General features: G+C 40.7%; 43 protein-coding genes and 1 pseudogene. 18 read left to right on the top strand and 26 right to left on the bottom strand.

Going from position 1 to position 45,495, the window contains the following annotated elements:
- From GQO39_RS05140 to GQO39_RS05130, 3 genes and pseudogenes are all read right to left on the bottom strand, one after another.
- Nucleotides 1-523, bottom strand: a pseudogene (locus GQO39_RS05140) (tol-pal system protein); the annotation flags it as partial.
- 58 nt (nucleotides 524-581) lie between these two features.
- Nucleotides 582-1,100, bottom strand: a complete 519-nt coding sequence (gene pal, locus GQO39_RS05135; protein ID WP_156851210.1) for a peptidoglycan-associated lipoprotein Pal — start codon at nucleotides 1,098-1,100, stop codon at nucleotides 582-584.
- 189 nt (nucleotides 1,101-1,289) lie between these two features.
- Nucleotides 1,290-1,979, bottom strand: coding sequence for a DUF1013 domain-containing protein (locus GQO39_RS05130; protein WP_156851209.1), 690 nt, complete (start codon nucleotides 1,977-1,979; stop codon nucleotides 1,290-1,292).
- Nucleotides 1,980-2,358: 379 nt separating this feature from the next.
- Here GQO39_RS05130 and GQO39_RS05125 point away from each other — a divergent pair, with 379 nt between their 5' ends.
- The gene (locus GQO39_RS05125) at nucleotides 2,359-3,105 is read left to right on the top strand and encodes a YebC/PmpR family DNA-binding transcriptional regulator (protein WP_156851208.1); all 747 of its coding nucleotides are present in this window, start codon (nucleotides 2,359-2,361) and stop codon (nucleotides 3,103-3,105) included.
- Nucleotides 3,106-3,489: 384 nt separating this feature from the next.
- Here GQO39_RS05125 and tolB read toward each other — a convergent pair whose 3' ends face one another.
- The 10 genes from tolB to GQO39_RS05075 all read right to left on the bottom strand — a co-directional run bounded on the left by tolB (nucleotide 3,490) and on the right by GQO39_RS05075 (nucleotide 12,617).
- Nucleotides 3,490-4,812, bottom strand: a complete 1,323-nt coding sequence (tolB, locus tag GQO39_RS05120; RefSeq protein WP_439647148.1) for a Tol-Pal system beta propeller repeat protein TolB — start codon at nucleotides 4,810-4,812, stop codon at nucleotides 3,490-3,492.
- Nucleotides 4,813-4,866: 54 nt separating this feature from the next.
- On the bottom strand, nucleotides 4,867-6,108 hold the full coding sequence (gene tolA / locus GQO39_RS05115) for a cell envelope integrity protein TolA (protein WP_156851206.1): 1,242 nt from the start codon (nucleotides 6,106-6,108) through the stop codon (nucleotides 4,867-4,869).
- Nucleotides 6,109-6,185: 77 nt separating this feature from the next.
- Nucleotides 6,186-6,638 carry a protein TolR gene (gene tolR, locus GQO39_RS05110; protein ID WP_156851205.1) on the bottom strand — a complete coding sequence of 151 codons (453 nt, stop codon included), beginning with the start codon at nucleotides 6,636-6,638 and terminating at the stop codon, nucleotides 6,186-6,188.
- Nucleotides 6,639-6,650: 12 nt separating this feature from the next.
- Nucleotides 6,651-7,364, bottom strand: a complete 714-nt coding sequence (gene tolQ / locus GQO39_RS05105; protein WP_156851204.1) for a protein TolQ — start codon at nucleotides 7,362-7,364, stop codon at nucleotides 6,651-6,653.
- 144 nt (nucleotides 7,365-7,508) lie between these two features.
- Nucleotides 7,509-7,949 carry a tol-pal system-associated acyl-CoA thioesterase gene (ybgC, locus tag GQO39_RS05100; protein ID WP_156851203.1) on the bottom strand — a complete coding sequence of 147 codons (441 nt, stop codon included), beginning with the start codon at nucleotides 7,947-7,949 and terminating at the stop codon, nucleotides 7,509-7,511.
- Nucleotides 7,950-8,231: 282 nt separating this feature from the next.
- The gene (ruvB, locus tag GQO39_RS05095) at nucleotides 8,232-9,317 is read right to left on the bottom strand and encodes a Holliday junction branch migration DNA helicase RuvB (protein ID WP_007552863.1); all 1,086 of its coding nucleotides are present in this window, start codon (nucleotides 9,315-9,317) and stop codon (nucleotides 8,232-8,234) included.
- A gap of 12 nt (nucleotides 9,318-9,329) precedes the next feature.
- Nucleotides 9,330-9,947: a Holliday junction branch migration protein RuvA gene (gene ruvA, locus GQO39_RS05090; RefSeq protein ID WP_156851202.1), complete on the bottom strand. Its 618-nt coding sequence runs from the start codon at nucleotides 9,945-9,947 to the stop codon at nucleotides 9,330-9,332.
- A gap of 13 nt (nucleotides 9,948-9,960) precedes the next feature.
- Complete coding sequence (gene ruvC / locus GQO39_RS05085; protein ID WP_007552866.1) at nucleotides 9,961-10,470, bottom strand: crossover junction endodeoxyribonuclease RuvC; 510 nt, start codon at nucleotides 10,468-10,470, stop codon at nucleotides 9,961-9,963.
- Nucleotides 10,471-10,784: 314 nt separating this feature from the next.
- Nucleotides 10,785-11,303 (bottom strand): DUF1465 family protein, encoded by a 519-nt coding sequence (locus tag GQO39_RS05080; protein ID WP_156851201.1) that lies wholly within the window; start codon nucleotides 11,301-11,303, stop codon nucleotides 10,785-10,787.
- A gap of 171 nt (nucleotides 11,304-11,474) precedes the next feature.
- Entirely contained in the window at nucleotides 11,475-12,617 is a 1,143-nt protein-coding gene (locus tag GQO39_RS05075; protein ID WP_156851200.1) for an OpgC family protein, read from the bottom strand.
- Between the two features lie 98 nt (nucleotides 12,618-12,715).
- On the opposite strand from GQO39_RS05075, the gene GQO39_RS05070 reads away from it, so the two are divergent.
- From GQO39_RS05070 to GQO39_RS05040, 7 genes are all read left to right on the top strand, one after another.
- Nucleotides 12,716-13,399, top strand: coding sequence for a thiamine phosphate synthase (locus GQO39_RS05070; RefSeq protein WP_156851199.1), 684 nt, complete (start codon nucleotides 12,716-12,718; stop codon nucleotides 13,397-13,399).
- Between the two features lie 329 nt (nucleotides 13,400-13,728).
- Nucleotides 13,729-14,469: a TIR domain-containing protein gene (locus GQO39_RS05065; RefSeq protein ID WP_156851198.1), complete on the top strand. Its 741-nt coding sequence runs from the start codon at nucleotides 13,729-13,731 to the stop codon at nucleotides 14,467-14,469.
- 181 nt (nucleotides 14,470-14,650) lie between these two features.
- Complete coding sequence (locus tag GQO39_RS05060; RefSeq protein ID WP_156851197.1) at nucleotides 14,651-15,046, top strand: helix-turn-helix domain-containing protein; 396 nt, start codon at nucleotides 14,651-14,653, stop codon at nucleotides 15,044-15,046.
- Nucleotides 15,047-15,235: 189 nt separating this feature from the next.
- A complete protein-coding gene (locus GQO39_RS05055; RefSeq protein ID WP_156851196.1) occupies nucleotides 15,236-15,661 on the top strand; it encodes a conjugal transfer lipoprotein TrbH in 426 nt (141 codons plus the stop codon).
- A 425-nt stretch (nucleotides 15,662-16,086) separates the two neighbouring features.
- Complete coding sequence (locus GQO39_RS05050; protein ID WP_198039417.1) at nucleotides 16,087-17,130, top strand: tetratricopeptide repeat protein; 1,044 nt, start codon at nucleotides 16,087-16,089, stop codon at nucleotides 17,128-17,130.
- 374 nt (nucleotides 17,131-17,504) lie between these two features.
- Nucleotides 17,505-18,074 (top strand): elongation factor P, encoded by a 570-nt coding sequence (gene efp, locus GQO39_RS05045; protein ID WP_156851194.1) that lies wholly within the window; start codon nucleotides 17,505-17,507, stop codon nucleotides 18,072-18,074.
- Between the two features lie 11 nt (nucleotides 18,075-18,085).
- A complete protein-coding gene (locus GQO39_RS05040) occupies nucleotides 18,086-18,877 on the top strand; it encodes an inositol monophosphatase family protein (RefSeq protein ID WP_156851193.1) in 792 nt (263 codons plus the stop codon).
- Nucleotides 18,878-18,923: 46 nt separating this feature from the next.
- Here the strand turns inward: GQO39_RS05040 and GQO39_RS05035 are convergent, their stop codons facing one another.
- On the bottom strand, nucleotides 18,924-20,714 hold the full coding sequence (locus GQO39_RS05035) for an ABC transporter transmembrane domain-containing protein (protein WP_156851192.1): 1,791 nt from the start codon (nucleotides 20,712-20,714) through the stop codon (nucleotides 18,924-18,926).
- A gap of 186 nt (nucleotides 20,715-20,900) precedes the next feature.
- Here GQO39_RS05035 and rpmE point away from each other — a divergent pair, with 186 nt between their 5' ends.
- The gene (rpmE, locus tag GQO39_RS05030) at nucleotides 20,901-21,122 is read left to right on the top strand and encodes a 50S ribosomal protein L31 (RefSeq protein ID WP_004856429.1); all 222 of its coding nucleotides are present in this window, start codon (nucleotides 20,901-20,903) and stop codon (nucleotides 21,120-21,122) included.
- Nucleotides 21,123-21,661: 539 nt separating this feature from the next.
- Here the strand turns inward: rpmE and GQO39_RS05025 are convergent.
- The 5 genes from GQO39_RS05025 to tkt form a co-directional block, all read right to left on the bottom strand.
- Complete coding sequence (locus tag GQO39_RS05025) at nucleotides 21,662-21,949, bottom strand: hypothetical protein (RefSeq protein ID WP_156851191.1); 288 nt, start codon at nucleotides 21,947-21,949, stop codon at nucleotides 21,662-21,664.
- A 775-nt stretch (nucleotides 21,950-22,724) separates the two neighbouring features.
- Nucleotides 22,725-23,768, bottom strand: coding sequence for a class I fructose-bisphosphate aldolase (locus tag GQO39_RS05020; protein WP_156851190.1), 1,044 nt, complete (start codon nucleotides 23,766-23,768; stop codon nucleotides 22,725-22,727).
- Between the two features lie 106 nt (nucleotides 23,769-23,874).
- The gene (locus tag GQO39_RS05015; protein ID WP_156851211.1) at nucleotides 23,875-25,071 is read right to left on the bottom strand and encodes a phosphoglycerate kinase; all 1,197 of its coding nucleotides are present in this window, start codon (nucleotides 25,069-25,071) and stop codon (nucleotides 23,875-23,877) included.
- Nucleotides 25,072-25,408: 337 nt separating this feature from the next.
- Nucleotides 25,409-26,416, bottom strand: coding sequence for a type I glyceraldehyde-3-phosphate dehydrogenase (gene gap / locus GQO39_RS05010; protein ID WP_007552888.1), 1,008 nt, complete (start codon nucleotides 26,414-26,416; stop codon nucleotides 25,409-25,411).
- A gap of 165 nt (nucleotides 26,417-26,581) precedes the next feature.
- The gene (gene tkt, locus GQO39_RS05005; RefSeq protein WP_156851189.1) at nucleotides 26,582-28,588 is read right to left on the bottom strand and encodes a transketolase; all 2,007 of its coding nucleotides are present in this window, start codon (nucleotides 28,586-28,588) and stop codon (nucleotides 26,582-26,584) included.
- 331 nt (nucleotides 28,589-28,919) lie between these two features.
- Between tkt and GQO39_RS05000 the strand changes: the two genes are divergently transcribed.
- Both GQO39_RS05000 and GQO39_RS04995 read left to right on the top strand, forming a co-directional pair.
- On the top strand, nucleotides 28,920-29,195 hold the full coding sequence (locus GQO39_RS05000; RefSeq protein WP_007552890.1) for a DUF4164 domain-containing protein: 276 nt from the start codon (nucleotides 28,920-28,922) through the stop codon (nucleotides 29,193-29,195).
- A gap of 12 nt (nucleotides 29,196-29,207) precedes the next feature.
- On the top strand, nucleotides 29,208-29,585 hold the full coding sequence (locus tag GQO39_RS04995; RefSeq protein WP_007552891.1) for a cell division protein ZapA: 378 nt from the start codon (nucleotides 29,208-29,210) through the stop codon (nucleotides 29,583-29,585).
- A gap of 172 nt (nucleotides 29,586-29,757) precedes the next feature.
- Here the strand turns inward: GQO39_RS04995 and pyk are convergent, their stop codons facing one another.
- The gene (gene pyk / locus GQO39_RS04990) at nucleotides 29,758-31,194 is read right to left on the bottom strand and encodes a pyruvate kinase (RefSeq protein ID WP_156851188.1); all 1,437 of its coding nucleotides are present in this window, start codon (nucleotides 31,192-31,194) and stop codon (nucleotides 29,758-29,760) included.
- On the bottom strand, nucleotides 31,191-31,736 hold the full coding sequence (locus GQO39_RS04985; RefSeq protein WP_007552893.1) for a DUF1036 domain-containing protein: 546 nt from the start codon (nucleotides 31,734-31,736) through the stop codon (nucleotides 31,191-31,193). Before GQO39_RS04985 ends, pyk begins: the two co-directional genes overlap by 4 nt.
- Nucleotides 31,737-31,972: 236 nt before the next feature.
- Between GQO39_RS04985 and GQO39_RS04980 the strand changes: the two genes are divergently transcribed.
- The gene (locus GQO39_RS04980) at nucleotides 31,973-32,230 is read left to right on the top strand and encodes a DUF2312 domain-containing protein (protein ID WP_007552894.1); all 258 of its coding nucleotides are present in this window, start codon (nucleotides 31,973-31,975) and stop codon (nucleotides 32,228-32,230) included.
- A 1,174-nt stretch (nucleotides 32,231-33,404) separates the two neighbouring features.
- Nucleotides 33,405-33,968: a GNAT family N-acetyltransferase gene (locus GQO39_RS04975; RefSeq protein WP_156851187.1), complete on the top strand. Its 564-nt coding sequence runs from the start codon at nucleotides 33,405-33,407 to the stop codon at nucleotides 33,966-33,968.
- Nucleotides 33,969-34,003: 35 nt separating this feature from the next.
- Here GQO39_RS04975 and GQO39_RS04970 read toward each other — a convergent pair whose 3' ends face one another.
- The 3 genes from GQO39_RS04970 to GQO39_RS04960 all read right to left on the bottom strand — a co-directional run bounded on the left by GQO39_RS04970 (nucleotide 34,004) and on the right by GQO39_RS04960 (nucleotide 36,980).
- Nucleotides 34,004-35,836 carry an ABC-F family ATP-binding cassette domain-containing protein gene (locus GQO39_RS04970; RefSeq protein WP_156851186.1) on the bottom strand — a complete coding sequence of 611 codons (1,833 nt, stop codon included), beginning with the start codon at nucleotides 35,834-35,836 and terminating at the stop codon, nucleotides 34,004-34,006.
- Nucleotides 35,836-36,243, bottom strand: coding sequence for a YMGG-like glycine zipper-containing protein (locus GQO39_RS04965; RefSeq protein ID WP_007552898.1), 408 nt, complete (start codon nucleotides 36,241-36,243; stop codon nucleotides 35,836-35,838). The genes GQO39_RS04970 and GQO39_RS04965 overlap by 1 nt, the downstream gene beginning before the upstream one ends.
- 101 nt (nucleotides 36,244-36,344) lie before the next feature.
- Nucleotides 36,345-36,980, bottom strand: coding sequence for a thiamine diphosphokinase (locus GQO39_RS04960; protein WP_156851185.1), 636 nt, complete (start codon nucleotides 36,978-36,980; stop codon nucleotides 36,345-36,347).
- A gap of 159 nt (nucleotides 36,981-37,139) precedes the next feature.
- Here GQO39_RS04960 and GQO39_RS04955 point away from each other — a divergent pair, with 159 nt between their 5' ends.
- Nucleotides 37,140-38,693, top strand: coding sequence for a M48 family metalloprotease (locus GQO39_RS04955; RefSeq protein ID WP_156851184.1), 1,554 nt, complete (start codon nucleotides 37,140-37,142; stop codon nucleotides 38,691-38,693).
- Nucleotides 38,694-38,866: 173 nt separating this feature from the next.
- Here the strand turns inward: GQO39_RS04955 and GQO39_RS04950 are convergent, their stop codons facing one another.
- A complete protein-coding gene (locus GQO39_RS04950) occupies nucleotides 38,867-39,778 on the bottom strand; it encodes an RNA polymerase factor sigma-32 (protein WP_156851183.1) in 912 nt (303 codons plus the stop codon).
- A gap of 561 nt (nucleotides 39,779-40,339) precedes the next feature.
- Between GQO39_RS04950 and GQO39_RS04945 the strand changes: the two genes are divergently transcribed.
- The 3 genes from GQO39_RS04945 to GQO39_RS04935 all read left to right on the top strand — a co-directional run bounded on the left by GQO39_RS04945 (nucleotide 40,340) and on the right by GQO39_RS04935 (nucleotide 43,181).
- Nucleotides 40,340-41,929 (top strand): hypothetical protein, encoded by a 1,590-nt coding sequence (locus tag GQO39_RS04945; RefSeq protein WP_198039416.1) that lies wholly within the window; start codon nucleotides 40,340-40,342, stop codon nucleotides 41,927-41,929.
- A 21-nt stretch (nucleotides 41,930-41,950) separates the two neighbouring features.
- Entirely contained in the window at nucleotides 41,951-42,289 is a 339-nt protein-coding gene (gene fdxA, locus GQO39_RS04940) for a ferredoxin FdxA (protein ID WP_040298828.1), read from the top strand.
- Between the two features lie 307 nt (nucleotides 42,290-42,596).
- Nucleotides 42,597-43,181: a CarD family transcriptional regulator gene (locus GQO39_RS04935; protein ID WP_156851181.1), complete on the top strand. Its 585-nt coding sequence runs from the start codon at nucleotides 42,597-42,599 to the stop codon at nucleotides 43,179-43,181.
- 501 nt (nucleotides 43,182-43,682) lie between these two features.
- Here GQO39_RS04935 and rpmF read toward each other — a convergent pair.
- Nucleotides 43,683-43,862 carry a 50S ribosomal protein L32 gene (gene rpmF / locus GQO39_RS04930; protein ID WP_004857790.1) on the bottom strand — a complete coding sequence of 60 codons (180 nt, stop codon included), beginning with the start codon at nucleotides 43,860-43,862 and terminating at the stop codon, nucleotides 43,683-43,685.
- Nucleotides 43,863-44,207: 345 nt separating this feature from the next.
- Here rpmF and GQO39_RS04925 point away from each other — a divergent pair, with 345 nt between their 5' ends.
- Entirely contained in the window at nucleotides 44,208-45,110 is a 903-nt protein-coding gene (locus GQO39_RS04925; RefSeq protein WP_156851180.1) for a polyprenyl synthetase family protein, read from the top strand.
- Nucleotides 45,111-45,495 lie beyond the last annotated feature (385 nt).

The following is a 45,495-nucleotide window of genomic DNA, read 5'->3' as shown; positions in this document are numbered from 1 at the left end:
TCACCGCATCAACAGCCTTATCCGCAGCACCAGCCTTGTTCACCGCATCAACAGCTTTATCCACAGCATCAGCACCAACCTCATTCACCGCATCAACAGCCTTATCCGCAGCACCAGCCTTGTTCACCGCATCAACAGCCTTATCCACAGCATCAACAGCCTTATCCGCAGCATCAGCACCAGCCTTATTCACCGCATCAACAGCCTTATCCGCAGCATCAGCACCAGCCTTATTCACCGCATCAACAGCCTTATCCGCAGCATCAGCACCAGCCTTATTCACCGCATCAACAGCTTTATCCACAGCACCAGCACCAGCCTTATTCACCGCATCAACAGCCTTATCCGCAGCATCAGCACCAGCCTTATTTACAGTATCACCAGCTTTATCCGCAGCATCAGAAGCTGAATCATATGTAGAATATTGAGAAGCGTTTCGCGCTGCACTTTGAACAAATGAAGCAGCACAAGCTATGACAATTGCCATACAAAAAACGGTTTTCCAATTTTGTTTAAGAGACATCCACATAATTTTCTCCCCTCAAGCATCAATCCAATAGTTTAAATAAAAATTTGTTTTTTTAATTACGGTTCATGTTATTAAGCGTTGTAACAGCGCGTCGATTTTGGTTCCAACAGGAAATATCATCACACACTGCCACAGGCCTTTCTTTTCCATAGGAGATTGTTTGAATGCGTTGCGCAGACACTCCAAGAGAAACCAAATAGTTGCGCACAGCAACAGCACGGCGCTGTCCAAGTGCCAAATTATACTCCCGCGTACCACGTTCATCCGCATGACCTTCAATCATAATAGAATAGTAAGGATAACGAAGCAACCATTCCGCTTGACGCATTAAAACGCTTTCAGCGTCAGGTTCAATTGAAGAAGAATCGAGACTAAAGAAAACACGATCCCCAACGTTAACAGTAAATTCCTGCCCAAAGCCTGAGGACATCTGATTAAAACCTGCATTATTCAAAGAAGCACCATTCATACCCCTAAGTGCGGAATTTTTTTTGTCACAACCAACCAAAGATACTGAGAAAAAAAAGACCAACGCTAAAGGATGAAAGATAATATTTCTAGTAAAGCGCATAAACCGATTCTCCTTATTGTAAACATAAAAATTGAAAATACATTCTTTCAATAGCGCTTCAAGAGTAGTCCTTAATTCCTAATGAAAAAAATCTCATTTTTTATCTATCATCTTTTTAAATCTTCGCCGAGCTTTTCATCCACAGCCTTTCAGTACAAATGTAAAATCGCGTCTACACTTACCATCTGTTTATGCACCATCCTCACGGCTTTTCTGCAACGCATTGAGTTTAGCAAAAACTTTATCGGCATCAAAACTCTTGTTAAGATCATCTTCACCTTGTCCTTCATTGAGGTCAACATTTTCCGTCACGGATGCTGGAAGCAAAGACTGATCTCCCTCTGCAGAAACAGGACGATTTTTTGCAGCACGCTGGAGTTCGAAATCCAAATCAATTTGTGAACACAACCCCAATCCTACGGGATCGAGCGGAACCAAATTAGCACTATTCCAGTGGGTTCTAAGGCGAATTTGTTCAATAGTTGCTTTTGTTGTCCCTATCAATCGTGAAATCTGCGCATCTTTTAACTCAGGATGATTTATCACCAACCATAAGATACCATTTGGACGATCTTGGCGTCGAGAAAGAGGGATATAGCGCGCCCCTTTACGTTTTTTTTCAGGGATACGTACCTTAGACTCAGAAATTCTTAAGCGCGCAGTTTGATCAGCCTCTACCCGTGCAATTTCACTACGCGTCAACTGTCCAGAACTAATTGGGTCTAGTCCTTTAATACCATGAGCAGCATCGCCATCAGCGATAGCTTTCACTTCCAAAACATGCAATTTACAAAATTCTGCAATCTGATCAAAAGAAAGAGCAGTGTTATCAACCAGCCAAACAGCTGTCGCTTTGGGCATCAAAAGTTGCGTCGCCATCTCTATAACATCCTTTTATTCGCCTCTTTATTGCGTTATCGAGGCCGTTTATTGCCCACTTTAAAAGCAGTGGAGTTTTTATTCTTATATATCAGGTTTCTTTCACCCACTCTTAAACAAAGCGCGGCATAGAATAAACCACTTTTGCCATGAAATCATATTCTGTTATAACCTGATTTTTGATAAACGACAAGACAGATGTCTTGTAATGATACTCTACAGAGATCTTTACCTTTAAGACGAATTTTCTTATAAAGGATTTATTTGATCACTTCACCTTAATACTGTGGCGCATTTATTCTGGTGGGATGCGCGTTTCACCGTCTTAAGCTTAAAGCAATCCAACGAGAAAAAAAGCCACAAAACTGGAAGAAAAACTATGGCAGGTCATTCACAATTTAAAAATATTATGCACCGTAAAGGGCGTCAAGACGCAATGCGCTCGAAAGTATTTTCTAAGCTTGCGCGCGAAATTACAGTTGCAGCCAAACAGGGCGCCCCTGATCCGGCCATGAATCCGCGCTTAAGGCTTGCTGTCCAAAATGCGAAGGCACAATCGATGCCGAAAGACAACATTGAACGCGCAATTAAGAAAGCTTCAGGCAACGATGTAGAACATTACGATGAAGTGCGCTATGAAGGATATGGTCCAGGTGGTGTTGCAGTCATTGTCGAAGCTTTAACAGATAACCGCAACCGCACCGCTTCAAACGTGCGAGCTGCCTTCACAAAATCAGGTGGGGCATTAGGAGAAACAGGTTCCGTGAGCTTCATGTTTAATAGGATTGGTGAAATCATCTATAAACCAGAAGCAGGAACAGCAGACAGCATTATGGACGCAGCAATCGAAGCCGGTGCTGAAGATGTGCAATCAGAAGAAACTGGGCACCACATTACTTGTGCATTTGAAGATATTGGTGAAGTTTCTAAAATGCTCGAAGCAAAACTTGGCGAAGCTCAATCCATCAAAACCGTTTGGAAAGCTATTACCCTTGCACCAGTAGATGAAGAAAAAGCTTTATCCGTTTTACGGCTTATTTCAACATTAGAAGAAGATGATGACGTGCAAAATGTTTATGCCAACTTTGATGTCAGTGATGAAATTTTGGCGAAACTCTCTGGTTAATCTCCACGCAATCATTCCTCTGTGCGCTTTGTTTCCCATGAAAGCTTACTCTCGATACAACAACGTAATCACCTCTCATTTTACCACAATAGATACAAAGCCCCGCTTCAAGAGCGGGGCATCTCATAAAGGCTCTAAAATATTTTCAATAAAAAGCACAAAAGATCTCTGTCATTTTTTTTCAAAGAGTTCTTGTCGCAAAGATATGATTCCGCAAAGAAATCTCACCACCCACAGACCACAAAAGATGCGGTGTGAAATTTTAAAACACATTCAGAAAAATCGAATGTAAATTGAGTAAACCACTGCTCTTAATCCACAGAAATCATTGTCGTTGCACAGATTTCATGGACTTTCGCACGTTTTTTTATCCAGCAACGCATTTTATTGTAGAGTGAGTAAGGGCGACCATGCTGGATCAGAGGCATCATTGAGTGTAGGCAACTGGCGTTCATTGCGTCCAGTAATATCAATTGTATAAATTTTTGGACCGATGCCTGGATCTTTGCGAAAGAACATCAACACGCGACCATTGGGCGCCCAAGTTGGCCCTTCATTATGAAAACCCGTAGTTAAAATTCTCTCTCCTTGTCCATCAGGGCGCATAACACCGATAGAAAATTGTCTCTCCGATTGTTTCGTAAAGGCGATATAATCACCACGTGGAGACCAAATAGGTGTAGAATAGCTTCCTTCGTTTGAAGAAATACGTTGGACATTGCTACCATCCGCATTCATCGTATAGATTTGTGGTTTTCCGCTGCGGTCTGATGAAAAGACGATTTGTGTTCCATCAGGCGAATAAGAAGCGGATGTATCAATGGCTGAAGTTGTTGTAAGCCTAGTCATTGTGCGGGTGCGTAAATCCATGGTGTAAAGGTTTGCACTTCCATCATTTTGTAACAAACTCATAATCACTTTTTGTCCATCGGAAGAAAAACGCGGTGCAATTGTCATATTGTTAAAAGTTCCTATCAACTCCCTTTGCCCCATTTCAATTTGTTGAAGATAAACATGAGGCACTTGCTTGTGCTCGTAAGCCATATAGGTAATTTCTTGTCGTTTGGGTGAAAAGCGAGGAGTTAGAACCAACTCACTGCCATCAGACATATAGATCAAATTTGCCCCATCTTGATCCATAATTGCTAAACGTTTGATACGTGCATCTTGAGGCCCTGTTTCATCTATAAAAACAATCCGTGTATCAAAATAACCACTTTCCCCTGTCATCTCACTATAGATCTCATCTGCAATCATATGTGCAACACGTCTCCAACGTTCCGTAACTGTATAAAAACGCCGTCCTTTGAGTTGTCGCTGTCCAAACACATCCCACAAACGAAAATCAACCCTCAATCGTCCATCAGTTTCTCGTAAAACTTGCCCAGCAACCAAACCTTGCGCTTTTATTTGTTTCCAACTAGAAAAACGCGGTTGCTTGTTAGGATTTAAAATCTTTTCAGAAAAAGATTCCTTATCAAGCGGTAAAAAAAGACCTGACCGTTCAAGATCGGCTGTAATCACAGCTGCTATTTTTAATCCAATCGAATCATTAGAAACAAAATCCGTAATTGCAATGGGAATGGGATTAAAGTCAGCACTAGAAATAGTACCTTTCAGCTGCGCATAAGCAGACGAAAAACCTGAAAGCCACAAACCGCAAGTGATAATAAACCAAGAAAAAAAATTATGTCTCGTCTTAGTCATCATGGAATCTATCCTTTGCATTGAACGCATTGAGCGAAAAAATATATCTATATCTCATCGTGTTATTTCTTGAAGGGGATCAACATTAAAATCGAACCCCTGTCCCCACAAATCATATTGATCGCGTGGAAGATCTGTATAAGGTTGGCATGAAAAAACAGCCGCATACACCTGCCTGATCATAATAGCCTGCTGACTCTCAGCACCACTTAAAGGCTCAACAATTGGATCTCCTATAACCATTCCTTCACGGTTTAGATAAAATCGCAAACGCACCACCGGACGGTTTTTTAAATCACCACCAAGAGCCACAAGTTTAAGCTTCTGTTGAATACACCCCCCTGCGATGTTAACCAAAGTTTGTGCCATTTTTGTGGTGTCATCAAGATTTTTTCTTGCCCCCAAAGCTTCTGGTTTACTGGAGTGTTTTGCCCCCCCTCCTTGGCTACGTGCACGATTGAGCAGATTGTTTTCTTCCATTGCCAAAATATCTTCAATGGATTTGTCAACCCTTTGGTGATTTTTCTTTTTCTCAGCTTGCACGTTTTGTGGAGCAGATTTTGGTTTAAACTGTGGGAAAGGAAATTTATCTGGTAGTGCAATTTGGGGCATTTGTTGGTATGCTGGTGCTGACTCTACAGGCACTTTTTCTATCGTTGGAACCAATTTTTGCGACAATATTATCTCTTCATTTTTGTGTGGCTCTAAAGGCACTTCAGGAACAACCTTCGAAACATCCTCTTGAAGGCTCTCCATAGGCACTTCAGGAACAACCTTCGAAACATCCTCTTGAGGGCTCTCCATAGGCACTTCGGGAACAACCTTTGAAGCATCCTCTTGAGGGCTCTCCATAGGCACTTCGGGAACAACCTTCGAAACAACCTCTGTTTTCACTTCTGATATTTCTTGTTGTATAAGTTCTGGTGAAGTTTTTTCTAAAGCGCTCTCTTCTCCTGATGGCGGAGATGTTGTCTCAACGATCTGCGGTTTTTCGTCTGGTTTAAAAGGTGCAAGACTATCGATCTGCCCTTCCCCAAAATGATGCGCATCTTCTTTTTCTTGTGGTTTGGTTGTGGGTTTCACTGCTGGAATTTCACGCACAGGAGCATTCAATGCCCCTTGTTGAGAAGAAAACTCTTGAGACAGAGGAGCAAGAGTAACCGGAACAGCTTCCAATTGTTGTGGTAAAGAGATGGGATTGATGAGATGAACAGCCCCCCAACCGAGAAAAATCACATGTACGACAAGGGATAAAACCAAGCCTCGTTTCATACTATGATAGGAGTCTTTATTCATATTCATGCCTTGCGTTTTTTATCTTTAATCGCTCTGCACTGTTTTTACAGACAGCATGCGATAATTTATGATAAATCTTATTGAGCCAAACTGGCTAAAGCAACTTGTGAAAAGCCCGCCTTTTGAATATCAGCAAGCAGTCGTAACACTTGTTGATATTCAACAGTTTTAGCCGCACGCACAAAAATACGTTGGTCTTTTTGCGCAGGATTAGTTTCTAATTGAGCTTTGAGGTGTGCAATCAGAGCTTCAGGTGTATCGTAATAATCTTGATTAATGGCTAAGCGCCCTTGCGCATCAAGTGAAACCGTGAGTGGAGTATGCTGCGTTCGCACAGGACCCGCTTGACTACGAGGCAAATCAAGCGGAACACCATTGACCAAAAGTGGAGCAGAGACCATAAAAATAATCAACAACACCAGCATAACGTCAACAAAAGGTGTAACATTGATCTCACTCATCAGTTGGCTATGTGAATGGTGCCGCCTGCGTGTATTTTTTCGAGAAGAAGAAGCAACAAAAACGCCCATGGGGTCCTCCTCTTATAATGATGAATGAGATGTAAGTGTCTCATCGATACGACGTGATATAATTGTTGAAAATTCATCGGCGAAGTTTTCTATTTGTGCGATTATCCGAGCACTTTCATGAACCAATTTATTATAGGCAATAACAGCAGGGATTGCTGCAAACAAACCGATAGCGGTAGCCAAAAGTGCTTCTGCGATGCCTGGAGCAACAATTGCAAGCGAAGTATTTTGAGAGGCTGAAATAGAAAGAAACGAACTCATAATACCAATAACCGTTCCAAAAAGGCCGATAAAAGGACCAGCCGACCCCAGTGTTGCAAGAAAGCTTAATTTTGATTCTATTTTTGCACTTTCGCGCCCCAAAGTGAGATCCATAGCTTTATCAATCCTACTCTGTAGGCTTATCGACGTATGAATGCCTTTTTCGAGAGATTTTTTCCATTCCACCATTGCTGCCATAAAAACTGCCGATATACTATTGGTGCGCTGAATTTTACATTCTGCATAAAGATCTTCTAGAGCTTTCCCTGACCAAAATGTGCGTTCAAACTTTTTTATTTCACGTCGTATTCTCCGATAGGTCAAAATTTTATCAAAAATAATTGCCCAACTCCATACGGAAGCCAAAAGCAATCCAATCATAACAGCCTTAACGATGAAACCCGCTTGCATAAATAAACGCAATATTCCAATCACTTCTGGATTCGCTAATTCTACATACGGCATGATTTTTATCCCTCCAAATGAAAGGTACATTTGTTAAAATTGAATAAAGCAGATTGTTTTATAGTTTCTAAATTTAAGAAAAAAACTTTACTCTTTCATCAGTCAAAGAGCCAACACAATACCACTTTAAAACAGAGTATAGTTTTAAACAAGAACCGTCGAAAAAAGACTTTTTGGTAAACGGCGTGGTTTTCCTGTCTCATTAATAAGAGCAATTTCAACTTTTGCTGTTACCAACATCTCATTTTCGCGCAAAATGTATTGTTCCATGAAAAAACGCGCCCCTTGAATATGATTGATGCGTGTTTTTATGGTTAAAAGATTATCGATTTGTGCTGATCGTGAAAATTTAATTTCCATATGACGTACAACAAAAAATAGCTTTTCCCCCTCCACACCTGAGGCTAACATCTTGTTATTAAAACCTGTATCCCGTAAAAATTCTGAACGTCCCCGTTCAAAAAATTCCAGATAGCGCGCATGATACACCACACCAGAAAAATCTGTATCAGCAACATAAACCCGCACTTGAAAAGCATGAAAAGCGTTTGTATGATTGCCCGTTAAAGAGGATATCTCAGTCATCTGCTGTGTTCCGTAAAACCGTTTGTATTGGCGAATACTCTTAAATGTCAAGCAATTGAACGCATTTTTGTGTTGAAATCGTGGAAACTGGATTATAAAGTTCTCAATCGCTTGAAGCTCTGACTGTAAAAATGGACTTTTTTGTAAAAATGTGCCCGCGAACGATTTATTTACTGTACACAAATTTGGTTCATACAGGCAAAGCTTTTGTATAGTTGCTCTTGCAAGGGGATATTTCACAAGGAAGTATTTTACAAAGATATATCTCCCAAAGGAGATGTCTCACTCATCTGCTTCATCCCATAAAGTTGTTTGTAAATCCTCCCGATCAAGCGGTTGAACGCTCCTTTGTGTTGAAACCTGAGACACTGGAGGACAAAGACCTAAATGGCTCCAAGCTTTTTCTGTAAGAATTCGTCCACGAGCGGTTCGTTGAATAAAACCTTGTTGGAGAAGATAGGGTTCAACAATATCTTCAATAGCATCACGCGGTTCTGAGAGAGCAGCAGAAATGGTTTCAATTCCCACCGGACCACCTAAAAAAGTTTCCGCAATCAACCGCAAATAGCGATGGTCAAGAGGATCAAGACCAAGGTGATCAACTTCAAGGCGCGAAAGCGCTTCATCCGCAACTTTTCGGTCAATCTTTTCCGCCCGTTTGACCAGAGCAAAATCACAAACCCGCCGTAAAAGCCGCCCTGCAATCCGTGGAGTACCGCGCGCACGGCGTGCAATTTCATGGGCACCATCATCACTAATCTGCACTGAAAATAGGCGTGCATTACGCTGAACAATATATTCCAATTCCTCTATAGTATAAAAATTGAGACGGATTGGAATACCAAAACGATCCCGCAATGGTGTAGTCAACAGCCCCAAACGCGTGGTTGCTGCCACCAAGGTGAATTTAGCAAGGTCAATTTTAACCGAACGTGCTGCGGGCCCTTCACCAATGATAAGGTCCAGCTGATAATCTTCCATAGCTGGATAAAGAATTTCTTCAATTGCCGGACTTAAACGGTGAATTTCATCAATAAAAAGAACATCGCGTTCTTCTAGATTTGTTAAAAGAGCCGCCAAATCCCCTGCTTTAGCAATGACAGGACCTGAGGTAGAACGAAAATTAACCCCTAATTCTTTTGCCATAATCTGTGAAAGTGTTGTTTTGCCCAAACCAGGAGGTCCTACAAACAAAACATGGTCGAGTGCTTCTTTGCGTGCTTTTGCCGCTTCAATAAATATCTTTAAATTTGCCCGTGCGGCTTCTTGACCAATAAAGTCGTCGAGTACTTGTGGTCTTAAAGAACGATCTGGATCATTGGGAAGGGGAACACTACCGAGTAGGCGTTGATCTTCATCTTTATGCATTATTACCCCATACTAATTGGGAGGAGAAAGTAATTTGAGGCTATGGCGAATAAGCAGTGCAGAGGAAACGGTTTCCCCTTCAAGAGCCTTCATCGCTAAAGCAAGAGCACGGGCTGCTTGGTCACGTTCAAAACCAAGCTTAATGAGGGCGGAAAGAGCATCATTTGTTGGTTGATTGGTAACTTCCAAATGAGGAAGCGGAGCGGAATGGACTGCATGTTCGTTAAAGGACGGTGCTTTACTTTTCAGTTCTCCAACAATTCTTTCACTGACTTTTTTACCAACGCCCGGCGCACGACTAATCATTGCAATATCATTTAAGGCAATCGCTTGCGCCAACTCATCAGGCGATAAAGTACCCAAAATTGCCAAAGCAACCTTCGCGCCCACACCTGGAACATTTTGCAAAAGACAAAACCACTCCTGTTCAGCTCTTGTAGCAAAACCAAAAAGTCTGATAGCATCTTCACGAACATGCGTTTCAATAAAGAGGCTTATACCCTCACCAAGAGCGGGCAAAGAAGGACGCAACCGATTTGATACAAAAACGATATAGCCAACACCTTGAACATTCACAAGGATATGATCATCAAAGATATGCTCAAGAATACCTTTTAATTTACCAATCATGCTATAATCCCAATCATGCCATAATCCTCGAACGGTGAGAAATGCTACTACGGTGCATACTGTGACAAAGAGCAAGAGCAAGCGCATCAGCCGCATCACTGCTGTCAAATTCCGCACGGGGAAGGAGAATTTTTACCATCATATGAATTTGTTCTTTAGCACCATGTCCAACACCAATAACCGATTTTTTTACCTTATTTGGAGCATATTCAAAAACGGGCAAATTTGCTTGTGCTGGAGCAAGAAGCGCAATAGCACGCGCTTGACCAAGCTTTAAAGTTGCCGTAGCGTCTTTATTGACAAAGACATGTTCCACAGCTGCTTCATGGGGCATAAATTTATGCAAAACATCTGAAAGTCCTTTATGAAGTTGGCATAATCTGGAAGCAAGGTCACACCGTACATCAGAACAAAGCGTTCCTGCTGCAATAAATTGAAAGCGATTACCGGAGAGATCAATAACACCCCATCCTGTACGACGTAATCCGGGATCAATGCCTATAATACGAATCGTCTCTGCCATAAATCGCAAGCCTATACACTTTTCCCCCCCTTGAACAGAGACTAATAGCCAAGACAGCAAAGGAAAAACAGATCTTCTTTAACAGCGCGCATAAACTCCATGCGCACTTCTAGACTAGATGAAATGGATTTTACCACACTTCAATATTAACCCTCTTGCCATAAGTTTCAAGTCTATACATTTTTCCACCCTTGAACAAGCTAAACAGCAAAGAGCAAAGAATACAGAACAATAAAAAAGAATATTGATCAAAATTTATTTTGAAAGAAGAGGCATGCCCACCAAAATGAAGAAGAAGCGAGGTACAACATTTTCTAAGAACGTCCAAATGCTGTCTTAATCAATTCGATTTGCTTGCCCACCGGATTGCCCTCTTCCAAAACATCAGAAGATCCGCTTTCTCTACCAGCACGCATATATTGCATACGTGCTTCAAGACGCAGTGAACGAGCAACAAATTGTCGGAAAATTTCTGGTAACTCTTGCCAATGAGGGCTTTCTAGTTTCAGCGTCGGTGTATGAAGCGATACTTTTGCAATCTCTTTTTGTATTTGCTCTGGTGTCATTTCCCCTTCGCGCTCTGCACGTAAAAGAAGGAGTTGTGAGGCAATTTGCATAAGCCGTGTGCTTAAATACATCGCTTCTTTAGCATACATTGCAGAAATTTCTGCTGAAAGGGAACGTGCCGCTAATTTCCCCTCTGTGTCAATATAAGTTGCGGTTTCTTCAATGAGTGTCATTGTCTCTTCATAGAGGCGATTGAAAGCATTACCAAAGGCATTATGCTCAATCATGATAATGGGTTCATCATGGGGAAGTTTATGTGCACTCACACTTTCATACTCCAACATCAGCACAAAAATTATGACACTCAACGATTAGAGAGTTAAAAAGTTTCTTTTCCTGCTGCGGTGAATGTCTTTTTATAATGAGTACCTCTTTTTAAACTCTTGCGCAATGTACTTCTTAAGCTAAGGTTAACGCGCCATAGACGTAGAGTAGCATTACAAACTGATAGGTTTCCGTGAAGAAAACCAGCGAAGAGATCGACGTTTTTCACAATAATATGCGACCCCGAATTGCAGAGCAATACCGCTTATTATAAGTAAGGTATCGAAAAAAAACGTTCCTGTCATCACTGTTTTTAAAACTTGTCCAAACATAGCAAAAACAGTTCCCGTTACAAAGACGGGTAAACTGTGTTTTCCTAAAATTGCTAAGGGGTGTTGTGGCGAAACACAAAACAAGTTACGCAAACGAGGCAAGCAAAGGATGAGCCCCGATAACGCAACAATATGGAGCAGACGTGGCAAGCTTAAAAAAGTTTTATTAAAATTAATCAATGGGGAAGACCAGCCAAGCCATCCTAAAACACCCCACCAGTTGAGGCGCACCCATAACAGCGACAGCAAAAGATAGCCCGCAGAAAGAACAATCCAAAAAGGTTGAAAGGCGATAGTTTTCCCCTGTTTAAGAGATAAAGTGCTAACCAGCCCTACGACAAACAAGAATTGCCAAGACAAAGGGTTCAAAAACCACTTTCCCTCTAAAGGATAAGAAGGGGGAGCAATTTTATAAAATCCGCAAACCAAATACAGTATAAACGAGCCCAAAAGCAAAAGCCCTTCCCGTTTACAACTTAAATAAAGCGCAAAGGGTGCAAAAAGCATCAGAACAATATAAAGCGGAAGAATATTATTATACCCTAATTGGTGCCCAAAGCTTAAGGTGCTAAAAAACGCAACAAAAGGCTGTGTAAGAAAGAGCCCCACATTATTCATTGATAAAAGTTTCTCTGAACGCCACAATAAAAAGCCTGCGAAAAAAAGGCTGAGAGTTACAAAAGTAGTAAAAAGATATGCCCCATAAAGCTGAAGAGCTCTCTGCCAAAGCTTGCGAACAATGAAAGTAAAGGGCTCCTGATGTAACCGTGCATGAAAACTTAACCCAAGAGAAATTCCTGAAAGCAAAACAAAAACTTCTGCGGCATCAGAAAAACCGAAGTTTCTATGTGTTAAAGACTCATAAAGAGTTCCAGGAATATGGTTGATGAAAATCGTCAATAAGGCTAAAGAACGAAAAACATCAATGCGCGTATCACGATGAGAAGGATGTGTATTATGATTAAGAGCACCTTGGTATCCCATAAGTGAACCCCCATAAGCAATAAATGAGCAAAGCGCGCTTTAGAATGTAATTTTATTTTTAAAAGTCAAGTTTATTTTTAAAAATCTAAGGACTTTGTATGACAAAAGAAAAAAATAAATCGATTGATCCCCATCCTTTTCCTCAATTGGTTTTAACATTGGATGTTCGACGGACTTTAGAACCTAGCTTTTTGCATCAAATCTTGCAAATCCAAACCCCACAACCCCAAACCTCACAAAAAAAGTCTTTTGCATGCGTTATTCTTTATGACTCTCAGGGTGATGCAGCTTTTTTACAAAAACAAGCACAACTTTACGCACAAGATATTCAACAAAATGATACCGCCCTTCTCATTACTGGAGACAGCCGAATTGCGGGACGAATAAAAGCTGATGGCGTGCATATAGAGGGTGACCTTAACGCTCTCGAAAGCCTCGACAATCAGAAAAGGGAACAAAAAATCATAGGTTTTGGAAATTTACGCAATCGCCATAGCGCCATGATTGCTGGAGAAGCCGGCGTCGATTACCTGTTTTTTGGAAAACTCGGTGCTGATAAAAAGCCACAGCCTCACCCCCGCAATGTCCAACTAGCAGGGTGGTGGGCAGAGATTATGGAAATCCCTGCTATTCTTCAAGCAGGCAGCGATTTTACAACTTTTGATGAAGTTTTAAAAACCGCCTGTGAATTCATTGCTGTCGAAGAAGTCATTTTCGGGAACAATAATCCTTTGATGATACTCGAAAGAATAAAAGAAAAATGTGAAACCACCCCCTTGTAATGCGGAAAACATTCATACAAGCACCGATAAAAAACCACACATACCCATATTATCCATGTATCACCCACAATTACAGATAAAGGGGATAAAAATGCGTTTCGGTGACCCGTAATTCAATCAGATTGCTTCATCACTCAATCAAATTTTCTATAATTCAGTCAAATTTCCCCACATTTCTATCAATTAAATGGAGAGCTACCGTTTCTTTTTGTGCATGTTATAAGAAAATGAAAATTATAAAACTCTTTTAATTCAAATCTTTATAAAAATAACCCATCATTTTTATTGATAACTAACGGTACAAATACGAAAAAAGGGGAAAACAAAAAATGGAATACAGAGGAACGATTGAAGGCCTTAAAAACATAGTTCGCAAAGCTGGATATGAAATCATAGAACCTAAATTCACACAACATGTGTCCCATAATTTACTGCATCAGATCGAAATCTCTGAGGGAGGCGTTATTATTTGGCATGAAGGTACAGGAATAATCAGCATTTTCAGTAGAAAAATCATACAGGAAAAGCTAGAAAAAGCCTTGGCTAAGCATATAGAAGAAAAATCAAAGACTGCTTCCCATGTCTCAAAACCCCTTTCTCCAGAAATCTTTATCGTACACGGTCATGATTCTGCTGCTCTAAAGGACCTTAAACTAGTTCTTTACGAACTTGGGCTCAAACCATACATCTTACAAGATACGAGCGGTAATGGTCTAACCATCATTGAAGCTTTGGAAAAAGAAATCTGTAAGCCAACCCGTTCTATAAAATTTGGTATTGTACTGCTTACTCCCGACGACATGGGCTATTCCAGAACTGCTGGTACGACAGCAGCACCTCGTGCGCGACAAAATGTTATTCTCGAAATGGGCATGTTAATATCCGCGCTTTCTCGAAAAAATGTTGCTATTCTGATAAAGCAAGACGTTGAAATCCCTTCAGATGTTCATGGAATTATATACCTTCCTTTCAAGGACCACGTAAAAAAAACAGTTCCAAAACTTGTCGATCGATTAATAGAATCTGGATTCACTTTAGATCCAGCAGCAATTTCTCGTGCATTAAATTAAACTTGAACAACGCCTAAGAGAAAACAGCCCCCTAAAGTTTGAACACGAAGATTAATCCATTATAAATAAGCCCATACTATGAGTATCCTCGGAATTCTGGGAGATTTTGCTATGTCCAAATGCTATAAGCACTAAAAGCAAAATGCTGATTTAGGTTTAGTTTTAGACTCCCAGAATACTCATGCGAGGGCGCTCGCAACCGACGGGGGGCTCTAAAGTGCAAACCAAAATTCTCAACGACATTTTTGTAGGCAAGAGAATTCGTTTTAGGCGAAAAATGTTGAAAATGTCTCAAAAACAATTAGCGCATGCTTTAAGTGTAAGCTACCAACAAATCCAAAAATATGAAACAGGCTTAAATCGTGTGAGCGCGGGACTCCTGAAGGATATTTCCGATATCCTAAGCGTTCCACTTACCTTTTTCTACGCAGATATCTTACAAGAGACCCCATACCACCATGATGAGATAATATCGAGCAGAGAGGAATATCTGCTTTTAAAAAGATTTAGAGTTTTAACATCGGTAAAACAAAGAGCAATTTTACAGTTGCTCTCTGATCAGAATGAGAACTTTTAATATATATTTCGTATGTTAAGTATAAGCTTTAAGTGCTCTTAGAGATGATAGTAGTTTTTAAAAAACGAATGAAAAAATACCGCTTGATTGTGCACCGATACGTTGTTAGTATGGTCATGAGCAAAAGTGCTCTTATTTTGCTGTAAGAGCTGCCCAAGAGGGCCTAACAATAAATAGGGGGGAATTAAGATGTTAAAATATTTATTGCTACCACCGCTTGTGTTGGCAGCTGGTTGTGCATCTGTGAATGGTGATCTCTCATCAAGTTATGTTGGTCCAGGTCTTACGAAGGATTATGCAAAATTCATCGCTCATGATTATATTCACACGATAGAAAAACGTTTACCACCCGCCACCACAACACTTATTATAGGGAAAAATAACACTGAAGACAACTTTACTCCTCTATTTGTCACTCTGTTACGACACAAGGGGTATAATGTGATCTATACAGATCAACCCAAAAAGCAGCGAAACATGGGTGTAAATTTGTTTTACACACTAACACCAAAGGATGGTGGGCGTGTAGTTTCTGTTTTTCAGTATGAGTGGGCTGGAGAACCATGTTATTCTATACATATTTATAGAAGAGATGAAATTTCTAAGAAGAGATAACCCCCTATTTAATGTGGACATTTTCCATATTTGAGACGTAAAGACCTAAAAGCTCTTGCTAAAGAAAAGAGATTTTCACCTCAAGAGAAATCCTTGTTTTAAACCAGAATGAACAGCTCACCATATCTTGTAACGATACAAGGTATGGTGAGCTATAACTTCAGGATTTAAACATAACCCTATACGCATCCACTGCATCATCCAATTGGCATAATAAGCCGACGGAGACTACCCAACACACTTGATCAAGTAAGAAGCGATTTTGCAACCTTTGATGAAGTGGTACAAACCGCATATGCATGTATTACCATTGAATAAAGTATTTTTTCACATGATAATCCCTTGACCCTTCTTGAAATGATGCAAAAAAAATGTGAAAACTTCTTCTCGTGGAGGGGGAAGGAGCATTCATGATAAAGCAAGGCATGATTAAAAAAAGCATAGCGCTCTTCACCTTAATAATGATTGACTTCGCTAGTGCTGTTGCAAAATCTGCTGCCAATGTTCAGGAGCTCTCAAATTTTGAACGTTCTTTCAATACAATTCAAGGCACCACAAACACTCAAGAACCTTTCCAACCGTTAAAAGCTGGAGAATATGATCAAGCTTATGACTATTACACCCAAGGCTATTATTTAAAAGCCTTTCGTGAAGCACTCAGACGAGCAGAACAAAATGATCCCATCGCACAGACTCTGGTTGCTCGGATTTATATGGAAGGATGCGCTGTTCCTCGTGATGGTGCGCGCGCTGCTTTGTGGTTTGGACGAGCAGCAAAACAAGGTGAACCACAAGCGCAACTGCGCTACGGTCTTCTGTTATTTGATGGCCATTTTATTTCTAAAAATCAAGAACTTGGTGAAGAGTTTATCCGAAAAGCCGTAGATGCTAAGGTAAAAGAAGCCTATTTTTATTATGGACAATTGCTTCTTTATAAAGCCTCGCGTGAAAAACAAGTTCTTGCGGGTGTTTCTTCACAAAGCCGTGAAAATGAGGCGATAGAACAAGCATTAAAATGGTTCTTAAAAGGCGCTGCCCGTGGAGATTCTGAAGCCGCTTTTGCTGCGTCAAAAATCCTTGCCTCAGGAACTTTAACACGTCCAAGGGATGATCGTAACGCCCGCAGACTAATGGAAGCAGCTGCGCAAAATAACCATTCTACAGCACAAATCCTTTTAGCACAATGGCTTGTGCAAGGTCGTGGTGGAGAAACCGATTTTCAACGTGCTTTTCATTTACTTCTGAGCAATGCCATCAATATGGTCCCACCGGCACAGGTTTCTCTAGCAAGGCTCTATCGCGATGGAATAGGCACAAAAGGCGATACGATCATGGCAGCGGCATGGTATATGCTTGCAAAGCACGCCAACCTTCAAGCACCAGACCTTGAAATGATGCTTGAAGGTATGGACGATACACAATTGGAAAAAGCCCGCAAAGAGGCAATAAAGCTCCTTCCTATTTTTTAATACACACTTCAAAGAAATGATATCGTTTACTGCCAAGAAATAAAATCCCCTCCAAATCTCATAAAAATCCCCCCCAAATCTCATAAAAATCCCCCCCAAATCTCATAAAAATCTTTGTGCAAATTCTTAAAAGGCTTGCGTCTGAACGCTTTTTATGGTCTTGCAAAGAATTAAAAAGTAAGAAAAGGCTCTTTTTTGGGAGAACTTATCTAAGCTTTTCTCTCTGCCAACATGATGGAAAGCCCACTGTAAGGACAACGAAAGAACCCTCCACAAAGACCACGAGAGAGCCTACCGCAAGAACAACGAAGAGCGAATAGCCGTAAGGGCAAAAAGAGCTCTCTTTTTGTAAAAATGAAATTGGATATAAAACGATGAAAATTAATGGCAATGAAATTCGTCCTGGAAATGTAATTGAGCATCAAGGAGGCTTATGGGTAGCTGTGAAATGCAATGCTGTAAAACCAGGAAAAGGTGGTGCATTTAACCAAGTTGAAATGAAAAATTTAATCGATGGTACAAAACTCAATGAACGATTTCGTTCTGCCGAAACTGTTGAACGCGTACGCCTTGAACAAAAAGACTTTACATTTCTCTATCAACAAGGTGACGCTCTAATCTTTATGGATTCAGAATCTTATGAACAACTTGAATTACAAAAAGATTTTGTCGGTGAACGCGCTGCTTTCTTGCAAGACGGGATGACAGTAACTGTTGAACTTTATCAAGAAAAGCCTATTGGCATATCACTTCCCGATCAGGTCACTGTAACAATTGTTGAAGCAGATCCTGCCATCAAAGGGCAAACAGTTACATCTTCTTATAAACCTGCCATTCTTGAAAATGGTATTCGCATTCTTGTACCACCTTTTATTAATGCCGGTGAACGTGTCATTGTCGACACCAACGAGTTGATTTATGTGCGTCGTGCAAATGATAAATAAAGGAATAAAAAATGGCCCATTCTGCAATCATGAATGTCATGGTGCAAGCTGCAATGAAAGCTGGACGCTCATTAGTGCGTGATTATGGTGAAGTGCAAAATTTGCAAGTGTCTTTGAAAGGGCCAGCAGATTATGTAAGCCAAGCAGATCGTAAGGCTGAAAAAATTATTTTTAATGACTTAAGCAAAGCGCGGCCAAAATTTGGCTTTCTGATGGAAGAATCTGAAGAAATTATTGGGGAAGATTCACAGCATCGTTTTATTATAGATCCTTTGGATGGTACAACAAATTTTCTCCATGGCATTCCTTTTTTTGCGGTTTCCATTGCTTTAGAAAGTCAAGGAAAAATCGTTGCTGGAGTAATTTATAATCCCGTGAATGATGAGTTGTTTACCGCTGAACGTGGTGGCGGTGCTTTTTTTAATGACCGGCGCTGTCGCGTTTCTGCACGACGCCGATTAGAAGATTGTGTCATTGCAACGGGCATGCCGCATTTTGGTCGTCCAAATCACGGTGCATATCTTATTGAACTGCGCAATGTCATGGCTGAAGTTGCTGGACTCCGCCGTTTTGGCGCTGCTGCCCTTGATTTGGCTTATGTCGCCGCAGGAAGAACAGATGGATTTTGGGAAGACAATCTGCAAATTTGGGATATAGCCGCTGGAATACTGATGGTTCGCGAAGCCGGTGGTTTTGTCACGGATAAGGAAGGTGGCAACGATATATTTCGCAAAAAAAATATCATTGCTAGTAATGAACTTATTCGCCTCAAACTAGAAAAAACTCTCAAAAAAGGCATTTGAGAAAAAAAGACGTTCGAGAAAAGGTACTAATCTTTATGACAATCATTCATTCAGGTGAAAATTGCAATTTGGCTAGATACGCATAAACCCCGTTTTGTGAGACGAGTTCGGCATGTGTTCCTTCTTCGACCAGAGCACCTTTATCCATCACGAGAATGCGATCTGCTTTTAAAATCGTTGCCAAACGGTGAGCAATCACCAGTGTTGTTCTATTTTGCATCAACCCTTCTAAGGCTTCTTGCACCAATTTTTCACTATTTGCATCTAAGGCTGATGTTGCTTCATCAAGCAGCAACAGGGGAGCATTTCTTAAAATCGCGCGTGCAATACCAATACGTTGTTTTTGTCCACCAGAAAGCATAGTACCGCGTTCTCCCACTTGCGTATCAAAACCGTTTGGTAAAGATTCAATAAATTCAAGAGCATTGGCTGTTTTTGCCGCAGCAACAATTTGCTCTTCATTACACTTTTCTGTCCCGAAAATAATATTATCGCGTAACGTCCCATCAAAGATAGCGACATCTTGTGGAACATAAGAGATTGCACTGCGTAAATCTTGCAAAGAAAGACGATTAATCTCCACGCCATCAAAGCGAATTTGACCACTTGTAGGATCATAAAAACGAAGGATCAAAGAAAAAATGGTGCTTTTTCCTGCACCAGAAGCACCAACAAAAGCAACCGTCTCACCTTCTTTGACAGAAAAAGAAAGAGAACGCAAAATCTTCTCTTGTGGTCTGGAAGGATAAGTAAAATTAACCTGATCAAAAACAAGTGCACCTCGGACAGGTTGTGCCAACGGTAAGGGATTTTGAGGAGCTAAAATTGTAGGTTTTTCTTGCAACAATTCAGCAAGTCGTTCAGCCGCGCCTGCTGCTTGTATTAATTCTGCTCCCAATTCCGATAATTGCGCAAAAGTAGAAGCCCCAAACACTGCGTAGAGGACAAATTGACCTAGTGTCCCACCAGTCATAGTGCCATTCAGAACATCTCGAGACCCAATCCATAAAACAGCAACCACACTGCTAAAAACCATAAAAATTGCAAAACCCGTAAAAAAGGAACGCAAAATGACAGAAGCACGTGCTGTTTGAAAAGCACGCTCTATCAATTGTGAAAAGCGTGTAGAAACAAGTTTTTCAGCGGTAAAGGCTTGCACAGTACGAATAGCGCTTACCTGTTCGGTTGCCAAAGCATTTGCATCTGCAAGACGATCTTGTGCCGCACGTGTACGTACACGAACCTTGCGCCCAAAGATAACTAACGGAATAGCAACAAAGGGGATAGCAAGCAAAACAAGCGAAGACAATTTGGCATTTGTGATCACCATCATCACAACTGCTCCAATCACCACAATCAGATGACGCAAAGCTGTAGAGGCAGTTGAACCAACAGCCAATTTTATTTGCGTAGTATCTGTTAACAACCGCGAAACAAGTTCACCAGAATGGGAATGGTCAAAAAAAGCAGGAGAAAGTTTCATTATATGCACAAAAACATCACGCCGTAAATCGGCAACAATTCGTTCTCCCAAGGTGATAACACAATAATAACGGCAAGCAGAAGCAAGTGCGAGAAGCAAAGCTAAGACAAACAAAACACAGAAAGTAAAATTGATATGGTCGTGGCTTGAAGCAGAAAAACCATGATCAAACATTTGACGAATAGCAATAGGCAAAGCCAAAGTAACAAGAGCAGCAACAGACAAAGCAAGAAAGGCAAAGACAAACAACCAGCGATAGCGTACAAGATAAGGGCCAAAAGTTGCAAGAGAAGATAATGAAGGTTTTTTTAGAGAAGACTTTACAGATTTTTCTGAATGATTGAAGAAATTCATAGGCTTTCGCTCACTTGAATAAAGGTTGTTTATAACTCTTTATACAACAACACACCTTGAACACTTGTTTTTTAATGCGTGCTCAGTTATAGAAAGAATAATTTAATCAACTTACCAAAAAGACGAAGCAAGCGCACTCAAAAAAAACACGTGTCATTTCGTTGTATAAAACAGAAGGTTTGCCGCATGAAAGCGAATATTCATCCCAACTATCATAGGATTACCGTTGTTATGACGGATGGCACCCAATATACGACTCGCTCAACTTGGGGAAAAGAGGGGGACACCCTTAATCTAGACATTGATCCAAGAACCCATCCAGCGTGGACAGGAGGGTCTCAAACACTTGTAGACCGTGGTGGTCGTGTTTCTAAATTCAAAAATCGTTTTGGTAACCTCGGCATGTAAAAGCCTATTTCTGGTTGTGAAGAGCAAAAAACGACCAGTAAAGTTCTAATAAAGTTGAGTGTGCTCAGTGGAATTATTTGTGCCCAGTAAAGTCGTTTGTATATTGCAAACAATGAAACTGCCTTCAGCTGTAAGAAGGGTGCGATTTGAGAGCTCTCATAATTAAGGTTTTGTAGAAAACACGTTAGTCAAAACTGCCAATGAGGTACCCCGCTTCAAAGCGGGGTTTTTTTACGTACGATGAAGGATAAATAAAAAGAGAAAACGCCCTTAATCTGACATTGATCCCAAAACCCATCCAGCGTAGATAAGGTGAATCTCAAACATGAGGAGATCATGGTAGATGCGTATCTTTATTCAGAAATCGTTTTGATAACCTCGGCATGTAAATGTTTCCTTGACCTTAAGAAGCAAGATTTGTTAGCCATCTCAATAAACGCTGGTCTAATGTCATGATTTTGATGAGTAAGCATAAGAGTTTGAGAATCGAATAGCCTCTTCATTTTGATTAAGTTATGTGCAAACGCTATAAACTCTCTTTATTCAGGGAGAATAAGAACATACCTAGGAGGAGCTAAACGGAATAAGAGAGCGTCGTAACCCCACATAGCAGACAAGCAGCAAAGAGAAAAAACGCCTTCACCAATTGTTAAGAGTAATGCGGACGATATAGCGGCTTCATCTGCTATTGCTTCGCGCCGTTCTAAGAGGTATCCGAAAAAAAAGAAAAAGCACGCTAATGCACTCGCTCCCGTAAAGAAACTTAACACGGCATGAACCGGTCCCCGCATGTTGAGCAGAATAAGAAAAATTATGAAAATAAACACTCCAAATATTCCAGCGAATACTCCACACACCATATGGCACGAATTTCGCATCATAATTGCAGAAGTACTCTCTTCTGCATATCGATTTTTTCTTTTGGTGGTTATCTTCTTGGAAGATATGCTGTCCACAAATCCCCCTCATTTTTAAGCCAAGATGCTATAAAATCATGTGCTCGTAATTATATCATCACAAAATACAAGAAAAATTTATTTATTTTAACTAAAAAACAAGTGCTTTATCTAGTGCAAACCTATTTTCTTTAGCAAGAACTCCTCAATCCGTTCATCTAAAATACAAAAAATCATCTACCTTGAAGATTAGGCTATCCTTACGCACAAAAGGTTGACAAACCGCATGTCTTATCTGCCCTGAAATTATAACTTTCCAATCTCCCCGCTCATCCACCTTCTCGACTGCAATCAAATGGATTTTACGGATAACAAAATAGTGTCAAAAAACAAAAAATATTGCGCTATCAAACTCTTCAAGACAGTATCAAGCTTTATGATTTTCACTCAAAAAGTAAGTACCGGCCTCATGAACAACAACACACCATAATGCTGTTCATTCACAAATTTACGAGCATTATCTCCCCTTCCCCGCTCTCACCTCTCGACGTCCTCCACAAATACTTAAAGAAATACACGAGGAAAAATTCTCTGAGAAAGCTTTCAATCCTAAAAAGCGCGCCCCACCATTTTATCATGATGAGGGCTTCTTAAATCACGCAGAAACATGCAAAATCTCCCCACATTCAAACAGAGAACTTATTCTTCAAGCACAAGATTTCTCACGGTCTTTTGTCCATTGCCCCAAAGCCGCAAGGTGGTTCATCTGTGCGCGATGAAAAAAAGCCTTTTGTGCAACAGCAATATTTTCATGTCTGCCACCCCATGCCTTCAAAGCCGCCGCTTGCAACGCCCGCCCATAAGAAAAGGTCAATTTCCAAGGCAATGCACCCAGAGCATTCCCCAAAACATTCATTGCCGATAAATGGGCAGTTGCTTCTTCATCAGATTGTCCCCCAGAAAGAAAAGCAATCCCTGGAACAGCAGTAGGAACAGTCCGTTTAAGCACCTGAACTGTCTTTTCAGCCACTTCTTCCACAGAAGCATTGCGTGCACCTTTTCCATCAATCACCATATTGGGTTTTAAAATCATACCCTCTAAAAGAACACGCGCCTCAGACAATTCTTTAAACACCGCGGTCAAAACAGCTTGTGTCACCTCAAAACAGCGCGCAATTGAATGCCCACACGATGGTCCATCCATAAGCACTTCTGGTTCAACAATCGGCACAATCCCTAACTCCTGACACAAAGCAGCATAGCGTGCGAGAGCTTGCGCATTTTGGTTGATTGCCCCTCTTGTTGGGAGAGTGTGTGCATCAATCGCAATCACCGCCCGCCATTTAGCAAAACGTGCTCCCAAAACATAATAATCTTTTAAACGCTCCCGAAGCCCGTCTAATCCTTCTGTAATTGTTTCTTGAGGAAAAGCCGCCAATGGTTTAGCGCCAGTATCGACTTTAATCCCTAGTAAAGCACCCGCATCACGAATAAGATCTATCAACATTTTCCCAGATGATGCTTTTTGACGAATGGTTTCATCAAATAAGATGACACCAGAAATGGCACTTTCCATGGCTTCCTTTGCGCTAAAAAGCATTTCACGATAAGCGCGGCGATTATCTTCGCTACATTCAACACCAATAGTTTCAAAACGCTTTCCAATCGTAGTAGTACTTTCATCTGCCGCCAAAATACCTTTACCCGCACAAACCAGAGCAAGTGCTATATCCTCAAGACGTTCATTCATAAAAAATTCCTCTTTGTTTTGTCTCAATTTCTAAAAGTACGCAACACCACCATCACGCCCCACACAACTCCGTGATCATATAGCTTTTCTTTAAGCCTAAAACCCTTTAAGCCTGCATGAGCGCGAGAATACCGGGCAGCACCTTACCTTCCATCCATTCCAAAAAAGCACCGCCTGCTGTCGAAAGATAAGTAAAATCATTGGCAACACCAGCATGATTAAGCGCAAAAACTGTATCTCCCCCTCCAGCAATTGAAACCAATTTCCCCTTTTGGCTGCGTCCTGCAGCATGGCGTGCAATCGCAATTGTTCCTTGATCAAAGGGAGGTTTCTCAAAAACACCAAGAGGCCCATTCCACACAAGAGTGGCTGCTTTATCAAGCACACCTTTAACATGCGCAATGGAGCGGGTACCAATATCCAGAATCATGCCGTCCTCAGGAATATCTTTAATGTCATAAAGCCGATGCGGTGCATCCTTTTCAAAGCGAAATCCAACAATCACATCCACAGGGAGTAGAAGCTCACATTGGCATTCTTGCGCTTTTTGAATAACTTTTTTTACCGTTTCCATAAGTGCATGTTCACATAGTGACTTTCCAACATGAATGCCTTGCGCCGCTAAAAAACTATTGGCCATACCACCACCAATCACCAAATGATCAACCTTTTCTAACAAATGATTAAGCACAAAAAGCTTACTAGAAACCTTAGCCCCACCCACAATAGCAACCACTGGACGCGCTGGGCTACCAAGCCCTTTTTCTAGCGCCTGCAATTCAGCCTGCAAAGAACGTCCCGCGTAGGAAGGCAACAAATGTGTTATCCCCTCCACTGAAGCATGAGCACGATGAGAAACTGAAAAAGCATCATTGACATAGATATCCCCATTATGCGCTAAAGCCTCAGCGAAAGAACAATCGTTCTTTTCTTCACCTAAATGGAAACGAACATTTTCAAGCAGTAAAACACCACCGTTTTGCAACGCATCAACCGCCATCCGCGCGGCTTCTCCGATACAATCTGATGCAAAAGCCACCGGCTGATTGATTATTTTTTCCAACGCTTGCACAACGGGGTATAGTGAAAATTCTGGCTCCACCTGTCTTTTGGGGCGACCACAATGGGAAAGAAGAATAAGCTTAGCTCCACGCTTTTGAAGCTCAATAAGGGTCTCTTTATGTCGTTTGAGACGCGTTTCATCGCATACTTCGCCTTGCGCCATTGGAACATTAAAATCCACCCGCACAAGAACACGTTTCCCAGCGACATCAACATCATCAAGTGTACGAAAACCCATCATTGCTCCCTCTTCACTTTCTGTTGTTTCAAACAAAAACGCATCTGCTTAACTCTCCGCACACAATCGCCCCTTTGCTTTTACGCAAAGAAACCCGTGTTTGTGTTTTCTCAAACTTTGTCTCGTTCAAAAGCGCACTGTTTCAAATTCTGCCCCCTGCATGCAGTTTTAAACACCACGCATTACTATACCGAAACAAAACACAGCACGTAACTTAGAAAATATCTTTTCCTTAGCGTACAAAAAACAATCTTTACTCATTTTTTTCAAAAAAAAATACCTTAATTTTCATTATAAAAATGAACTTTTTTATAAAATAGAGAATCTTCGTGTCCCATTTTTATATTGTTTTGGCAAAAGCCACAGCAGTATCACTCATACGGTTAGAAAACCCCCATTCATTATCGTACCAAACCAAAACACGACAGAGCTTACCATCAATCACCTTGGTTTGATCATTGTGGAAAATAGCTGAATGTGGATTATGGTTAAAATCACAACTCACAAGCTTTTCTTCCGTATAGTCCAAAATGCCCGCAAGCGCACCGCGTGCAGCAGAACAAATGGCAGTGTTTATTTCTTCAATTGTTGTGGAACGTTTAGCGGTAAATGTCAAATCAACAACAGAAACATTAGGAGTTGGAACGCGAATTGACACACCGTCGAGCAACCCTTTTAATTCTGGCAAGACCAACCCCACAGCCTTTGCTGCACCTGTTGACGTAGGAATCATAGAAAGAGCCGCTGCACGTGCACGATAAAGGTCACGATGCATTGTATCTAACACAGGTTGATCGCCCGTATAAGAATGAATTGTTGTCATAAACCCCTTTTCAATTCCAACTATGTTGTGCAAAACTTGGGCAACAGGCGCCAAACAATTGGTTGTACAAGAAGCATTAGAAACAACCCGATGCTCTTTGCTCAAAGACTGATGATTTACCCCGTAAACCACTGTAAGATCTGCACCTTCAGAAGGCGCAGAAACAAGAACCCGCTTTGCCCCAGCATCCAAATGCGCACTTGCTTTATCTCGCGCAGTAAAAATGCCCGTACATTCCAAAGCAATATCGATATCCAAAGCCTTCCAAGGCAATTTTTCTGGATCACGCTCTGCGTATACCTTTATCAAACCGCACCCGACATCAATGGCATCACCCACAACCTTGATGGGGCGAGGAAAACGCCCGTGGACTGAATCATAGCGCAACAAATGGGCATTGGTCTCCACCGCCCCCAAATCGTTAACAGCCACAACTTCAATATCTTGTCGCCCACTTTCCACAATGGCACGCAAAATATTGCGTCCAATACGCCCAAACCCATTAATTGCAACGCGAACAGTCATTTCACATTTTCCTTATCAATTTTTATAGCGCAACAAATGGGCATTAGTTTTCACCAACCCCCAAAATCATTAACAGCCACAACTTCAATATCTTGTTGTCCATTTGTCACAATAGTGCACAAAATACTGTACCAACACAAAAACCATTCATCGCAACGTGAACAATCATTTCATATTTTCCTTACTGAGTTTTCCAAGCTCTTTTTCAACAGTAGCCACCACATTTTCACAAGTGATACCGAAATGCGCGTAAAGCGCATCAATCATCCCACTTGCACCAAACCCTTCCATACCAATAAACACACCATCACAGCCAATAAAGCGATCCCATCCTTGCCGAACGGCAGCTTCAATGGCAACTTTAATTGGAGCATCCCCAATGAGAGCACGCTGATAGGAGAGAGATTGCTGCGCAAAGAGCTCAAAACAAGGCACAGAAATCACTCGCGTTGGAATACCTTTTTCCTCTAAAACAGCATGCGCCTTCACCGCAATTTGCAATTCTGAACCGGAAGCAAACAGAGTCACCTGCGCATCATCACTTGCTGTTAGTAATTCATAAGCGCCAAGCATACAAAGATTTTCTTCTTCATATTCTTGTCGCAAAAGTGGTAAATTTTGTCGGCTCAAAGCTAAAGTGGAAGGTGTCTTTCGTGCTTTCAAAGCCAATTGCCAACACTCAACCGTCTCCATAGCATCCGCAGGGCGAAAAACCAGATGATTAGGCATTGCACGCAAGGAAGCTAAATGCTCCACAGGTTGATGGGTAGGACCATCTTCACCAAGACCAATAGAATCATGGGTCATGACATAAATCACCCGCAAACCCATGAGAGAAGAAAGGCGCATGGCAGGACGCATATAGTCAGAAAAGCATAAAAAGGTTCCCCCATAGGGAATAAAGCCTCCATGAAGGGCAAGACCATTCATCACCGCTCCCATCGCATGTTCGCGAATTCCATAATGCAGATAGCGCCCTGAAAAATCTTCAGCAGAAATACTTTTCATCTGGCTGCTTTTTGTATTATTAGATCCGGTTAAATCAGCAGAACCACCAATTGTTTCACTAACGATTTCATTGATAACTTCAAGAGCCATTTCCGAAGCTTTACGCGTAGCAACAACAGGGCACTCCTCGCTAAGGCGCTGTTTATAAGCATCAATAGCGCCATCAAATCCGCCCAAGAGATCACCCCGCATCAACCTTTCAAACTCCACCCGTTCTGACACAGGAAGAGCAGCTAATTTTTCTTCCCATTTTTGTCTTTTTTTAGCAGCATTGAGACCAGCCAAACGCCAATCATCGAGAATATCTGCTGGAATAACGAAAGGCTCAACATCCCACCCCAAAGCGATACGGGTTTCAGCAATTTCTCGTGCTCCTAAAGGAGCTCCATGGACTTTATTGGTTCCCGCTTTATTTGGTGCTCCAAAGCCTATAGTTGTTTTGCAAGCGATCAAAGTTGGTTTATCGGAATTTCGAGCAACCTCAATGGCACGTGCGAGTGCTGCTTGATCATGCCCATCAACTTTATATGCATCCCAACCAGACGCTTTAAAACGCGCTATTTGATCTGTACTATCAGCAAGAGAAATTTCTCCATCAATGGAAATATTATTATCATCCCACAACACAATAAGTTTATTGAGTTTTAAATGTCCCGCAAGAGAAAGTGCTTCTTGGGAAATCCCTTCCATAAGACAGCCATCCCCTACCAATGCATAAGTGTAATGGTTGATGAGATCACCAAAACGCGCATTTAGCAAGCGCTCAGCAAGCGCCATCCCCACAGCATTAGCCAATCCCTGCCCAAGAGGTCCAGTGGTTGTTTCGACTCCTACAGCGTGCCCATACTCTGGATGCCCAGCAAGCTTTGACCCTAATTGGCGAAAATTTTTGAGATCCTCAAGGGAGATATCTTCATAACCAGACAGATACAGTAAGGCATAAAGCAACATAGACCCATGCCCAGCAGATAACACAAAACGATCACGGTCGGGCCAATGAGGATTTTTAGGATCATGGGCAAGAAACTTTGTATAAAGAACGGTAGCAATATCAGCTGCTCCCATTGGCAAACCAGGATGACCAGAATTTGCTGTTTCAATCGCATCAATAGCAAGAAAACGGATAGCATTGGCCATCTGATTCTGTTGTTCTGTATTTGTCATGAATGATAGACCATTTCGTTAAACAGTTATTTTATTGCTTCTTCCGTATTCTCTTAATTTTTTGAGAAATACTGTTTTTTAATCCTCAGCATGAGACTTTATCACTTAAGATAACATTAATAACATTCCCCTCACGCATCCTTCATATACAGTACATTTATGCCAATACTCTCAAAAAATCCAGCTTTTAATTAACATGTATCCCCTGCTTTGCTTGCTAAAATGTCCTACATACTTAAAAATAAAATTCACGCAAGAAAAGAATAATGAATGATTCGTTTTTGCATAAAGAACTGATAAAGGATACAATTACCTAAAGGATAAAAATATCATGAACCAAGAAACTACGGTTCTGCCACAAGCTTTAGAGCAACTGGAAAAAGCACTAAGAACCTTAGAGTTCACCATTATAAACCGCAATGCCGTTATTGATAAAAACAACGAATGGGAAGAGGAAATTCAACGAATGAACGCTGATCGTAGCCATCTTGCCCAAGCGCTTGACAAAGCCGAAGCCCAAGTCGAGCGGCTAGAAGCAGTGAACAAAGAAGTTTCCAAACGTTTAATCAAAGCAATGGAAACGATTCGTGTCATAATTGATAGATAAAGGTTTAAAGACATGGAAACCGTTTCAGTCACAATTGATGGTAAAAATTATCGCATGGCTTGCAATAAAGGACAAGAAGACCACCTTATTGAACTTGCAGCCCGATTAGACCAATATATCACACATTTGAAGAAAAATTTTGGCGAAATTGGTGACCACCGTCTGTCGGTTATGGCCGGCATTATGATTATTGACGAAATGGAAGAAATAAAACGAGAAAATAAAAAACTACAAGAAGATTACGAGACTCTTTTACGACTTCATAATGAAAGGGATCGTACCATGGGAAAGATTGTACGAAATACAACGGAGCGGATTGAAAAGCTCACCAATCAATTGCTCAAAGATGAACAAAACAATATTGATTTTCAACAACAAGAAAACTCATAAACGCGCAACTGTGCTTTTACCAACCAGAAAAACAATGCTCAAAGACTAGCATGATCATCCCAATTGTAGCAGCACAATGGTAAAAAATCGTGCAAATTACAAAAGCAGTAGCAGTAGATGAACAAACTGCTCTTTCAAGAAAAAGCAAAGCAGGACAAGTAGGTGTTGCTATTTAAACACCTCTCATTCCGTCTTGAGAAACAGAAGCGATACGCAATAAATTTGTAGCACCAGGTGTACCAAGGGGAACGCCTGCTGTCACAAGGAAGCGATCTCCTACTTGGCAAAAACCTTCTTGAAAGACAATCGCCGCCGCTCGGTCAACCATATCCTCCAAATCTCGCGCATCTTCAGTGACAACACAATGCAGCCCCCAAACCAAAGCCAATCGCCGCGCTGTTTCCACAATAGGAGATAAAGCAATAATGGGTCTATTCGGACGCTCCCGTGATGCACGCACACCCGTTGTCCCTGAAGCAGTATAGGCAACGATAGCTGCTAATGCTAGTGTTTCAGCAATCTGGCGCGCCGCAAGAGAAATCGCATCTGTTCCCGTTGTTTCTGGAGCAGGATGCTGTGCCCCAACCTGAGCTGCATAAGTGCGATCTTGCTCGATTTGCCGAGCAATCCGGTCCATCATAAGCACAGCCTCTTCAGGATAAAGACCAGACGCAGATTCAGCAGACAACATCACGGCATCGCTTCCCGCATAAACAGCTGTAGCAACATCAGATACTTCTGCACGTGTCGGAACAGAAGATGTAATCATTGACTCGAGCATTTGTGTCGCCACCACAACAGGCTTTCCAGCTAAACGACAAGCCTTTATCAGCTCCATTTGAATAGCAGGAACTTTTTCCAACGGTATTTCCACCCCGAGATCTCCCCGTGCAATCATAATACCATCAGAAACATCAATAATTTTCTCTATATGTTCCAAAGCTTGCGGTTTTTCGATTTTAGCCATCAAAGCCACTTTGCTTTTTGTCAACCGACGCACCTCCATAATATCTTCTGGACGTTGAATAAAAGAAAGTGCAACCCAATCAACGGGTTGTTCTAAAAGAGCCTGAAGATCAGCCTTATCCTTTGATGTCATCGAACCAAAAGGTAAAACTGTATCGGGAAGACTCACGCCTTTTCGATCAGAAATGTACGTTCCAGCAACCACACGACACTGAACAGAGTGACCATCACAAACTTGCGCACACAGTTCCAACTTTCCATCATCAATCAACAGCCGATCCCCCGGTTTAACAGCCGTAAGGACATCTGCGTGCGGAAAAAAAACACGTTGTGCATCGCCAAGTACATCACGACCATCTAAGGTAAAATTCTGCCCAACACGCAAATTCTCTTGACCTTTAGCAAAACAGCCAATGCGCAATTTTGGTCCCTGTAGATCCACTAAAATGCCGATTGGTCGTTGAGTATTTTTTTCTACCTGCCGTATGCGCTTTACCAAATCACACATTGTTTTACGGTCAGTGTGACTCATATTCAGACGAAAAACGTCTGTTCCAGCCATAAAAAGTTTTTCAATCATCCCAATGGAAAAAGAAGAAGGACCGAGAGTGGCAATAATTTTTACCTTACGTGCGCGCTTCATGGTGAAAAATCTCCTGAAAGACGAGAAGAATGTACAACCGAATCACCAAACAAAGACTCATCAGTCAACTGCACCATCCAACTAATTTGATTGCCTGTATCAATTTCTTTAAACTCAGCCTTTTGATAGCCTCGGGGGAAACAATCATGAACCCCTTGAATGGTAAACTGACTATCCTGCACACACATAGTTACAGAACCGGGCCAGTTCCCTTTTTTCTGTGCGCCCTCCGCATAAAAATAATAATACCGCGAAGCAAGGGGACCATCAATTAAAGTTTTACACTCTGTTACGGGTACCATCCACCATCCTTCGCTTACCCAACCTGAAAGCGTACGATAGCCAAGGGCAACACCAACAGGCTGCTGGGTCATATTACAAACTCTAAAATCAGCTTTTGCAAAATTAACAAGCGGAAAAAAAAGCAGAACGCTCAAGAGAAAAACCCTCAGTCCTTGCTGCAACACCCATTGCCGATTTCTGGGCTGCTTTTTGTCAACCATAAAACTCCCTTTATGACATAAGTCCTTAAAACAAAACATACATCCCTTCTTTTCTTTTTTTTCAAGAACTTTTCAAATGTAGACAGAGATATCTTTAATTCTTTTCTGGTCCTTATTGCCTTTTTGTCAATGCAGATTTTCAAAATTTTACAAAATATTTAAAGACAATTTGTAAAAAAAGTGTACAGCTTGATTAATTTTCTGTTTTTCAAGCTTTTCCAACACAAATTTATCGCCAAAAATAGCTTAACATAGATTATCTGGAGAAACATGCAATGAATACAGTGACTGACCAAACACACGCTATATCCGTAAACCAATTACGTGCTTTTATTGAACGTATAGAACGGCTAGAAGAAGAAAAAAAAACCATTTCCGATGATATTAAAGAAGTTTATGCAGAACTGAAAGGTTCTGGTTTTGATAGTAAAGCTGTTCGAAGCATTATACGGTTGCGTAAAAAAGAAGATCATGAACGCATGGAAGAAGAAGCCGTCATCCAACTTTATAAAAACGCGCTTGGGATGAGTTAGCACAGGCGTGTATCTTTTTTTCATATAAAAATTCAAGTTCCAACATATATTTTTTTGCGCACAAAAACTTCTCTTCCAGCGCTGTCGACAGACACTCAAAACGCGCGTTATCGTAGTAATCCAGCGCTGGCTCTGAGAATCTTTGTTGAATTTCTTCATTTCGTCCTATCAAGCGGCGATTTGTTCAAGCAACTTTTCAACGCAACAAACCTGCTTGTAAAATAATTTGCAAAACGCCGTTCTTTCCCCAAAGATCATAAACGGACAAAGAAGAGGCAGCCGTCTAACTTTAAAAATGGCTTTTTATGAGTTAACACCATTGGTGACACCAGACATTTTCTCAAAATAAAAGAGGGAATGGAAAAAATGAATAATCCCCATAAATTTCTGCTAGAAGTTTTAACAACGTGCAATGTGCAACAAAAATATCGGCAAGACATTGCGCAACTTGAAAATGAACCCCTTAAACGGCATAGAAGATCATATACTCTCTCTTAAACCCAGAAGAGTTCTTATATTTCAATCGGTCATGCAAAACGCGAAGTAAGGAGAAAAACGAGGTTGGAGCAAAGACATTGAGCTATACTATATTGCATTTTGCACAAATCAAATGACAAAAGCCGATACAAAACCAGAATAGGACGTAAACAGTTGAAGATATAAAAAAGCAAAATGATGTTTAAAAGTAAATTGCACAATCACTTAAGATTAAGAAAATACTGAACCGTCACAGAGTAACAAATTCACCATAGTGGATCAAATCACCAATATATTGACATATTGAGCATTCCAAATTTATACACAAGCAGCAATAAGAACATCGTTAGTACGCGTAAAATGAACTTATGTATTAAAATATCAAACCAATAATAAACAAGACGCTTTCCATCTTATAGTAAGCTCATAAGAGCTTCATAAAGTGGGGAATTTAAAAATATAAAAACCACCGTAAAGTGTAATCAAGAACAACAATACATTATTAAAATAAAATTATGTGCAACGACTTTTAACTTTTTACTCTATTCTACCATCCCTTATGCAAAAGTTGTCGTTTTTGATAAAATTTATAGTTGATTTACTATTTTTCGAGGCTGATTTCATCAAAAAGGAAAAAGGCATTTGAAAAATTACATGACAAAGATGCGGGATCATAAATTTCTATAAGGAGAGGACTATGGGAATCAAAACAAAACGAACAATTTCCACATTGATCAGTTTAGAAGATGCAAGTGAATTGTCCTCCTATTACCTGCGCAATGCGAATTATTTACATCCTTTTGAACCGGAAAAACCCGATAACTACCATACCCTAACAGCTTGGAAAACACGAGCAAATGCGTTCGCTTATGAGAGTGCTCAAGAACAAGCATACCGATATGCCGTACGATTAAAAAATGAGAGCACAATCATTGCCGTCGTTAACTTTACAAATGTGGTTCGTGGTGTTTTTCAAGCCTGTCATCTTGGTTTTTCTCTTGATGAAAAACAACAAAGCAAAGGCCTCATGTTCGAGATTTTATCTACCCTGATCGTTCATGTCTTTCATGTCTATCGCTTGCATAGAATTATGGCAAACACCATGCCAGAGAATATCAAAAGTAGAATTTTATTAGAGCGCCTTGGTTTTGAAAAAGAAGGCCGTGCCAGAGATTATCTGATGATTGCCGGTGAATGGAGAGATCACATTCTAACCTCTCGAATTAATGATTCTTACGTCTCCATTAATAAATCAGAATAAGGTGTTTTTGCAAAATATTCAAAGTAAGATAATATTCAGGCCTCACGAGACCCCGAAGACTTTTCTTTTTCTACTTCTTCGCGCAAAAGTTCAAGTTCTAACCATTCTTCTTCCTTTTGCATACAAAGTGCTTGTTTTTCTTGAAGCATTGTAGAAAGACTCTCGAAACGAGCTTTATCACAACTATAGAGTGCTGGATCAGAAAGTTCTTGTTCAATTTTTTTTATCTCGTTCTGTAAAGCAGCGATTTGTTCAGGCAATTTTTCCAGCGCATAAACTTGCTTGTAAGACAATTTGCGGGACACCATTTTTTCCCTCGATAGCCCCTGTTTTGTATGATTTTGCACATGAGGTTTTGAGAACTCTTTACGCGCTAAAACAGCTTGCTTGCTCTGTGCCATCATATCACTATAACCACCAGCGTATAAAATCCAGCGGCCATCACCTTGAGGCGCCAACACATGCGTTACAGTGCGATCTAAAAAATCTCTATCATGACTGATCAACAGTACTGTCCCCGCAAAATCGGCAATAAACTCCTGTAACAAATCCAATGTTTCCATATCCAAATCATTGGTCGGTTCATCGAGAATCAAAAAATTCGCTGGACGTGACAGCAGCCGTGCAAGCATGAGTCGCGCTCTTTCTCCACCTGAAAATTCTTTGAGTGGTGTGCGCGCTTGTTCAGGTAAAAACAAAAAATCTTTCATATAAGAAACAACATGCCGCTCTTGCCCATTGATCAAAAGAGTATCCCCCCTCCCTCCCGTGAGATAATGCGCTAAAGTTTCTTCTCCATTTAAAGTACGCTGTTGATCAAGCAATGCCATAGAAAGGTTATACCCATGCTTCACCGTTCCACTATCGGCCTCTTCTTTGCCAATTAAAATAGAAAGTAATGTTGTTTTTCCAATACCATTGGGACCCACTAAACCAATCCGATCTCCACGTTGAATACGCAAAGAGAAATCTTTCACAATAACGTGATCATTATAAGATTTTGAAATTCGTTTTGCTTCAAGCACCAATTGACCGGAATTATGGCTTTTGGCAGCTGTCAAAAGTGCATTTCCCGGTTGCCCCTTATAGGTTTGATGCTGCTGTCTTAATTCTTTTAACACCCCTAAACGGCGCACATTACGTTTACGCCGTGCCGTTACCCCATAGCGCAACCATTGTTCTTCACGAGCAATCTGTCGTCCCAATTTATGTTGTTCTAAAGCTTCTTCTTCAAGCGCCTTATCACGCCAATTCTCAAACTCTGAAAAACGCTTCTCCAACCTCTTTGTAGTTCCCCGATCAAGCCATACTGTTGAATGCGTAACATTTTCTAAAAATCGCCGATCATGCGAAATTACCACAATGGCCGAACGCAAAGAACACAAAACACCCTCAAGCCATTCGATGGTTGGTAAATCAAGATGATTGGTTGGTTCATCCAACAAAAGAATATCTGGTTTTGCTGCAATAGCCTGCAACAATGAAACACGGCGCTTTTCCCCACCAGAAAGCGTTTCCAACTTCTCAGTTCCTGAAAAACCAAGATTTGCCAGAAGTGTGTTTATCCATTGCACATCGGGTGCATCATCCAGACCAGCTTCTACAAAGGCGTGAATATTTTCAAAGCCTGAACAATCAGGATTTTGCGAGACATAACGAACAGTGACCCGAGGGTGGCGAAAAATTTCCCCATCACCGGGCTCACTTATCCCCGCCGCAATTTTTAGCAGCGTAGACTTTCCACAACCATTACGTCCCACCAATGCAATACGCGCCCCTTGCTCTACCGACAAGCAAGCGTGGTCGAGCAAGGGGGTCGATCCAAAAGTTAGGAAAATGCGGTCAAGCCGCAGCAGCGGCGCCGCCATTAACGAACGCGTCTAGAACAAGGCGCCTGATACTTAACACCTCTTCCATCACGGTAAGTGCACAATTTTGGCATATGTGGCGCTTGGACTCGGTGAGCACAAGGTGCTTGATAAATCTCACCTCTGTGAGTACGATATGTGCACATTGGTGACTGCTGAACAATAACCTGTCTTTGCTGTCTTTGTTGATTTACAGCAGCACCTGTCACTGTTCCCGCCAAAGCACCAAATGCTGCACCCGTAAGCGCTGCTCCAGGCGTGCTTCCAGCAATTGCTGTTCCAGCTAAAGCACCTATTGCTGCTCCACCTACACCATAACGGGCAACACGTTGATCATTAACGGAACAAGCCACTGTACTTAAACCGATGGCTGAAACAACTGCTACTTTTAAAATTGACTTTAACATATAAAAAACTCTCCTTTTCGAGATCAATACATAAATATATTATTCATGCCGGCACTTAATCACTGCCCCCCTCTGCCTTATTCAAATATACCGGAAGCACTCTATGGAATAGGTACAGACGCCAACAATATAGCTTTTCCAGAACCTAATTGGCAAGAAAAGGTTCCACAAATACGGTTAGAAAGTGTCAAAGAAGACCCAAATGACACATTTTTGTCACAGAGAGGCCATTTTACACCTGAGAGGGTTAATCCGTGTAAATCAGAAAAACCGATAATACTAAACAGACACCCCTCAGGTAAATCATACGAAAAAGGCTTTGGCAAAACCGGCCAGCCTTCTTCAAAACCACTCGTCAACAACACTGCAATACCCTTTTCGGCCATCACCAATGCTTGCGTCATATGAGAAAGACTGTGATCACTTCTTTCACCACCAAAAGCACCACACAAAATAAGCCTTTTGGCACCATTTTGCAGAGCTCTTTCACATGCCAGAGCACTATCGGTCATATCTTTATCAGAAGGAAAAACCTCACGCGAAACATCACAATATTTGTCTATGAGAGACTGATCAGATGAATCGAAATCTCCCAACCACAACTCAGGAATCACATTCAGCGCTGCTGCATGACGCATTCCACCATCGGCAGCAATCACTCTACTGTTGTGAATTTGGCTACGCAAACGATCAGTGATACAAACATTTCCATTTAACAATATTGTAAACGCTGTCATGCCATACTCTGCCTTTCGTAAGATTTCTTCTTATAGCGTTATTTATAAAAATAGACTTTTTTTATAGATAATAACCATGATAGAACCGAAAAGAATCCTCTTCAAAAAGCTTCTTTCCCAAAAGCTCCTTTATTGTAAAAAACACATACAAAGATACAAATGAAATTTGCCAAAATACAATCAGAAAACCCAGTGCACCTAGAAAACACAGTACACAACGATCAAAAGTGCCCACTTTTTCAACGAGACTTTCTTTTTCGCCCCCAAATGTATAAAGCAACTCTCATAAGCTTAATGCTTCTCCTTTCTGCTTGTCATACGCGTCTCTCACCTAACAACATACCTTTTTCTTCAAGTTCTTCTGAAACAATTAAATGTACCAGCAAAAACAATATCTATGTCACATTAAGAGCTATACAACACCCCCGCATTTTACAAACATATGGCGGCGCATACTATGATGCAAAACTTGAACGCCTCTTAGCAAATATTGTGCGTAAACTCACGGTTGTGTCACAAGGTTCTCACCAAAGCTATTCTGTAACAATTTTAGACTCCGAGAGTATCAATGCCTTTGCTCTCCCAAGCGGCTACATCTACATAACCCGTGGCATGTTAGCCTTAGCCAATGATTCTTCAGAAGTTGCAGCAATTTTAGCCCATGAGATAGCCCATATTATTGCCAATCACGGCATTTTACGCCTAAAAAAAGAAGCCGAATTGAAGATGACAAATCATATGTCACCACACCTTCTCTCTTCCAACGAAAAAAAACCTCATAACTCCATTAACAACAAGCAACAACTTGCGCAATTTTCACGCAATCAGGAACTGGAAGCCGATTCAATCGCACTCGAAATGGTCAAACGAGCAGGATATGACCCATTCGCATTACCACGTTTTTTACAATCACTAGAAGCCTATAATGCCTTTCGTAATAGCTCCAGAACCTCAAATACTTCCTTAGACTTTTTAGCAACACACCCAACAACTCCGCAACGGATTCTCCGTGCGATAGAAAAAGCACGAAGAATAAGTACAGCAAACATAAAAAACACTAATCGTGATTCTTTTCTCAAAAGCATTGATGGCATAATTTTCGGTGGCAACTCTCATACAGGTTTTGTACGAGAAAACCAATTTATCCACCCGCAACTGCGTGTAACTTTTTCCGTTCCAGACAATTTCATAATAGAGACTTCAGAGAACACTGTTTGGGCCAGCGGAATGGGTAAAACTGCCATTCGTTTTGATGCACTACCACATACTGATGAAATCTCTGCAAGCGATTACTTAAAAAGTGGCTGGATTATGGGGCTTGATGAGTCCTCTGTCCGCCCAATAACAATCCAAGGTCTTCTTGGAGCACATGCCCATGCGGCCAATAAGCAATGGCAATTTGATGTAGTTGTCATTTTATTCAACAAACACCTCTTTCGCTTCCTTACCGCATCCCCACATGATTCTCAAAACTTTGAAGCGATTGCCGAAAGAACAGTACAAAGCTTTCATCCCCTTACATCATCACAGTTAAAAAAGCTAAAACCCTTGAGAATCCGCGTTGTGAGCGTTAAACAGGGAGAAAGCGTTGCAAGCCTTGCCAATAAAATGCAAAATACAACGCATAAAGAAAAACTTTTTCGCATTCTCAACGCACTCTCCCCAACCCAAACTTTACCCGTAGGTACAAACGTTAAGATTATCACAGAGTAATCCCCCATTTTTGTCTGTCCTTTTGATTCCCTCCTATCCTCTTTCTTATACAATTCTTAATATATTTTTCCCACGCGGATCTCGTTAACCTTTGAAACCATCCCCCATGGCTCTCACACACTTCTTATTGCCCAACCTCACTTCAGATTGTCTTCTTGAAAAACCTTCAATGCTTATATCTCATATGCATCTGCTGAATGAACCGTAAGGAGAGCAGAACGTAGCTTTTGCAAAGCACGTGCTTCAATTTGACGCACTCGCTCTTTCGAGATTCCCAACTTTTCACCTAAAACTTCTAAAGTAGCTCCCTCTTCATTCAAGCGACGAAAACGAATAATTTCAAGCTCACGTTCATTAAGAATTTGCAACGCATCATAAAGCCATTGTGTACGCCGTTGTCCGTCAATCACCTGCTCAATTAAGGCATCAGGAAGAGGGCTATCATCCACGAGAGCATCCATTTTAGCAATGGGGTTGTCACTATTCTCAGAAACAGAAACGCTCAAAGAATTATCAGAACTAGAAAAACGAAAATCCATCGTTTCAACATCACGGACTGAAACTCCAAGTTTTTCAGCAATCGTGCGAAAAATATCTTGTTTAGTTAAAGCACTATCATCCTGTATTAATTTCGCCCGCAAACGTCGTAGATTAAAGAAAAGCGCTTTTTGCGAAGAACTGGTTCCCCCTCGAACAATAGACCAATTTCGTAAAATATAATCTTGAATAGAAGCACGTATCCACCACGTTGCATAAGTAGAAAAACGGACCTCCCGATCAGGCTCGAAACGCGCAGCAGCTTCCAGCAAGCCCACATAACCTTCTTGTACCAGATCCCCCAACGGCATTTTAAAACGTTTAAAACGGTTAGCAATTGCAATCACCAAACGCATATGCGCCGCTGCAATTTGATGCATAGCGTCATCATCGCGTTTATCTTTCCATCGCAGAGCTAAATCATGCTCTTTTTGTCGTTCAAGATAAGGTGCTTGCATAGCAGAACGCATCATATCGCGTCCCAAGCTTTTATCTACGCCGTTATAATTTTTACTGTTTTTATAGACAGCATTTGAAAGATTACCCATAATAACCCCTTGCGATTAAAATTATCAAAGTTGATTTGGCAACGACACCATCTTTCTTTTTCAAAAAAAAGAACGTAAAAGTTGTAATTTTTATATCACTACTTTAGCGTGTAAATTTATAATCGCAATTGTTTTTTTACAGTCATTGTAAAACTTATTATCAGAATATACAGATTCATGAGCAAAACGGCGATATAATATACGCCTCTTACCCGTAAGAAATGCGCGAAAAAGCTTTGTCTTCACCTCTTCAAGAAAAGAACGAAAAAATAAGCTAGCCAGCTAAAATAAATACTGTTTTGTTTAATTATCGACTTACTTGCTTTTTGAGCAAAGAATTTATTTTATACTTTCAGCTTCGCAATACAATTAATGCGTGCATTAAACATATATAACACGCAAAAAATGAATAAAAAGAGAAATACCTAAAATTTAAAAATAAAAAGAAGCTGCAAAAACAACAAGAAAGATTGAAGCAAATATAACAAACATGTTAAAGGAGCAGCACAATGATAAAATTGTCAAGAATAAGCTTTTACCAGTGTAGCACTGAGAAAGAAAATGATCATGGATAGCAAGATTGTTCAACGCAATGAGATTCTTCAAGATGATATTTTTATTGAAAAACACGGGAATGGCAGATTTGAAGGTTTTCGTTTTTATGCCGATAAGAACAATACTGCTCAAACAATTAACACGCCAAACTTAACAGATGTGAGAGATGAAGATTTGATTCTCACCTTTACCAAACGTGCAACGCGTTTCTGTGCTTGTGCTAATGGAGACCTTAAACTCAGTTCTGATGGAATTGTGCGTTGGATTGGTCAACCGGTGGGACAACTTGTTGCAACAGAGAATTTTTTAAAACCCAAACTCGTTGTTCTAGCAGATGCTCAATTAACAGGAGAAGCCCGCACTAATGTAGTGAAACGACTAGAGCGTTTTGTGACTTTTCATTTTGAAACGGCTTTAAAACCACTGTTTGATTTGCAAAATGCCGATAGCTTGACGGATTCAACAAGCAGCCTTGCCGCACAACTTGTCAACTCTTTAGGAATCTTACCTCGTCGAGAAGTAGCTGAAATCGTTAAAGGTCTCAACCAAGAATCGCGGGCAGTGCTCCGGCGGCTAGGTGTGCGTTTTGGTGCTTTTCATATCTATGTTATAGGAATGCTTAAACCCGCTCCTGTCCAAGCAATTACTCTGCTATGGAACCTTCAAAATGAAGGTCATGACCAAGCTGGCTTGAATGAAATTTTTGCGGCTTTGTCTGCGGGACGAACTTCCCTCGTTGTTGATCCCACATATAACCGTCAATTTTATCAGTTAGCCGGTTATCGAATCTTAGGGCAGCGTGCTGTGCGCGTTGATATTTTAGAGCGTCTTGCAAACCTTATCCGCCCTACACTTCATTGGAAACAAGGGAGTGAACCAAAACCCGATGGCGCCTATGATGGCAAAAGTTTTTTTGTTACATCCACAATGATGTCTATTCTTGGAGCCAATGGAACCGATATGGAAGAGATTCTTAAAGGACTTGGTTATCAAGCGCATGCCATCAACAGTGCTGTATTTGAACAAAACATCCTTGCACACGAAGCCTTTTCCCATGCATGTACCACAACAGAAGATGTTCCTGTGGCAGAATGCGTTGGTGACCAATGGCAAACAATGAAAATCTTGGCAACAACACAAGGAGAAAAAAGTGTCTTATCCACTTGTGTTGGAACGCAACCCAATATCATAGTCAACACTGTAGATTGTTTACCAGCATCCGAACCTGTGGGCGACTTTGCCAAACAAAAACGTATCGCAACAGAAGATAAAGTCATTTTACTATGGCGTTATCATCATCATTCTCACAACCACGCACACAAAAACCGTGATAAATCTGGACACAAATGGCAAAACAAACAAAAAAAATCTTTTAAGAAAAGGGCAAACGTGAATGAAAATACCCTGCAAGAAGCACCATTACACACCAAACACTCTTATAAGTCCAGCAAATCTCATACCAAACGTGCAAATAATAAACCACCTAGGAGAGAAATGCACCCGAATCTTGATTCACCATTTGCAAAATTAGCTGCGCTACGCGATCAACTCACAAATGATAAAAGCACACATACATTTTCTTCCAAAGATCACTAAAATAACAAATGGAGTTTGATCTTGGCTTATGTAGTAACCGACAACTGCATTCATTGCAAATATACTGATTGCGTTGAAGTTTGCCCTGTTGATTGTTTTTACGAAGGAGAAAATATGCTTGTCATTCATCCCGATGAATGTATCGATTGTGGTGTCTGCGAACCAGAATGTCCAGCAGAAGCCATTAAGCCTGATACAGAACCAGGATTAGAAAAATGGCTAGAGCTCAATCTTCAATATGCAACCAAATGGCCTAATTTAACCACCCGAAAAGACCCGCTTCCTCAAGCAAAAGAAATGGATGGTGTTCCGGATAAATTAGAAAAGTATTTTTCAGAAAATCCAGGCAGCGGTGAATAATAACCTACAGTGCACACAGAACTCCTTCAAAAATTGAGAATATTCTCTTGTAAAAATAAAAATTCTTAAGCGAAATGATTGATTCTTTTGAATTTTGATGTTAATGCTATTTTAACATGATCATCTTTCTAAGTATTTTCTCTTTGCTTTTTGCCTATAAAGCAAAGTGCTTTTGTTGAATTTAAAAGTACTCAACTTTTATGCTCATTAAATTTGTATATTATACTTGGTTAAAGAACATTCAGCGTTCAGGTTCATAGCCTGCCTTCCGGTACATTTTTTGGTCATAAAGGGAGTAAACTAAAATATGGCATCCCAACACGGAACGTCCTCCAATGCTAAAGGATTTGCAACCTCTGAATATATCGTCTACCCTACCCATGGAGTGGGACAAATTGTAGCGATTGAAGATCAAGAAGTTGCAGGACATAAATTAAAATTCTTTGTTATTCATTTTGCAAAAGATAAAATGGATGTCAAAGTACCGATTGCGAAAGCCATTTCTGTTGGAATGCGCAAATTGTCTGCTGTTGATTCTGTCGAACGCGCATTAAAAATCTTGCGCGGAAAAGCACGGATCAAACGAACTATGTGGTCACGCCGTGCTCAAGAATATGACACTAAAATCAATTCAGGTGATCTTATTTGTATTGCGGAAGTGGTGCGTGATCTTTTTCGCTCAAATCTGCAGCCTGAACAATCTTATTCCGAACGCCAGCTCTATACCGCTGCACTAGAGAGAATGGCTCGTGAAATTGCTGTTATTAATAATCTTTCCGAAACAGAAGCCATCAATCTCATAGAAATGCATCTCTCAAACAAGCCAGAGCGCGAATTTAAATCTGAGAGAGATGAGGCTAATACGAACAGCAATACTGTATACGCTGCGTAATAATAAGCTAAGATATTTTTATAATAAAATGAAACCAGCGATATGCTGGTTTTTTTATTCATAAGTCTTCATAAACAAAAAGACATTTGATGAGAAATCCGCTAAGTTACTTCATCTCAAAATATTTTGGTGGAATTGTCCACGACATGAATAACATTACAGACTTACATCTCATATCAAAAATGATATTTTAATCTTCCTGTAGCACTCTTTATCGAATGAATTTAAGATGTATTCAGAAAGATAATTCCGTTACCAAGCCTACTTGTACCGATCAAGGACTTTTACTGAATCTTTAGGGCATATGCCCCATAAATTGGCACGCACAACCTTTCAAGTCATCTTTATCAAGATGACACAAAAGCTGCAAATCTACCGTACAATAGGAAAGCCTTACCATCGGTACCCCCCTTTTTAAAAGAAGAACCGAAAAGAGCGTATCACCAGCACACGCGCCCGCCTATGATCAAATAAACCTCAGTCTGGTAGGGAGATAAAATCTCAATCTTTAGGTGGCAAAACTGAACGCCCGCGGTACATCCCAGTCTTCAAATCGATGTGATGGGGGCGACGTAATTCACCAGAATTTTTATCTTCGATATAAGTTGGCGCCTTCAAGGCATCAGCCGAACGGCGCATACCCCGCTTCGAAGGAGAGGTTTTTCGTTTAGGTACAGCCATAAAGAGACACTCCAAATCCACTAAAAAAGAAGAGGCAATGTCAAAAACGACAAAGCCTTTGTCAAAAAATTAGAAAATCTGATAGCCTTATACACTGATTAAAAAGAAGAGACAATGTTAAAAATGGTAATATTATTACCAAAAATGACAGTTTCTTGCACTGATTGAAGCCTTCTCATGAGGTTTTCATACAATTTTTGTTTGGCTTTAACAGAGACTTCCGCTTACAGTAGGTATAAACGAGTAATTAATTTTTAATAAAAACCTCTGCAAAAGGACCAAAATAAGAAAAAGCCTCTCTTTTGAAATTCCAGAACCCCATTTTTAAAAATAAAGGAAGCATAAATGCATGAATTTACCACCCTTCTTGCAGAACATAGGCGCACCGTTGAAAGGCGACTTGATACACTGTTAAGTGATCAAGTTCAAAATGGTGAAATTGCCCGTCCTGAAATCCTCATCCAAGCCATGCGCTACGGTGTACTGAATGGTGGAAAACGTTTACGTCCTTTTCTTGTTATGCAAAGTGCGGCACTGTTTGATATCCCTACTGAACACTCTCTTGATATTGCATGTGCCTTAGAATGTGTTCACTGTTACTCACTCATTCATGATGATCTTCCCGCTATGGATAACGACACACTCCGACGCGGACAACCCACAGTTCATAGAGCATTTGATGAAGCAACAGCAATTCTAGCAGGCAATGCTCTCCTAACATTTGCCTTTGAAATTATTGCCCATAAAGCCAGTGCACTTCCCTTTGTCACCAGAATAGAACTAATTACAGCTCTTGCACAATCTGCAGGAGTTGGTGGTATGGTAGGCGGACAAATGCTTGACCTTGAAGCGGAAAAAAAACCACAAGAGGGCACCAACATTATCACTCTACAACGCATGAAAACAGCCGCTTTGATAAGCTTTGCTTGCCAAGCAGGTGCAATAATCGGCAATGCATCCAAAGAATTAACGAAACAACTTGCTACTTTTGGAACATATCTCGGTTTAGCCTTTCAATTGACGGATGATCTTTTAGATGTCACCGCCAAAAGCGAAGTCCTAGGAAAAACCGCGGGTAAAGATGAAACAGCGCATAAAGCGACTTTTGTTCGTCTTTATGGCATTGAAGAAACACAAAAAAAGCTGGACGAACTCATCGTTAAAGCAGAAGCACTTTTATACCCTTTTGGAGCTAAAGCAAAACCACTTCAACAGGCTGCCCACTTTAGTGCAACACGAAAAAATTAATCTCAATCTGCTCCATTGTGCACCACCATCTCTACTTAATAAAAATACAAGGCAAACACTATTATTCTATTTATCAGCTCTCAATATTGCCAACAACCCTTGGCGCTTAAAAGCATTCATGAGAGACATTTATTCCTTTCTTAAACGATTTTTATACACCACCCTCCTTTGTGACGAGCAAAGATATGATTTTGATTGATTCAATATACACCAATTTAAAATGAAAAAATCCTACAATAAGCCGAGAATCCTATTCAATAGGAATAGCAAATTATCACTATAAATCAAAATGTTATCCAACTCTTAAATCACATGAAACGTTCACAATAATGATAGTTAATATTCGCGCTGAGATTTCTTTAGAGTTCCTTCTAAAAAAAACACT

Origin of the sequence: Bartonella refiksaydamii (assembly GCF_902652675.1) — a bacterium.
GTDB classification, from domain to species: Bacteria; Pseudomonadota; Alphaproteobacteria; order Rhizobiales; family Rhizobiaceae; genus Bartonella; species Bartonella refiksaydamii.
Note: the sequence above shows the minus strand (reverse complement) of the source record. Positions and strands in the feature narration are given on the sequence as shown.

What these genes read in the sequence shown, in the direction of transcription:
- pal (WP_156851210.1), bottom strand. Translation starts at nt 1,100, where the DNA reads ATGCGCTTTACTAGAAATATTATCTTTCATCCTTTAGCGTTGGTCTTT.
- GQO39_RS05130 (WP_156851209.1), bottom strand. Translation starts at nt 1,979, where the DNA reads ATGGCGACGCAACTTTTGATGCCCAAAGCGACAGCTGTTTGGCTGGTT.
- GQO39_RS05125 (WP_156851208.1), top strand. Translation starts at nt 2,359, where the DNA reads ATGGCAGGTCATTCACAATTTAAAAATATTATGCACCGTAAAGGGCGT.
- tolB (WP_439647148.1), bottom strand. Translation starts at nt 4,812, where the DNA reads ATGACTAAGACGAGACATAATTTTTTTTCTTGGTTTATTATCACTTGC.
- tolA (WP_156851206.1), bottom strand. Translation starts at nt 6,108, where the DNA reads ATGAATAAAGACTCCTATCATAGTATGAAACGAGGCTTGGTTTTATCC.
- tolR (WP_156851205.1), bottom strand. Translation starts at nt 6,638, where the DNA reads ATGGGCGTTTTTGTTGCTTCTTCTTCTCGAAAAAATACACGCAGGCGG.
- tolQ (WP_156851204.1), bottom strand. Translation starts at nt 7,364, where the DNA reads ATGCCGTATGTAGAATTAGCGAATCCAGAAGTGATTGGAATATTGCGT.
- ybgC (WP_156851203.1), bottom strand. Translation starts at nt 7,949, where the DNA reads ATGACTGAGATATCCTCTTTAACGGGCAATCATACAAACGCTTTTCAT.
- ruvB (WP_007552863.1), bottom strand. Translation starts at nt 9,317, where the DNA reads ATGCATAAAGATGAAGATCAACGCCTACTCGGTAGTGTTCCCCTTCCC.
- ruvA (WP_156851202.1), bottom strand. Translation starts at nt 9,947, where the DNA reads ATGATTGGTAAATTAAAAGGTATTCTTGAGCATATCTTTGATGATCAT.
- ruvC (WP_007552866.1), bottom strand. Translation starts at nt 10,470, where the DNA reads ATGGCAGAGACGATTCGTATTATAGGCATTGATCCCGGATTACGTCGT.
- GQO39_RS05075 (WP_156851200.1), bottom strand. Translation starts at nt 12,617, where the DNA reads ATGGGATACCAAGGTGCTCTTAATCATAATACACATCCTTCTCATCGT.
- GQO39_RS05070 (WP_156851199.1), top strand. Translation starts at nt 12,716, where the DNA reads ATGACAAAAGAAAAAAATAAATCGATTGATCCCCATCCTTTTCCTCAA.
- GQO39_RS05065 (WP_156851198.1), top strand. Translation starts at nt 13,729, where the DNA reads ATGGAATACAGAGGAACGATTGAAGGCCTTAAAAACATAGTTCGCAAA.
- GQO39_RS05060 (WP_156851197.1), top strand. Translation starts at nt 14,651, where the DNA reads ATGCGAGGGCGCTCGCAACCGACGGGGGGCTCTAAAGTGCAAACCAAA.
- GQO39_RS05055 (WP_156851196.1), top strand. Translation starts at nt 15,236, where the DNA reads ATGTTAAAATATTTATTGCTACCACCGCTTGTGTTGGCAGCTGGTTGT.
- GQO39_RS05050 (WP_198039417.1), top strand. Translation starts at nt 16,087, where the DNA reads ATGATTAAAAAAAGCATAGCGCTCTTCACCTTAATAATGATTGACTTC.
- efp (WP_156851194.1), top strand. Translation starts at nt 17,505, where the DNA reads ATGAAAATTAATGGCAATGAAATTCGTCCTGGAAATGTAATTGAGCAT.
- GQO39_RS05040 (WP_156851193.1), top strand. Translation starts at nt 18,086, where the DNA reads ATGGCCCATTCTGCAATCATGAATGTCATGGTGCAAGCTGCAATGAAA.
- GQO39_RS05035 (WP_156851192.1), bottom strand. Translation starts at nt 20,714, where the DNA reads ATGAATTTCTTCAATCATTCAGAAAAATCTGTAAAGTCTTCTCTAAAA.
- rpmE (WP_004856429.1), top strand. Translation starts at nt 20,901, where the DNA reads ATGAAAGCGAATATTCATCCCAACTATCATAGGATTACCGTTGTTATG.
- GQO39_RS05020 (WP_156851190.1), bottom strand. Translation starts at nt 23,768, where the DNA reads ATGAATGAACGTCTTGAGGATATAGCACTTGCTCTGGTTTGTGCGGGT.
- GQO39_RS05015 (WP_156851211.1), bottom strand. Translation starts at nt 25,071, where the DNA reads ATGATGGGTTTTCGTACACTTGATGATGTTGATGTCGCTGGGAAACGT.
- gap (WP_007552888.1), bottom strand. Translation starts at nt 26,416, where the DNA reads ATGACTGTTCGCGTTGCAATTAATGGGTTTGGGCGTATTGGACGCAAT.
- tkt (WP_156851189.1), bottom strand. Translation starts at nt 28,588, where the DNA reads ATGACAAATACAGAACAACAGAATCAGATGGCCAATGCTATCCGTTTT.
- GQO39_RS05000 (WP_007552890.1), top strand. Translation starts at nt 28,920, where the DNA reads ATGAACCAAGAAACTACGGTTCTGCCACAAGCTTTAGAGCAACTGGAA.
- GQO39_RS04995 (WP_007552891.1), top strand. Translation starts at nt 29,208, where the DNA reads ATGGAAACCGTTTCAGTCACAATTGATGGTAAAAATTATCGCATGGCT.
- pyk (WP_156851188.1), bottom strand. Translation starts at nt 31,194, where the DNA reads ATGAAGCGCGCACGTAAGGTAAAAATTATTGCCACTCTCGGTCCTTCT.
- GQO39_RS04985 (WP_007552893.1), bottom strand. Translation starts at nt 31,736, where the DNA reads ATGTTTTGTTTTAAGGACTTATGTCATAAAGGGAGTTTTATGGTTGAC.
- GQO39_RS04980 (WP_007552894.1), top strand. Translation starts at nt 31,973, where the DNA reads ATGAATACAGTGACTGACCAAACACACGCTATATCCGTAAACCAATTA.
- GQO39_RS04975 (WP_156851187.1), top strand. Translation starts at nt 33,405, where the DNA reads ATGGGAATCAAAACAAAACGAACAATTTCCACATTGATCAGTTTAGAA.
- GQO39_RS04970 (WP_156851186.1), bottom strand. Translation starts at nt 35,836, where the DNA reads ATGGCGGCGCCGCTGCTGCGGCTTGACCGCATTTTCCTAACTTTTGGA.
- GQO39_RS04965 (WP_007552898.1), bottom strand. Translation starts at nt 36,243, where the DNA reads ATGTTAAAGTCAATTTTAAAAGTAGCAGTTGTTTCAGCCATCGGTTTA.
- GQO39_RS04960 (WP_156851185.1), bottom strand. Translation starts at nt 36,980, where the DNA reads ATGACAGCGTTTACAATATTGTTAAATGGAAATGTTTGTATCACTGAT.
- GQO39_RS04955 (WP_156851184.1), top strand. Translation starts at nt 37,140, where the DNA reads ATGAAATTTGCCAAAATACAATCAGAAAACCCAGTGCACCTAGAAAAC.
- GQO39_RS04950 (WP_156851183.1), bottom strand. Translation starts at nt 39,778, where the DNA reads ATGGGTAATCTTTCAAATGCTGTCTATAAAAACAGTAAAAATTATAAC.
- GQO39_RS04945 (WP_198039416.1), top strand. Translation starts at nt 40,340, where the DNA reads ATGATCATGGATAGCAAGATTGTTCAACGCAATGAGATTCTTCAAGAT.
- GQO39_RS04935 (WP_156851181.1), top strand. Translation starts at nt 42,597, where the DNA reads ATGGCATCCCAACACGGAACGTCCTCCAATGCTAAAGGATTTGCAACC.
- rpmF (WP_004857790.1), bottom strand. Translation starts at nt 43,862, where the DNA reads ATGGCTGTACCTAAACGAAAAACCTCTCCTTCGAAGCGGGGTATGCGC.
- GQO39_RS04925 (WP_156851180.1), top strand. Translation starts at nt 44,208, where the DNA reads ATGCATGAATTTACCACCCTTCTTGCAGAACATAGGCGCACCGTTGAA.